Here is a 41,646-nt window from a genome sequence, read left to right as displayed (position 1 = left end):
ACTACATCGAGATGTTCTACAACCCGATCAGACGACATGGTTCCGCTGGCGACCTGTCACCTGTAGAGTTCGAAAGGCGCTATGCGCAGAGCGGCAACTGAGTGTCTATGAAACTCTGGGCGGTCCATACCGACAATGGCGTGATCAATTACAGCTTCGCCTATGACGCCAACAGCAACCCGACAACGATTGCCGATGATCAGCGTGGCGGGGCCTATACCCGCTGGATGACCTACGACGGCCTGGATCGCCTGACAGGTGCGGGTTCCGGGATGTTCGGTGGCACCGACAACTGGCACCGCTTCACCTATAACGCATTGGACAACATCACGTCGTGGAAGCTGGCGGGCGTGAAGGATTACGCCAACTACATCTACGACGCCAGCAACCGGCTAACGAACATCCAAAACACGACGGGTGCGAGCGTCGTGGCGCTATCCTACGATCTGCAAGGTAACTTGCAGAACAAGAACGGGCAGAGCTACTACTTTGATTACGGCAACCGGTTGCGTTGGGCGAATGGGCAGGAGAGCTACCGCTACGACACACAGGGTCGACGTGTCACGTCGTACAGCCCGTCACCTGCGCGCATTCCGATCCTGTCGCTCTATGCGATGGATGGGAAGCTTATGTATACGGATGATCAGCGGCAGGGGCAGACGCTGGCATACCTCTACCTGTCGGGTAGCCAGGTCGCACGAGTGCGGGATGCCAATGCACCGCCCTCGACACCGATCCTGACAGTGCCGAGCAGTAACGTGGGCGGGAGTTATGCACTGACGTGGTCGACGACGACAGCAACGGACTACTACATGCTGGAAGAGACGACCAATGGTGGGACAACGTGGTCGACGCTTTATAGCGGGACAGCCACGAATGCTGCGGTAAGTGGCCGCGCGCCGGGATCCTACGGATACAGGATCAAGGCCTGCAATGCACGCGGATGTTCGGGTGTCTCTACGACGAGTACGGTCCAAGTGCTGACTGCGCCGACTGCTGCGCCGACTGTCTCTGTGCCGGCGAATACCTTTACAGGGACATATACGGCGAACTGGAGTTTAGTGTCTGGCGCGGGCCGCTATGAATTGGAGGAAAGCTACAATGGTGGCGGCTGGACGCAGGTGTACAACGGGACGGGAACGGCAGCGAGTTTCAGTAGCCGTGCTGCCGGAACCTATGCTTATCACGCGCGCGGGTGCAATGCGGCAGGCTGTGGACCATTCTCAGGCGCTGCGACGATCCAAGTCATCTATATGCCCAATGGAACGCCAACGTTGACCGTACCGGGAAGCAATACGAGTGGTAGCTACACGGCCACATGGACTGCTGTTTCGGCAGCCGATCGCTACGAACTTCAGGAAAGTGCCAACGGCGGAGCATGGTCGCAGGTGTATAGCGGTGGGGTGACCAGCACGACTTTCAGTGGTCGGACGACTGGGAGCTATGGATATCAGGTACGCGCTTGCAATGCGGCAGGATGCGGGCCGTATTCCGCTACGGGCACGGTTAGTGTTGTTGTGACACCCGCGGTACCGACATTGAGTGGGGAAGGTACAAAAGACTGGGATACGAAGCCTTATCCGATCGTTTGGGCGGTGTCGTGGAGCGCATCTCAAGGCGCAACGTCGTACCAGTTGGAACGTCAGTCGGGAACGACAGTCACGGCCGTATATACCGGACCAAATACGACGTTTAGTGAAAACGGTAGCGGCACTTCAAGCTATTCCTACCATGTGCGGGCGTGCAGTGGTTCGCAATGCTCTGCATGGTCGGCCTGGTATGCACCTCCGGTGAATTAATCATGAGCACACGTCTCGCAGTACTCATTTTTGCTTTCCTATGGTCGGCACTGGCGCAAGCTCAAGTTGTCGAGTATGTCCACACGGATGCCTTGGGCAGTCCAGTGGCGATCACCAATGAAGCAGGGCAGCTGATTGAGCGATCGGATTACGAGCCATACGGCAATCTGATTGGGAAGGCGAACAATGATCGCCCTGGCTATACCGGGCATGTAATGGACAGCGCGACAGGGCTGACCTACATGCAGCAGCGCTATTACGATCCGACCATCGGAAGGTTCCTAAGTGTTGATCCTGTAACGGCTTACGAGAAGCCTGGGCAGAACTTCAATCGTTATATGTATGCAAACAACAGCCCCTATCGATTCACTGATCCCGATGGACGATGCCCTGTGGCGTGTCCAAACGATATTGTTAACCCACCCACTATCGAACAAGCAGCTAAGGTGGTTGATTGGATTGCTGACGGATTAGATCTTCTTGATCGAGGTGTCATGTCTCTGCCGGACGGCCAAATCGAACATGCTGCTGTTGGGCCTGTTGTGGTTGGGTTGAGAGGCCTTGCAACGGAGGCGAGGGCGGCACAACTTGCAAAGAATGTTGCTCAGGGAGCTAAAGCAGAAAAAGCGGTTGCCAAGGCAATGGGTGAGCAAGTTGCTGGGAAAAGAGTGACGTTGGAAGCCTCAACAGGACAGCGCAGCGTGGCAGACATCGTGACAAAGGATAAAAGTGTTGTTGAAGTAAAAAGTGGTAATTCGCCGCTAAGCCCTGGGCAAAAAGCCATCAAGGCCGACATCGAGGCAGGCCGGCCAGTTATGCCGAGAGGGAATAACGCTGCGAATGCCGGTCTCGAACCGGGCAAGCCGACTCAGATGAAGTGTTTTGACGAGAAACGTTGCTGATGAATATCCTTGGACGCTGCGATGCGGCTTATAGGCAATTGGTGTTGCTCAAGTGCTATGACGCTCTGGAGGCAGTGGGGTTTACGCGCTATCGAAAGGAGTGGGTGGATTGGCCGCTAGGGAGTGGCTTCCACTGTTGGGTTGGGTTGAACAACGCCTTGGAAGAAGACCGCATTGAAATCAATCTGTTTGTTGGCATACACGTCGCTCCGATCATGAAGCTATATACGGCTCTTGAGGGGCGGAAGTACAGCCGTGGCATTGCGACCTATGCGGTACATATGGGAACGCTTGCGCCCTACGAACCGGCATTTGAGTTTACGCGGAAAACTGATGTTGAGGCCGAAGCTGCTCGACTGGCTTTGCTCTACTCTACGGTTGGCTTGAGTTATGCACAGTCGATTGCGAGCTACGAGCATTTGCTTCCGCTGCTTAAAGATAGGGTTCCGATGCTTGGTGCATATCCTGAAAGGTTTGCCTCGTGTCTATACTTGATGGATCTCAAGGACGAGGCGCGATCTTTTGTTGAGGAATTTCTGAAGGATCACCGCGATTATTTTGAAGGGTTCGCCGTCCCGTTCTTGAAAATGATGTCGCATTAATTTGTTGTGGGTGTTGGGGTGATCAACAAGAAGTCCGCGCGATGTGCCGGGTTCTTGTTGTGCAGCTTTGGCGATTGTTAGCGTGTAGCTTGCGCCAACACCGAATCGATCAGTTCCATTCACGATTACGCCATGAGGCCGGTCATGAAGATGATGAAAGAATTGATTCGTTCGCTGGCCTATTTGGCCTTGTTGATGTTTGTGATCCCATCAGTCAGGGCGGAGGTTGTGGAGTACATCCATACCGATGCTTTGGGTAGTCCGGTAGCGATTACCAATGAAGCTAGCCAAGTGATCGAGCGAACTGACTATGAGCCGTACGGCAGCATGATCGGAAAAGCGAACAACGATCGATCTGGATTTACCGGGCACATGATGGACAGCCAGACTGGGCTGACATATATGCAACAGCGCTATTACGATCCGACCATCGGGAGGTTCTTGTCCGTCGACCCGGTGGCTGCAAACGCCAGTACCGGAGCGTCGTTCAACCGTTACGACTACGCGAATAACAACCCGTATAGGTTCAAGGATCCGGACGGTCGTAAATGTAGCAGTGCAGATGGGAAGGACAGTTGCACGTTCGATCAATTCAAAGACAACAAGGGAAATACCATCACGAGACAGGAGGCGCTATCGGGTGGCAGCAAGTTGGCGAAGCTTCTTCATGTGGATAGAGGAAGTGGCATCTTGCGTGCGGAAGCTGCAATGACAGCCAAATATTCTGCTGCAAAAGCTCTGGCTGCTAGAGGTGGTGAAGTCACTATCAAGGGAAATGAAAAACTAGGAATCCCTGATCAGAACGTGAGTGGTTCTGCGATTGTCAGTCGTATGGAGACGATGCAGGCTATTACGACTGATTATTCAAAGCCGGGAAACCCCAATACGGTGGCGAGCGTTCCTGCTGGTCAGAATGGGGCTCCTTCTAACGGTCCAATTACCTTTTATAGAGATGGTGCGGGTGCGCCCTCAAGTATTGGGCAAACTTTTGGGCATGAGGTTCTTCACACAATCTATGATGGGAGTGGATTGTCAAATCGTGGTTGGGCGAATCCTGACTTCAATCCTCAGCATCAAGTACCTTTTGACGAGGCTTCCGATGCGATCCATTAAACACATTTGCGCTATAGCAGTCGTTTTTTTGATTGGGGGCTGTGCTTCTATGCCGCAGATATTCAAGATGGAGCCGAGATCGGCTTCAAAACGCCTTGGGCTGACAGGCTGCAATGTATCGGTTCCATTAAGTCAATCTGAGGTTCTAGATACGGTTAAGAAATGGGATAACAATCCGAACCCAGAGCAAAACCAAGAGTGGATCAAGTTGATCGCGAACCAAAAATCAGGGGACGAGTTGCGAATGGTTTCTTGCAAGGTTGGCGATCCTTACTTCTATGCATTGTTCCGCAACGATGCGATTCTTTACAAGTTCCACCCGGTGATCCTGGATTAGGCTCGTACGACTTTCTTGATCATTCGGATGCACAAGGCCCGCGTAAGCGGTACGAAATTTGTAGCCAGTTATGCAGTGAGTCCGGTTGGGATGTTATCGGATTCCTGCCACGTTCGACGAACGCTGGCTGGAGTGTTGTAGCGCAGCGCGCTGTGCGGTCGCTGCTCGTTGTAGAACTGCCGCCAGCGTTCGATCAGCATCTTGGCTTCAGCGCGGCTGCGGAACCACTCTCGGTTGAGGAGCTCATCGCGCAACTTGCCGTTGAAGCTTTCGACGAAACCGTTCTGCCAGGGGCTACCCGGCGCGATGAACGCAGGACCGATCGCGGCATCGCGCAGCCAGCGCATCACCTTGGCTGCAGTGAACTCGGCACCGTTGTCCGAGCGTACCAACGCAGGTTTGCCGTAAAGGCGCATCAATCGCGACAGGGTCAGGATCACATCCTGTGAGCGCAAGCTGGCGCCGACCTCGATCGCCAGATATTCGCGGGTGTATTCGTCGATCACGCACAACAGTTTCAGGCTGCGGCCGTCAACCATCTGATCATGCACGAAGTCGTAGCTCCATACTGCGTTGGGCTGCACGGCACCCGGCAGACGGATATCACTGCCGGAACGCCGCCGCCGTGGTCGACGCCGCGGGATGTTCAGGCCGAGTGCGCGCCACTGCCGGCGCACGCGGGCCTCGCCCAGCGCCAGCCACGCGGCCATGCGCCGGTACCCGAACCGCGGGACCTCCGGTGATGCGGCCATCAACTTTTCGGCCACGGCCTGATCCTTGGCCGCTTGGCGCGGCGCATAGCTGGTGATGCGTCGACTCATGCCGAGATAGCGGCAGGCCTTGCGCTGCGATATGCCCCGACGGACCAGCATCTGGACCGCGTCGCGTCGTTCCGACGGGGTTGTCATTTTTTTCAGACAATCTCCTTCATCCCGTCGATGACCAGCATCCGGCGACCAGCCGCTTCAGACGGCCGTTTTCCGATTCCAGCTCCTTCAGCCGGCGGGCGTCAGGCACATCCAGACCGCCAAACTTGTTGCGCCAGCGGAAAAACGTCTGGTCGGTGATGTTGTGCTTCTTGCACAGCGCCTTGATCGTCATCGCGCCGGTCTCGGCTTCGCGCAAGATCACGATGATCTGTTCTTCAGTGAATCGCTTCTTCATGGAGTTCTCCTTGCCTGCTAGGGTAGGGAACTCACCTTCACAATGGCTGCTCGATTCGTCTCAGGTCAGGGGCATCAGACCCATCCCCGTGCCGCGAGGCTGACAGTGCGCTCACCGACCACGATGTGATCGAGTACCCGGACGTCGATGAGTGCCAGCGCCTGCTTCACTCGGGCCGTGACGGCGCGATCTGCTGCGCTGGGTTCAGGATTGCCCGAAGGGTGGTTGTGGGTAAGAATCACTGCGGCAGCGTTGTGGCGCATGGCTGCGCGGACCACTTCGCGCGGATGAACTTCGGAACCATCCACTGTGCCGCGAAACAGCCCTTCCACCGCGATGATCTTGTGGCGGGTGTCGAGGAATATGACGTGAAACTCCTCGTGGTCCAAGCCAGCTAACCGCATCCGCAGGAAGCTGCTGGCCTGTTCGGGGTCAGTGATACTGCCGAGGCGTTCAAGGCGCTTGCGCAGGACTTCCTCGGCACGGCCGAGGATGGAGGTATCGCAGGCCAGGTATTGGGCTTGGATGTCGTTGGCTTTCTGTTTGCTCATTTCGTTTCTCCAAAGCGGCACCGCGCCGCCGTGGGACTGCCAAACGGCTTGAACCAAGGCCCACCTGCACCCTTTAGGGTCGCAACGAAGAGGAGAAGCGTCTGCGCTTGCAGGCGCCTGAGAGCCGTTCAATGGCCCAACAAAGGCGGTTGAGGTGTTGCTTGGACGAATGGGAAAGCAGGGAAGACATCCGGGCGTTGTCCGGCGATGCAGTTGATCAAGTCACGGACAAGCGCATTGGAGAGCGGTGGTATCACCCCGAACGGCCCAAACAGTGGCAGCGGTCGGTTGGACCGGTCACGAATCATCCAGCTCATCGCGGTGGAAGGGCTGTCTCGCGATGGCGATCAGGGTGAGGCTTTCCTCCGCGTCTCGCGCCCCTTCTGCGCCGCGCAGTTACTGCTTTTTGCAGGACACTTGCAGGACGGTGCCCAGAAATGAAAAATCCGGCGCTAGGCCGGATTCTCATAAATATTTGATTTTTAAGTATTTTCAATGGTCGGGGAGACAGGATTCGAACCTGCGACCTCTACGTCCCGAACGTAGCGCTCTACCAGACTGAGCTACACCCCGACTGAGCCGACAAGTTTAACTGGCCAGCCGCGCGTCAGGCAAGAGGGTGGAGTCGATCCCGGTCCAGGAGGCGGCCGCCCGCTAGAATTGTCGTTTCCCTTGGCGGAATGCGTGATCGTGATCAAACCGCGTACCCCGGCCGGCGTGCTGGAACTGTTGCCCCGCGAGCAAATCGTCTTCCAGCGCATGCTGGATGGCATCCGCGCCACCTTCGAGTCGTTCGGCTTCCTGCCGGTGGAGACGCCGGTGTTCGAGCTGTCCGATGTGCTGCTGACCAAGACTGGTGGCGAGACCGAGCGCCAGGTGTATTTCGCGCAATCGACCGGCGCCCTGGAGAAACAGGAGGCCGGCATGCCGGAAATGGCGTTGCGTTTCGATCTCACCGTGCCGCTGGCGCGTTACGTCGCCGAGCACGAGCACGATCTGGCGTTCCCGTTCCGGCGCTACCAGATGCAGCGGGTCTATCGCGGCGAGCGCGCCCAGCGCGGACGCTTCCGCGAGTTCTACCAGTGCGACATCGACGTGATCGGCAAGGACGCGTTGTCGCCACGTTACGACGCCGAGATTCCGGCGATCATCCACGCGGTGTTCGAGAAGTTGGCGATCGGCGAGTTCACCATCCAGTTCAACCATCGCAAGCTGTTGCGCGGGTTCTTCGAAGGGTTGGGCATCGAGGGCGAACGCCAGGACCTGGTGCTGCGTGAGCTCGACAAGCTCGACAAGCGTGGCGAGGACGCGGTGCGTGCAACGTTGATGGAGGAAGGCTTCGAGCTGTCGGCGGACACCGCGGATCGCCTGTTGGCGTTCTCGCGCGTTCGTTCCACCGGTCATGCCGATGCGTTGGCGAAACTCGATGCGCTCGGCGCGGGCACACCGCAATTCGAGGAAGGTCGCCAAGCCTTGCGCGATACGCTCGGTCAGTTGCAGGCGATGGGGATCCCGGAATCGCGCTATGCGATCAACCTGTCGATCGCGCGCGGCCTCGATTACTACACCGGCATCGTCTACGAAACCATGCTCGACGCGCATCCGCAGATCGGTTCGATTTGTTCGGGTGGCCGTTACGAGGATCTCGCCAGTCATTACACGAAATCGAAGCTGCCGGGCGTCGGCATCTCCATCGGCCTGTCGCGGTTGTTCTGGCAGTTGCGCGAGGCTGGTGCATTGGCGATGACCGCTGGAGGTGTCGACGTGCTGGTGGCGTTGCTGGATGATGACGGCTTCGCCGATGCGCTGGCGCTGTCCCAACGGCTGCGCACGGCTGGATGGAAGGTCGAGACGCAGATGGAAGCGCGCAAGATCGCCAAGCAGTTTCAGTATGCCGACAAGGCCGGGATCCGCGTGGTGGTGTTGCGCGGCGAGAACGAACGCGGCAACGATCAGGTCACGCTGAAGGATCTGCGCAACGGCGAACAGCAGACGGTGGCATTGGAACAGCTGGAACCTGCGTTGCACGCGATCCTCGGGAGTGGGAAATGATTCGTCTCGATGGTCATTCGTTGACGCGGGCGCAGCTGGTCGATATCGCGCATGGCGCGCAGGTTGAACTCGCTGCGGAGGCGCTGGTCAAGGTCGAACGTGCGGCCGCCTTTCTCGCCGAACAGGTCGCGCGCGAGGAGCCGATCTACGGCGTCTCGACCGGCTTCGGTAGCAATGCCGACAAGTTGCTCGGTGCGCATCCGCTGCGTGACGAACTTCCGGGTGCCAAGCCGTCGGGGCGTTCCCTGCACGCCGAATTGCAGGACAACCTCATCACCACCCATGCCGTGTGCGTCGGCGAACCGTTCGCAGCGGACGTGGTGCGGGCGATGCTCGGCATCCGCATCAACACGCTGTTGCGTGGACACTCCGGCATCCGCGTGCAGACCCTGCAATCGCTGACCGCGATGCTCAATGCCGGCGTGGTGCCGGTGGTGCCGCAGCTGGGATCGGTCGGTGCATCGGGTGATCTCGCGCCGTTGTCGCATCTGGCCATCGTGTTGCTGGGTGGTGGCGAGGCGTTCTTTGATGGCGAACGCATGTCGGGTGCGGAGGCGCTGAAGCGCGCTGGCTTGAAGCCGGTCACGCTGAGCTACAAGGAAGGGCTGGCGCTGAACAACGGTACCGCGCAGATGCTGGCGACCGGCGTGTTGGCATTGGATGAACTGGAATATTTGCTGGATACCGCCGATCTCGCCGCGGCGATGACGATCGATGCCTTCGCGGGCCGTCTCGGTGCGTTCGCGGAAGAAGTGCATGCGCTGCGTCCGCATCCGGGACAGGTGCAGGTCGCGGCCAATCTGCGCAAGTTGCTGGAAGGATCGACGCTCGCCGACATTCCCTACCACCTTGTGCCGCGCGCACGCAGCTGGTTGCCGCAGAGTTGGGACACGCCGCAATCGCAGGCGTTGAGTTTCGACATCGGTTGGGATTGGGTGCCGACCAGCCAGCGTCATGGTCGCGAGAAGTTCTATTCGCGTTTCAAGCCATTCCGTGGCGGCAAGAAGCACCAGCCGCAGGACAGTTACAGCCTGCGTTGCGTTCCGCAGGTGCACGGCGCGGTGCGTGATGCCGTTGCGCATGCGGCGCGGGTGATGGAAATCGAACTGAATTCCGTCACCGACAATCCGCTGGTGTTTCCCGATCGCGATGCGCGCTATGTCGAGGAGCAGGTGATTTCCGCCGGGCATTTCCACGGCATGCCCCTGGCATTGGCGATGAGTGCGGTGAAAGCGGCGATCCCGGTGCTGGCATCGATCAGCGAGCGTCGCATCAACAAGCTGGTCGATCCCGCCACGAATGATGGATTGCCGGCGTTCCTGATCGGCAACGAAGACGCGACCGAATCCGGCTTCATGATCATCCAGTACACCGCTGCAGCGATCGTCAACGATCTCGCCAGTCGCGCGATGCCGGCCTCGGTGTATTCGATCCCGACCAGTGCCAACGCCGAGGATCATGTGTCGATGGGCGCCAACGAGGCACGCCACGTGCTGGCGATGTGCGCCGACCTCGGCAAGGTGATTGGCTTGGAGTTGATGACGGCTGCGCAGGCGCTGGATCTGCGTCGCGACATGATCAACGCTGCCCGCGATCTCGCTGATCGTGCCGATGCCGCGACATTCGCGCGCAAGGTGCAGGGTGCGCCGTTGGCCGATGATCCGGCCCATGCGGTCTTCCTCGACGAAGTCGATGCACTGAGGGTCGAACTGTCGGATGCTGATGCCTTCCATCCGGGCGATGCGGTCAAGCGCGCCCACGCCGCAGTACGCGGGGAAGTCGCCTTCCTCGAGCGCGATCGCGCATTGGACGGCGATGTGCGGCGGGCGGTGGAGTTGGTGGCCGGGCGTCGGGTTGGGGCCGGACTGCGCGGCTGATCAACGATTCGAGTCGCTTCGCGGGCGTGGAGGGCGGCGCCTGTTGCTGTCCCCGGACCGTAGTGGTCTGGGACATGGATTCCAACCGGGCGTCTGTCGGGTGTCGGTCTGGCTGGGACCGCTTGGGTGAAATCGCTGGGTGGGCGTACTTGCGAAAGATGGCCCAGTTGGCCCGTTGAGTCGCGGGTGGGCATTCCTGAACGAGAAAGTGCATCCCCTGAAACGGAGTGAGTCCGAGGCTTGACGGGCGGGCGCATTCACGCTTTAATGTAATAACACGCTAATACATTAATGTGATGAAACAGCGCGAAGTCACTGTTCTTCCCTACGACGCGGAAACCGCGATCTCCGCCTTGGCCGAGGCCATGAACGCCTGTACCTCGGCGGCGGAGATCCGGGCCTTCCTCGTCGACCTGTGCACGCCAGCCGAGTTGGAGGCGATGGCCGATCGCTGGAGGGTGGTGCCGCATCTGTTGCTGGGCGAGCCCTACCGCGAAGTCCATGAGCGCACCGCGGTCAGCGTCACCACCATCGGGCGGGTCGCGCGCACGCTCGAACGCGGGGCCGGCGGTTACGCCAATGCCGCGAGTCGTCTCCGTTTGCCTGCAAGTACTGAAGGAAAGTCATGAGCCCGCCGATCCAGATGACACCGGTGCGCGATCGCCTGCGTGTCGCCATCCAGAAGAATGGCCGCCTCAGCGAGCCGGCGCGGGCATTGCTCGCCTCGTGCGGCCTGTCCTGGCGCGAGAGTCCCGACAAGCTGTTCTGTTACGGCGAAAGTGCGCCGGTCGATTTGCTGTTGGTGCGCGACGACGACATTCCCGGCCTGATCGCCAGCGGCCTGTGCGATCTCGGCGTGGTCGGTCGCAACGTGCTCGGCGAGCAGATGAGCGATCTGCGTGCGGCGAATCGCGATGCCAGTGTCAGCGAGTTGCGTGCACTCGGATTCGGCGGCTGCAAGTTGTCGATCGCGGTGCCGAACGATTGGACGTGGACCGGCCCGGCGATGCTCTCCGGCAAACGTCTTGCCACTTCGTATCCGGCGCTGCTGCGCGATTGGCTGGACGCCAACAACGTGCAGGCTGACATCGTCGAGTTGTCGGGATCGGTGGAAATCGCGCCGCGCCTCGGCCAGGCCGATGCGATCTGCGACCTCGTATCCAGCGGCGCAACACTGGCCGCCAACCAGCTCAAGCCAGTCGAGGACATCCTGCAATCGGAAGCGGTGCTGGCGGGACCGGTGCGCGATTTCGATCCGGCCTTGGCCGGCATCGCCGAGATGCTGTTGCGCCGTCTCGATGGCGTGATGAAGATCCGCGACAGCAAGTTGCTGATGTTCCAGGCCTCGCGCGCGGCGCTTGCCGACGTGCTGCCGCTGTTGCCCGATGCCGAACCGCCGACGATGTATCCCATCGGCGAAGACGGCATGTTCGCCATGCAGGCGTTGTGCCATGGCGTGGTGACGTGGCAGCGATTGGAAGAACTCAAGCGTGCCGGTGCGCGCGGATTGATGGTGTTGCCCGTGGAGCGGATGCTGGCATGAACAGGATCGACTGGAATACGTTGGATGCAGCCGAGCGCGAACAAACGTTGCAGCGACCGACGCGTGCGTCTTCGGCGCTGGTGCGAGGTGACGTGCAGAGCATCCTCGGGGATATCGCTGCGCGTGGCGATGACGCATTGCGCGTGTTGACCGCGCATTACGACGGCGTCGAACTGGAAAAATTCGAAGTCGATGCGGCGGAATTCGCGGCTGCGGAAACGCAGGTGCCGGCGGAATTGCGTGCGGCGATCGAAGAGGCGGCCGGACGCATCGAGACCTTCCACCGTGCCGGCATGCCGCAGCCGTATCGCGTGGAAACCGCGGACGGCGTGGTCTGCGAACGGGTGTCGCGACCGATCAATCCGGTCGGGCTGTACGTGCCGGCGGGCAGCGCGCCATTGCCATCCACGGCATTGATGTTGACCATTCCGGCGATGCTGGCGGGTTGCCCCGATATCGTGTTGTGCACGCCGCCGCGCAAGGATGGCAGCGCCGATCCGGCAGTGCTGGTCGCCGCCAAGCGCGTGGCGAACGTGCGGGTGTTCAAGCTCGGTGGCGCGCAGGCGATCGCGGCGATGACCTTCGGCACCGCGACGGTTCCGCGTTGCGACAAGTTGTTCGGGCCAGGAAATGCCTATGTCGATGAAGCCAAGCGCCAGGCCTCGCAGCGCAGTGATGGGCCAGCCATTGATATGCCTGCGGGGCCATCCGAAGTGCTGGTGATCGCCGATGCCGGCGCCAATCCGCGCTTCATCGCCGCTGATCTGCTGTCGCAGGCTGAACACGGCCCGGATTCGCAGGTGTTGTTGTTGTCCGATTCGACGGAGTTGCTCGATGCCGTCGCGGTCGCCATCGACGAAGCGTTGCCGACCTTGCCACGCGCCGACATCGCCCGCAAGGCATTGCGTGCATCGCGCCTGATCCAGGTGCGCGATCCGGCACAGGCCATCGCCATCAGCAACCAGTACGCGCCGGAGCACCTGATCCTGTCGCTGCGCGATCCCCGCCGTTGGCTCGATCAGGTGACGTCGGCGGGCACGGTGTTCATGGGTGACTGGACGCCGGAATCGCTGGGTGATTACTGCAGCGGCAGCAACCACGTCTTGCCGACTGGCGGTGCCGCCCGCGCGTGGAGCGGATTGAGCGTGGGCAGTTTCATGAAGTCGCTGAGCGTGCAGACCGCCACGCGCGATGGCTTGTGCACGATCGGTCCATGCGCAGTGACCTTGGCGAATGCCGAAGGCCTGCAGGCGCATGCGCTGGCAGTCACCGTGCGCATGGCGGAGCCGGCATGAGCACGGCATCCAACCTGTTGCGCGCAGATCTGCGCGATTTCGCAGGCTACAAATCGGCGCGCACCGATCGCAGCGATGGCGATGTCTGGCTCAATGCCAACGAATCCGGGCGGGCGAACCGCGGCGATGTCGATGGCCGTTGTCGTCGCTATCCGGCACCGCAGCCGCAGGCGTTGTGCGAACGCCTGGCCGATCTGTACGGGATACCGGCTGAGAGTCTGCTGGTGGGGCGTGGCAGCGACGAAGCCATCGATGTGCTGGTGCGGGCGTTCTGCGCGCCGGGGCAGGGCACGATCGTCACCGCGCCGCCGGTGTTCGGCATGTATGCGGTGTGTGCACGGTTGCACGGCGCACGGGTGATCGAAGTGCCACTGGTCGATGAGGCCAACGGTTTCCGCAGCGATCTCGATGCCATGGCCAACGCGGCTTTGGAGAGTGGTGCATCGCTGGTCTTTGTCTGCTCGCCGGGCAATCCGTCGGGAGAACTGGTGGATGAAGCGGCGATCGTGCGCCTGCTCCAGCGCCTTGAAGGCCGCGCCATCGTGGTGGTCGACGAGGCCTACGTCGAGTACGCAGCGTCGTCGTCGCTGGCTCCATTGATCGCGGCCCACGACAATCTGGTCGTCCTGCGCACGCTGTCGAAGGCGCACGCCTTGGCGGCGGCGCGCATTGGTGTTGCGATCGCCCAGCCGGAATTGATCGCGATGATCCGTCGCTGCCAGGCACCGTATCCGATGCCCGAACCCGCGACCGTGCTCGCTCTGCAGGCGCTGGAACCCGAATCGCTGGCGGCAACCTGCGCGCAAGTGGACGAAGCGCTGCGCGAACGCGCATCGGTGCAGGCGACCTTGGCGAAAATTCCCGGGGTGCGGCGCGTCTACCCCTCCGCCGGCAACTTCCTGCTGGTACGCTTTACCGATGCCGAAGGCGCGTATCGCGCATTGCTGTCGTCCGGCGTGGTGGTGCGCGACATGCGCGCGATGCCGCAACTGGACGACGCTTTGCGCATCACCATCGGTCGCCCCGAAGACAATCAACGCATGCTGGCCGCGCTGCGGCCCGCCAAGGAACTTGCCGCATGAGCCAGCCCATCCTCTTCGTCGATCGCGACGGCACCTTGATCGAAGAACCGTCCGATTTCCAGATCGATCGCTACGAGAAGCTGCGCTTCGTCGATGGCGTGATTCCCGCGATGCTCCAACTGCGCGATGCCGGCTATGAATTCGTGATGGTGACCAACCAGAACGGTCTCGGCACGCCATCGTTCCCACAGGCCGATTTCGACGCGCCGCACGCGCTGATGATGCAAGTGTTCGAAAGCCAGGGCATCCGTTTCCGCGAAGTGCTGATCGACCCCAGTTTCGCCCACGACCCGCTGCCGACGCGCAAACCGGCGGTCGGCCTGGTGATGCACTACCTGCGTGAACGCAGTTTCGATCCACAGCGTAGCGCGATGATCGGCGACCGCGATACCGACATCCAGTTCGCTCAGAACATGGGTATCCGCGGTTTCAAGCTGAAATCACCGCAGTTCGGCGAAGGCCTGCACTGGTCGCAGATTCCCGCCGCGGTGCTGGGCGGCACGCGTGCGGCGACGGTCGAGCGTTCAACCAACGAAACGAAGATCGTCGCCAGTGTCGACCTCGACAACACCGGGCCACAGAAGATCGAGACCGGAATCGGTTTCTTCGATCACATGCTGGAACAACTCGGCAAGCACGGTGGTTTTGCACTGATGGTCGAGTGCGATGGCGACCTCCATATCGATGAACACCACACTGTCGAGGATTGCGGGTTGGCGATCGGCCAGGCGTTGAAGCAGGCGCTCGGCGACAAGCGCGGGATCGGCCGCTATGGCTTCACCCTGCCGATGGACGAAGCGCTGGCGACCGCTGCGCTGGATCTCTCGGGGCGTGCGTATTTCGTCTTCGATGGCGAATTCGAACGCGAACAGGTGGGCGGCCTCGCGACCGAACTGGTGCCGCATTTCTTCCGTTCGCTGTGCGATGCCGCCGGCATCAACCTCCACTTGACGGTGGAGGGCGACAACGATCACCACATGATCGAGGCTTGCTTCAAGGCAGTCGGCCGCGCGTTGCGCCAGGCCATCCGCCGCGATGGCGTTGATCTGCCGAGTACCAAAGGCCAGCTGTGACGCGGGTCGCGCTCATCGATGCTGGCGGTGCCAACCTCGGGTCGGTGCGCGATGCGCTGGAGCGATTGGGCGCGCAAGTCACGGTGATACGCGATGGCGATGGCTTGCGCGATGCCGAACGGGTGATGCTTCCCGGCGTGGGTGCTGCGGCACCGGGCATGCGCCTGTTGCGCGAACGCGGTTTCGTCGAGGTCCTGCGGGCATCACCGGTGCCGCTGCTCGGCGTCTGCCTTGGCATGCAACTGCTGTTCGAATCGTCGGAAGAAGGCGATGTCGAATGTCTTGGCCTGATTCCCGGCCGGGTTTTCAAGTTGAAGGAAGCGCCGGGCGTGCGCGTGCCGCACATGGGCTGGAATACCTTTGAACTGGTGCAGGGCGGGTCGCTGGTCGCAGGCATCGATGGATCGAGCACCGCGTACTTCGTGCACAGTTATGCCGCACCGGTCACCGCCGACTGCATCGCCGGATGCGAGCACGGCCAATCGTTCGCTGCCATCGTGCAACATGGAAACGTGTGCGGTGCGCAATTCCACCCGGAACGTTCCGGCGTCACCGGCGCCTGCCTGCTCTCCAACTTTCTCGACTGGACGCCATGAGTTTCACTGTCTATCCCGCCATCGACGTGCGCGATGGTCGCGTGGTGCGTTTGCGCCAGGGCGACTACGCGCAGGAAACCCGCTACGACGACGATCCGTTGGCACTCGCCATGCGTTATGCCGATGCCGGTGCGACATGGTTGCATCTGGTTGATCTCGATGCCGCGCGCTCGGGCGGTTACACCTTGGCGCCGTTGCTGCACGCGATCAGCGATCGCACCGGCTTGCGCGTGCAGACCGGAGGTGGCGTGCGCAGCGTGGCGGATGTCGAAGCGATCCTCGAAGCCGGTGCGCAACGCGTGGTGGTCGGGTCGCTGTCGGTACGCGAACCGGAGCTGGTCACGGCATGGTTGCGCACGTTCGGCGACGAACACCTGACCATCGCGTTGGACACACGTCAGGACGATGCTGGTGAATGGCGATTGCCGGTGCATGGCTGGACCGAAGAGTCGCCACATGCGTTGTTCGATCTGGCATCGCGCTATGCCGATGCGGGGTTGTGCCACCTGCTGTGCACCGACATCAGTCGCGACGGCATGATGGCGGGCCCCAGCCTCGATCTCTACCGCGAACTCTGCCGTCGACTGCCGCAGCTGGCAGTGCAGGCCAGTGGTGGCGTGCGCGATGTCGCCGACATCGTTGCTGCACGCGAGGCAGGTTGCGCCGGTGCGGTGCTCGGAAAGTCATTGCTGGATGGCCGGCTGTTGCTGGAGGATGCGCTGCGATGCTGAGCCGCCGCATCATCCCCTGCCTGGACGTGCGCGATGGCCGCGTGGTCAAGGGCGTTCGCTTCCGCGACCACGTCGACATGGGCGATATCGTCGAGCTGGCGCAACGCTACCGCGACGAAGGTGCCGACGAGCTGGTGTTCTACGACATCACCGCCAGTCCGCAGGGCCGCAGCGTCGATCGCGACTGGGTGCGACGGGTCTCGCGCGTTATCGATATCCCGTTCTGCGTCGCCGGTGGCATCCGCAGTGTTGGCGATGCCCAAGCCGTGCTCAACGCCGGCGCCGACAAGGTCTCGATCAACACGCCGGCACTGGAACGTCCGGAACTGATCGGTGAAATCGCCACGGCCTTCGGCGTGCAGTGCGTGGTGGTCGGGATCGATTCTCAACGTGACGGCGATGGCGAATGGCGGGTGCGCAGCCATACCGGAGATCCGGAAAGAACGCGCGCGTTGGCGCAGCGCACGCTGGACTGGGTCGCCGAAGCGCAACAGCGCGGCGCCGGCGAGATCGTGCTGAATTGCATGGACAGCGATGGTGTTCGTCGCGGCTATGACATCGAACAGTTGCGGCAGGTACGTGCGGTGACGGACGTGCCGCTGATCGCATCGGGCGGCGCTGGCGCGGCGGACCATTTCGAAGCCGCATTCCGCGATGCCGACGTCGATGGCGCGCTCGCTGCCAGCGTGTTCCATTCCGGTGCGGTGGCGATTCCCGAACTCAAGCGCGTGCTGGCGTCGCGCGGCATTCCGATGAGGCTGACATGATCGATATCGAATCCCTGGATTGGGCGAAATCGCCGGATGGACTGTTGCCGGCAATCGTGCAGGACGCCGAAACCTTGCGGGTGTTGATGCTCGGCTACGTGAGCCGTGAATCTCTGGCGCAGACGCTGGCATCCGGACACGTCACTTTCTTCAGCCGCAGTCGCAACAAGCTGTGGACGAAGGGCGAGACGTCCGGCCATTTCCTCGATCTGGTGTCGGTGCAGACGGACTGTGATTCCGATTCGATCCTGGTCATGGCGCGTCCGCATGGGCCGACTTGCCATCTCGGCCGCACCAGTTGCTTTCCCGAAGCGCGCGGCGATGCATTGGCGGAACTGGATCGCCTGATCGCCACGCGTGAAGCCGAACGGCCGGAAGGTAGTTACACCACGCGGCTGTTCGAGGGTGGTACGCGCCGGATCGCGCAGAAGGTGGGCGAGGAGGGCGTCGAAACCGCGTTGGCCGGGGTGGCGCAGGGTGACGACGAGTTGCTCGGCGAAAGCGCCGATCTGTTCTACCACTTGTTGGTGCTGCTGCGCGCACGCGGTCTCGGGTTGGCCGATGCCCTTGCGGTACTGGAGACGCGCGCACGCTGACGTGGCGGTTGAATGGTCATGCGACTGGCGGATAATCGCCGGATGCGCACGCCATTCCTACCGTTCTGTCTGCTGGCCGTCACCGGCCTTGTTTCCACGATTGCATCCGCCGCAACGATGGCCGGGCGCGTCTGCCTCGATCCGGGCAACGCCACATCCTGTCCGGCCAAGGCGCAAGGCGTCGCCGACGTCGCCATCTCCAACGGCCGGCAGATCGTCCGCAGCGATGCGCAGGGCCGCTACCGCATCGATGTGCAGGATGGCGATACCGTCTTCGTGATCAAGCCGGCGACCATGGCGTTCGCGAATGGCGCCAACGGCCTGCCGCGCTTCTGGCGGCACTACGCGCCGAATGGATCGCCGAAGCTGAAATACGGCGGCCTCGCGCCATCGTCGTCATTGCAGTTCGATGTGGCATTGCGGCCGCTGGGCAAGGTGCCGGGCGCGCTCGACCTGCTGCTGTTTGGCGATCCGCAACCGAAGTCGCCGCAGGATGTCGGCTACTACGATCGCGATATCGTCGCGCCGCTGGTCGGCCACAACAATGCGCGTCTCGGCATTTCGCTGGGTGATATCGTCAGCGACGATCTCTCGTTGTATCCGGCGGTCAACGCCGTCACCACGCGCCTGCACCTGCCGTGGCTCCATGTGCCCGGCAATCACGACATGGACGCCGATGCCGATAGTGACGTCCATGCGCTCGATTCGTTCCGCAATGTCTTCGGCCCCGACACCTACGCTTGGCAGGAGCAGCAGGCAAACTTCATCGTGCTCGATGACGTGGTGAAAACGCCCGGCATGGCGCCCGGTTACATCGGCGGATTCCGCGACGACCAGTTCGCCTTCCTGCAATCGCTGCTGCCGATGTTGGATCGCAGTCGCCTGCTGGTGCTGTCGATGCACATTCCGCTGTTCGAGCCCGCCGGCAAGGACACTTTCCGCGACGTCGACCGTGAGCGCCTGTTCGCGTTGATCAAGGACTTTCCGCACGTGCTGGTGCTGAGTGCACATTCGCATTCCCAGCAACATTATTTTCATGATGCGGCCACCGGTTGGCACGGTGCGCAGCCCTTGCATGAATACAACGTCGGTGCGGCCTGCGGTGCATTCTGGTCAGGGGTGAAGGATGCCGATGGCATTCCCGCAGCGACGATGGCCGATGGCACGCCGAACGGCTACGCCACGCTGCACATCGCAGCCGACGGAAACTACGCATTGGCGTATCACCCGGCGCGCGATCCCGCCGATACCCAGATCGGCCTGCACGCGCCGAAAGTGCTGCGCAAGGGCGCGTACCCGGCGTGGGGTGTTTACGCCAACATGTGGATGGGGATGGCGGATACGAAGATCGAATATCGTGTCGATGATGGCGTCTGGAAGCCGATGCAGCACGTGTCGCAGTCCGATCCGGCCCTGGTTGCCGAGAACATGCGCGATGACGAAGCGCCACGGTTGCGCGGTTACGACCGTTCACCGGAAGCGACGCCATCACCGCATCTGTGGCGCGGCGCGTTGCCGACAGACCTTGCCATCGGCGAACATCGCATCGACGTGCGGGCGCAGGATCGCTGGCGCGGCGAAGTCAGCGCGACTACGCGTTATCGATTGGAAGAAGCGCTGCCCTGATCGAAGCGATCAGTGTGGATGGATGGCGGAAAAACTCTCCACGCGCACATGTCCGTGCGTGGCATCGCCGAGGCGTGGCTGCGGATAGTCTTCGCGACGATCCAGCAACACGGTACGCATGCCGGCTTCGCGCGCGGCGTCGAGTTCCTCCACCACGTCGGAGAGGAACACGATGTCCTGTGGCGGGCGGCCAAGCCGTTCGACGATGACGCGATAACTGCCGGCATCGCGCTTGTGGCCGACTTCGGTGTCGAAATAGTGCGAGAACAGCGGCGCGAGGTCGCCGGCATCGGAATGGCTGAACAACAGTTGTTGCGCGGGCACCGATCCCGAGGAATACACCGCCAGCGGATGGCCCTGTGCATGCCAGCTGCGCAACGCCGGTGCGACATCGGGATACAACGGCGCGGTGAAATCGCCGTGGGCGTAACCGGCGCTCCAGATCATCCCTTGCAATGTCTTGAGCGCGGTGTGCTTGCGATCCTCGTCGATCCAGCCCTGCAGCGTTTCGACGATCATGCGGTCGTCGCACATCGTGCCGTGTTCGGTCGCGACCTGGTCGAGCAGGGCGCGCACTTGCGGTTCATCGCCATGCGCGGCGACAAAGGCGGGCAGGCGTTCGCGCGCATACGGGAACAACACGTCCTTGACGAAGGAAATGGACGAGGTGGTCCCTTCGATGTCGGTGAGGATCGTGGTTTTGATTGGGGACTTCATCGCGGCTCGTAGCGCGGGAACCGTTGTGCAATATCGCTGCCGGTGAAATGGCCAACCCATCCATCCGGCTCGGTGAAGAAACGGATCGCGACGAATTCCGGCGCCGGGCCCATGTCGAACCAGTGCGTGGTGCCATCGGGCACGGCGATCAGATCGCCCTGTTCGCACAGGATCTCGTAGACCTTGCCGTCGACATGCAGGGTGAACAGGCCTGATCCGGCAACGAAGAACCGTACCTCATCTTCCTTGTGGAAATGTTCGTCGAGAAACTTGGCACGCATTTCGACGCGATTGGGATTGTCAGGGGCGATGCTCACCACGTCGACGGAACGGAAGCCGTTTTCCTCCACCAATCGATCGATGTCGGCGCGATAGGCGGCCATGATCGCTTCCGATGAATCGCCGGCCTTGATCGGTGCATTCGCCTGCCATTGCTCGAAGGCGACGCCGATCGGTTCCAGGCGGTGGGCGATTCCGGCGTGGTCGTGTGCTTCATCCAGCACGGTGTCCGGTGCGGTGTCGTTGAAAATGCGCAAGCGACTCATGGTGTCGGAATCCTCAGGCGCGCAAGCGGCGCATTTCCAGCTCGCAGCCGAGCAGGAATTCGAACGCATCGAGATGACGGCGGGCTTCGCTGATATCGCGGCCCCAAGCGTACAGACCGTGGCCAGCGATCAGATAGCCCCAGGTATTGGGCTGGGTCAGCACCACATCGACACTGGCGGTCAATTCGTCCATGTCCTGCGAATTCGGCACCACCGGCAGATCGAACTCGGTCTCGTGGGTGGTGTGGCCACGCAGGGCCTTGAACAATTCGAAGCCGCGCAGGCGCACGCGCCCTTCATCGGCATGCAGCAGGCCGGCGATGGTCTGGGTCGGCGAGTGGGTATGCAGCACCGCGCCGACATCGGGGAAACGACGGTAGAGATGGGTATGCAGCGCGGCTTCCGCGGACGGCCGATGGTGCGTGGCGACGGGTTCGTTGGCCATGTTGACCACCATGATGTCGGCTTCGGTCAGGTGACCCTTGTCCTTGCCGGAAATGGTGATGGCGGCATGTTCAGGCCCCATGCGGATGGAGAAATTGCCGGCGGTGGCGGGCGTGAAGCCCTTGGCGGCCAGTTCGCGCGTGTGCGAAATGATCTGGGCGGCGCAGCCGGCGTACAGGTTGTGGTCGAAGGCGGGGCTGTTCATCCGCGCAGTGTAGCGAGTGCGGGCGCGCTGTTTAAATGACGATTGCGCCTGTCGCCATCACGTTTGTTCAGATTTGCGCTGTTGCCCGTAGTGCTTGAACTTCTCGAGGACCCGCGCCATTTCCTCTGGCGGCAGGTTGCGGGTCGGGCCGAGCGTGCGCGCCAGCATGTACTGGCGGGCGAGATTTTCCACTTCCTCGGCCAGCGCGTAGGCGTCGGCCAGGGTCTTGCCGGTGGTCACCAAGCCGTGGTTGGCCATCAGGCAGGCGCGCAGGCCACCCTGCAGGGCGTGCAGCACGTTGTCAGACAATTCGCTGCTGCCGAAGGTGGCGTAATCGGCGCAGGGGATATGGTCGCCGCCGGCCACCGCGACCATGTAATGGAACGCAGGGATGCCTTCGCCCAAGCAGGCCAGCGCGGTGGCGTGGGTGGAATGCACGTGCACGATCGCGTTGGTGGTGTCGGGGAAGGCGTGCAGGATGTCGCAGTGGAAACGCCATTCGCTGGACGGAATCAACTGCCCGGGCGGACAGCTGCCGTCGAGTTCCAGATAGACGATGTCCTCGGGCAACAGGCGGTCGTAGGCGCGGCCGGTGGGCGTGATCAGCAGGCCATCCCCCCAGCGCAGGCTCGCGTTGCCGGACTTGTTCAACGACAAGCCGCTGGCGTTCATCGCGCGACAGTGGTCGATCAACGACTGCCGGGCGGCGCGCTCGTGGTCGTGCATGGCAGGCTCCTGCTCGCTGTCTCTCAGGTGTCGCCGTGAGCCAGTTTGCTGTGGCGATAGCCGTAGAGGAAATAGATCACGAAGCCGATCGCGGTCCAGCTGAGCATCAACGCCCAGTTGTGCGCGGTCATGGTCGACAGCAGGATCAGGCAGCTGACGACGCCGGCGATGCAGATCAGCCACGCGCCCTTGATCCGGAATGGGCGCGGCAGGTCGGGCTGGGTCCTGCGCAGCACCAGCACGCCGATGCACACTGCGGCGAAGGCGATCAGCGTGCCCATCGAGGTCAGGTCGCCGAGCACGTCGAGCGGGAAGATCGCCGCCAGCAGCGCGATGCCGATGCCGGTGATCACCGTGTTGATGTGCGGCGTCTTGTATTTGGGATGGATGCGGGTGAACACCGATGGCAATAGGCCGTCGCGCGCCATGATCATGAAGATGCGCGGTTGGCCGATGATCATCACCAGCACCACCGACGACAGGCCGATCAAGGCGCCGACTTCGACCACGATGCGCAGCCAGCCCAGTTGCGGATGCGCCGCGACCGCGGTGACCACCGGTTCATCGGTACCAAGCATGGTGAAGGGCACGAGGCCGGTCATCACAGCCGCCATGCCGATGTAGAGCACGGTGCAAATCGCCAGCGACAGCAGCATGCCGATCGGCATGTCGCGCTGCGGATTGCGTGATTCCTGCGCCGCCACCGACACCGCCTCGAAGCCGATGTAGGCGAAGAACACCATTGCCGCGCCGCGCAGCACACCATCGAAGCCGAACTTGCCGGGGCCTTGCGCCTCGGGGATGAAGGGATGCCAGTTGGCGGTATCGATGTAGCGCCAGCCGGCGATGATGACGAGGATGATCAGGCCGCTCTTGAGCGCCACCATCGCAGTGTTCATCGCCGCGGATTTGCGGATGCCGACGTAGCACAACCAGGTCAGCAGCAGCACGATGCCGGCCGCCGGCAGGTTGGCGATGGCACCGGTCGGCTTGAGCTTGCCATCGAGTGGCGCGCTCACCAGTTCCTTGGGCAAGTGGATGTTGAAGTGGTCGAGCAGGCTGAGGAAATAGCCGGTCCAGCTCACCGCGACCGCCGAAGCCGAGACGCCGTATTCGAGGATCAGCATCCAGCCGATGAACCACGCTGCCAGTTCGCCCAGCGTGGCGTAGGTATAGGTGTAGGCGGAACCGGAAACCGGCACCATCGCCGCGAATTCGGCGTAGGCCAGCGCACAGAAGGTGCAGCAGATCGCCGCCAGCACGAACGACAGCATGATCGCCGGGCCGGCATGTTGTGCCGCAGCCTGTCCGGTGATCACGAAGATACCGCCGCCGATCACCGCGCCGATGCCGAGCGCGGTCAAGCCCCACGGGCCGAGCGCGCGATGCAGATCCATCTTCTGTGCATCGCGGGTCACGGCGAGCGGGTGTTTGGTGGCGAACAGTTGCTTCATGTCATGTATCCGGAAGGATGTGGTTTCCTGAAAGCAGAAGGCCGGCGCGGGGCCGGCCTTCGCATCATTGTCGTCGATTGCTCAACTTGCGCTGGTTCCGTTGGCAAGATGGCTGCGTTTGCTGCCGTAGAGCGCGTAGATCACCAAACCGATCACCGCCCAGCAGGCGAACACGATCTTGGCGGTCATGCTGAGGTTGACGAACAGCAGCAGGCAGCCCAGCACCGCGAGCGGGCAGACGATCCATGCCAGCGGCGTACGGAACGGACGCGGGCGATTCGGCTGGCTCTTGCGCAGCACCAGCACACCTGCCGAGACCATCGCGAACGCCAGCAATGTGCCGGAATTCGAGGTGTCGGCGAGCTTGCCGACCGGCAGCAATGCCGCGCAGAACGCCACGACAACACCGGTGATGATGGTGATGACGTGGGGCGTGTGGAACTTCGGATGCACGGACGACAGCTTGTCCGGCAGCAGGCCGTCGCGCGACATCGTGAAGAAGATGCGGGTCTGGCCGAACATCATCATCAGGATCACCGAGGGCAGGGCGAGCACGGCGGCAATGCCGATCCAGTCGCCGACGCGGTTGTGGCCGAGCAGGCGCATCACGTGGGCCAGCGGTTCATGGCTGCACACCAGCGCCTGCGCGTTCTGCGGCAGCGCGCAAGCGGCGGCCATGGCCGGCGTGCCCGGATCGATCGGCATGCCGTTCGGGCCGAGCATCGGCTGCGCGCCGACGGAACCGACCGCGCCGTAACCGACCAGCAGGTAGAAGATGGTGCAGACGATCAGCGAACCGATCAGGCCGATCGGGATGTTGCGCTGCGGATTCTTGGTTTCTTCCGCCGCGGTCGAGACCGCATCGAAGCCGACGTAGGCGAAGAAGATCGATGCCGCCGCGCCCAGCACGCCGACGCCGCCCATCGGGCTGCCCCAACCGCCCGGCAGGAACGGGGTGAAATGTTCCTTGTGATCCGCCGCGACCGGTACTGCGAGGAAGACGAATACCGTCAGCGCGATGATCTTGATCGCCACCAGCACCGAATTGACCTTGGCACTCTTCGACGTACCGATCACCAGCAGGATGGTGACGGCGAATGCGCTCAGGAAGGCCAGCAGGTTGAAGGTGCCGCCGGCGAAATAGCCGGTCTGCAGCCAGGTCGGGATGGCGTATCCGTTGGCGGTGAGCAGGCCGTTCATGTAGCCCGACCAACCCACGCACACCGTCGCCGCGCCGATGCCGTATTCCAGGCCGAGCGCCCAGCCGACGATCCACGCGACGAGTTCACCGAACACGCCGTAGCTGTAGGTATATGCCGAACCCGAAACCGGGATCATCGAGGCGATTTCGGAATAGGCGAGGGCGGCCAGTCCGCAGACGATGGCTGCGATCACGAAGGCGATCATCATGCCGGGACCAGCCTTCTGTCCGGCTTCCGCCGTCAACACGAAGATGCCGGTGCCGATCACCGCGCCGATGCCGAGCAGGGTCAGCTGGATCGGGCCGAGCTGGCGTTTCAGCGCCTTCTTCTCTGCGGTCTCGAGAATCTTGTCGAGCGGTTTGACACGCCAAAAGAGCATTCGGTATTCCCCCTGGTGGGTGATATGTTCAAAGAGTGGGCGGTCGAACCGCAAACCTTGCCGACCTTAACCGCATTCGGCTGCGGCACACAAGCGCCGTCCGCCATGGGTGGAGGCTTGTGCCGGCGTCTGTTGCAATGCACCATGCGGCGATGACGACCCTACTTGCCGATGCCCTGCGCATTCATGGCCGCCATCTCCCGGAGCAATCCGGATTGGCTGGCGACTACCTGACATTGCTCGATGAAGGCGTGCCTGCCTTCGTGCGCGAACGCCTCGCCGGCCATTTCACCGGCTCGGCGTGGCTGGTCAGCGGCGATGGCCGGCGCGTGCTGCTCACCCATCACCGCAAGCTCGATCGCTGGCTGCAACTCGGTGGCCATGCCGATGGCGACACGGATCTGCGCGCGGTCGCGTTGAAGGAAGCGGAAGAAGAATCGGGGCTGACCGGATTGACGGTGGACGAGGCGATCTTCGATCTCGACAAGCACTGGATCCCGGAACGTGGCGATGTTCCCGGCCACTGGCACTACGACGTGCGCTACGTGGTGCATGCCGGGGCGGACGAAACCTTCGCCGTCAGCGAGGAATCGCACGCACTGGCGTGGCGGGAGATCGCCGCATTGGCCGCTGATCCCGCCGCCGATGAATCGCTGCGACGGATGGCACGACGCTGGGTCGAACGATCAGAACAGCACGCGGGTTCGTAACGTTCCCGGAATCGCCGCCAGCTCGTTGCGCAATTCGTTCGATTGCAGTGAATCCACGGCGACATCGATCACCACGTAACCCAACTGGGGGTCGGTACGCAGGTACTGGCCGTCGATGTTGATGCCGCGCCTGCCGAAGATATCGTTGATCGCCGAAAGCACGCCGGGCACGTTGCGGTGGATGTGCAGCAGGCGATGGCTGCCGGCGTGTTCGGGCAGGCTCACTTCCGGGAAATTCACCGCCGACAGCGTGCTGCCGTTGTCGCTGTAGCGCAGCAGTTTGGCTGCGACTTCCAGTCCGATATTGTCCTGTGCTTCCAAAGTGCTGCCGCCGATGTGCGGCGTCAGCAACACGTTGTCAATCCCGCACAGGGGCGATTCGAAACGGTCGGTGTTGCTTTCCGGTTCCACCGGGAACACGTCGACCGCAGCGCCGCCGACATGGCCGGAATGCAGCGCGGCTGCCAGCGCGTCGATATCGACCACGGTGCCGCGCGAGGCATTGACCACGTGCGCGCCGGGCTTCATCCGCTGCAACTGCACGCTGCCGAACATCAATTTCGTCGCCGGTGTTTCCGGCACGTGCAGGCTGACCACGTCGGCGCGCTGCAGCAGGTCGTCGAGATCGGCGGCGGGCCGCGCGTTGCCGAGCGCGAGCTTGGTTTCGATATCGTGGAACAACACCTGCATGCCCAGCGATTCGGCCAGCAGTCCGAGCTGGGTGCCGATGTGACCGTAACCGATGATGCCCAGCGTCTTGCCGCGCGCTTCATGGCTGCCACCGGCCGACTTGCTCCAGCCATGGCGATGACACTGCATGTTCCGGGCGGGGATGCCACGCAACAACATGATGATTTCGGCGAGCACCAGTTCGGCGACGCTGCGGGTGTTGGAGTAGGGCGCGTTGAATACCGGCACCCCCAGCGCCTTGGCGGCGGAGAGATCGATCTGGTTGGTGCCGATGCAGAACGCGCCGACCGCCAGCAGCTTGCGCGCCTCGGCCAGCACATCCGCCGTCAATTGCGTGCGCGAACGCAGGCCGACGATGTGCGCCTCGGCGATGCGGCGTTTCAGTTCGTCTTGCGGCAGCGCTTTCGCGTGTTCCTCGATGCGGGTGTAGCCGGCGGAACGGAAGGCTTCCACGGCGCGCGGGCTGATGCCTTCCAGCAGCAGCACCTGGATGTCCTGACGGGGGAACGAAGTCTGTTGTGCCATGCAGCAATCATGGCATATGAATGGCATTTGCGGGCACCGGGTGGGGATGGCACGCTGGGGCCATGAATGCGACCATTTTGGACGATCTGCGCGCCGCGTTGCCGCAGCTGTCATTGCTTACGGAAGCCGCCGATCTCGAGCATTACGGCCGCGACTGGACGCGCCGCTGGACACCGGCGCCGTTGGCGATCGCCTTGCCGACAACGGTAGAGGAGATCGCTGCGATCGTGCGCTGGGCACGCGAACACAAGATCGCGCTGGTGCCATCGGGCGGACGCACCGGGCTGTCGGGTGGCGCGGTCGCTGCGAACGGCGAACTGGTGCTGAGTCTCGAGAAGATGCGCTCGACCCTGGAATACGATCCGGTCGATCGCCTGCTCACGGTGCAGGCCGGGATGGCGCTGGAAACGCTCCGGTCCATCGCTGCCGGGCATGGCCTGCAATATCCGGTCGATTTCGCCGCGCGCGGCAGCGCCAGCATCGGCGGAACCGTAGCGACGAATGCGGGCGGCATCCAGGTGCTGCGCCATGGCAATACCCGCGAATGGATCGCCGGACTCACCGTGGTCGACGGTCGTGGCGAAGTGCTGCGGCTCAATCGGGGGCTGGTGAAGAATTCCAGCGGCTACGACTTGCGCCATCTGTTCGTGGCGTCGGAGGGCACGCTCGGCGTCATCGCGGAAGTCACCGTGCGGCTTGCCGACCGCGATCCGCCGGCGTCGACCGTGTTGTTCGCGTTGCCGTCGTTCGCAGCGATCATGCCGGTGTTCGCGGCACTGCGCGATCGCCTGCGCCTGCAATCGTTCGAGTTCTTCGATGCCTGCGCGTTGAAGCACGTGTTGCATGCCGGCGCCCACGCACCGTTCGATCAACCGTATCCGTATTACGCCATCGCCGATGTCGATGCTGATGAAGCGGGATTGCTGGAAGTATTCGAGGCTTGCGTCAACGAGGGCAGGGTGGAGGATGGCTTGATCGCGGCCAGCGATGCGCAGGCGTCAGCATTGTGGCGACTGCGCGAAGGCATCACCGAATCATTGGCGCCGCATACGCCCTACAAGAACGATGTAGTGGTGCGCACCCCGCGGATGCCGGCCTTCCTCGCCGAGGCACAGTCGTTGCTGGGCGCGGCGTATCCGGATTTCGAGGTCGCCTGGTTCGGCCATATCGGCGACGGCAATCTGCACATCAATATCCTGAAACCGGCGGCATTGTCGCAGGCGGACTTCGTGCAGGCCTGTGAGCGCGCGACCAAGTTGCTGTCGGAATGCCTGCAGCGACATGGCGGCAGCATTTCCGCCGAACACGGCATCGGCTTGGTGAAGAAGCCGTATCTGCACCAGACGCGCAGTGATGCGGAAATTGCCGCGATGCGCGGGATCAAGGCGGTGTTCGATCCCGACGGGATCATGAACCCGGGCAAGGTGTTTGATTAGGCGTCACGCACGCGCTGGCTGTCATTCAGAGCAGGGCTGAGGGATCAGCTTTCTCGCGCCCGGCGTGCGCCCGCTTGGGTGTCCCTATGTCCGACACGCCGTGAATACATCCATGTAGGCTCAGCCGCGCCATCCATGGCGCGGAATGGTCGGCCATAGGGACCCACCGCGCAGGCGCTGCCGGGCGGGTAGCGTTTCGTCGCTGCGATGGAGTCACAACATGCGCGTGCCGTTGCTCTCGCGAGCAGCAACAACACGCGTGCGGCAAGTGGGTGCGCCAGTCCGATGCGCGGGCATACGAGGCAGGATGCCGAGTCGAGCCTACATGGATGTATTCACGGCGTCCCGCGCATTGGAGCTGGTCACACACGCCAGCCAGCGCGTGCGAGCTGTTGCGCCTCAGCGCGGAACGTTCGCCAACCGTTCGTCGAGCCGAGTGCGGATCGCCGGCCACTCCGCCGCAATGATCGAATAGGTATGGGTGTCGCGCAGACTGCCGTCCTTGTGGCGCTTGTGCGCGCGCAGGATGCCGTCGCGCTGCGCGCCGAGGCGTTCGATCGCGGCCTGCGAGCGCAGATTGAGATGACTGGTATGGAAATACACCGACTGTGCGCCCAGCGTATCGAATGCATGCCCGAGCATCAGGCGCTTATTGGCGGTGTTCACGTGCGTGCGCCACACCGACGTCGCATGGAAGGTGTAACCGATCGCCAGCGTCGGCACGGTCATGTCGATGTCGTAGAAACGCGTACTGCCGACGACGCGACCATCGGCGACGATGGCGAACGGCAGCTCGCGACCGGCATCGCGCATCTCCAGCGCCTTCTCGATCCACGCGTCCATGCCAGCGCGCCCCGGCACCGCGACGTAGTTCAGCGCGCCGATATCGCCATCCTCCACTGCATCTATCAATGCACCGATGTGGTCGTGGCGCAGCGGTTCCAGCGTCACGCCCCAATCCTGCAACGTCACCGGTGCGAGATCCGTCATTTCGTGCGGATTTCCGGCGGCCGTTCCGCCAGCAGGATGCCGCCGATGGTGTCCTGTCCCTGGTACTTGCGCACGAGTTTCTTCCACGTCGCTGCATCTGCAGCGGGACAAACCGATTTCGCCAATTGGGTCGCGTTGGCACGCACATCGGCATCGCCACTCTCGGCGTCCTTGCGGAAATGCATGCACATGCGGTGCTTCAGGATATAGCCGCGCACATCCTCGGGAAGATCCTGGGCGCCCTTGCCGGGTTCGTCTGCGGCAGGCTGCTGCAATGTCGATGCTGGCACCGATTGCAACGGCGCAGCGATCACCGATCCCGCCGACATCAGCAGGATCAGCGCCAACATCGCATTGCGATCAATCCGCACGGCCGCCGAACTCACCGGTGGTGGTGTTCACCCACACGCGCTCGCCATTGGCGATGTATTCCGGGACCTGGATTTCGATGCCGGTATTGAGGCGTGCCGGCTTCGGGCGCTTGGTCGCGGTGCCGCCCTTGAGTTCCGGTGGTGTTTCGACCACTTCCAGCACCACGGATGTCGGCAGTTGCAGACCGACCGGCGCATCGTCGATCACTTGCACGTAGCAGCCGGAGAGGCCATCGGTGATGTAGCCGGCGCCATCGCCGACGACATCGGCGTCGAGCATGTACGGCGTGAAGTCCTCATCGTCCATGAATACGAAGGCGTCGCCGTCCTTGTAGGAGAACGTCGCCTGGCGGCGAGCGAGATCGACTTCCTTCAGCTCGTCTTCCCCGCCGACGCTGAGATCGAGCTTGTTGCCGCCCGGCACGCTGTACATGGTGAAGCGAAATTTGACGTTGCCGCCGCGGCCCTGCGGCGAGCTTCGTTCGATGTCGCGGATCTGGTACACGCCGCCGTTGTGTTCGACGACGTTGCCTTTCTTGATGTCACAAGCCTTCATGAGGTTATTTCGCTGCCAGGCGCGTCGCGCCATCGAGGCGGATGGTTTCGCCGTTGAGATAGGGAGTGCGGAGAATATAGCCGACCAGATCGGCGTATTCCTGCGGTTGACCGAGGCGCGACGGGAACGGGATCGATGCTTCCAGCGAAGTCTTCACCTCGGGCGGCATGCCGTCGACCATCGGCGTCCAGAACACGCCGGGTGCAATCGTCATCACGCGGATGCCGAAGCGGGCGAGTTCGCGCGCCATCGGCAGGGTCATGGCGACCACGCCACCCTTCGATGCGGAGTAGGCGGCTTGGCCGATCTGGCCTTCATAGGCGGCGACCGAGGCGGTGTTGACGATCACGCCGCGCTCGCCGTCGGCGCCGGCATCGTTGTGCTGCATCAGGTCGGCGCAGGCCTTGGCGACGTTGAAGCTGCCGACGAGATTCACCATCACCGTTGCCTGGAACTGCGACAGCGCCATCGGGCCGGTCTTGCCGAGCACGCGTCCCGCACCGAGGATGCCGGCGCAGTTGATGCAGGCGTTGAGGTCGCCGAGGAAGTCTTTTGCCTTCGCCACGTTGGCGCTGACATCGGTTTCGTTGCTGACATCGGTCTTGAGGAAGACGGCCTTGTCCGCGCCCAGTTCGGCGACGGCTGCGGCGCCTTTCTCCTCGTTGACGTCGAACAGCGCGACCTTGGCGCCAGCGGCGACGAGGAGCTGCGCGGTGGCGAAGCCGAGTCCGGAAGCGCCACCGGTGATGACGGCGCGCACTTGGGCGAGTTGCATGCGGGATTCCTGCGGGCGGAAAGGGCCGATTTTAGCTGATGCGGGCGCGATCGCTACAGATCCAGCAGATAGAAACTGTCGCAACCGCCATGGCCAGTCGCGCCCAGCGCGTGATCGATGCGGCGGAAACCCGTGCGTTCGTACAGGCGCATCGCCGCGTCCATGCCGGACAACGTTTCCAGATAGCACTGGTGGAACCCGGCGTTGCGCGCGGCGTCGAGGCAGACCGTCATCATCGCCGCCCCTGCGCCGAGGCCACGTGCTTCCGGCAGGAAATACATCTTGCGCAGCTCGCATACGAATGGATCGCCGCCAGCCAGTGGCGCCATGCCACCACCGCCGATCAGATTGCCATCGCGTTCCAGCACGAAATAGGCGTGGCGTGGTTCGGAATACGCACGCGACATCCAGTCGACTTCCGGATCGTTGATCGCGAAGCCGTCGCCGCACGCCCCGAACTCCGGCATCACCGCGCGGATGATCCGTGCCATCGCGGCATCGTCGTCCGATGTGATGGGTCGAATGTTCCAGCTCATGCTTTTGCAGCGTCGTTCTTGATGACGGCGGCCTTGCCGGCGCGGCTGTTGCTGTCGTGGCCGAGCACGCCGGCGAGCCAACGGCCGGTGTCGGCGAGTTTCGCTAGATCGACGCCAGTCTCGATGCCGAGACCCTGCAGCATGTAGACGACATCCTCGCTGGCGACATTGCCGGTGGCGCCGGGCGCGTACGGACAGCCTCCGGTGCCAGCGACCGAGGAATCGACCACCGCAACGCCTTCTTCCAGGCAGGCGAGGATGTTGGCCAGCGCCTGTCCCCAGGTGTCGTGGAAATGCACGGCAAGCGCGGAAACCGGCACTTCCTGCGCCACAGCGTGCACCATCGCGCGTGCCTTGGCCGGCGTGCCGACACCGATGGTGTCGCCGAGAGAGACTTCGTAGCAGCCGAGTTCGTGCAGCGCCTTGGCGACGCGCACCACGTCGGACAGCGGCACCTCGCCCTGAAACGGACAGCCGAGCACGGTGGAGACATAGCCGCGCACGGCAATGCCATCGGATTTCGCGGCATCCATCACCGGGCGGAAGCGTTCGATCGATTCATCGATGCCGGCGTTGATGTTCTTGCGGTTGAACGCTTCGGAGGCTGCAGTGAACACCGCGATTTCCTCGACACCGACGCTGCGCGCGCGTTCGTAGCCCTGCAGGTTCGGCACCAGTACCGGATAGCGCACGCCGGGCTTGCGGTGGAGGCCGGAATACACCTCGACGGCATCGGCCATCTGCGGTACCCACTTCGGGCTGACGAATGCGGTCGCTTCGATGCTCTGCAGCCCGCAATCGGCGAGGCGTTCGATCAACGCGATCTTGTCGGCGGTCGAAACGAAGGCCTTCTCGTTCTGCAAGCCGTCGCGCGCCCCGACTTCAACGATGCGGACCTGGCTCGGCAGGCTCATGCGGCTGCTTCCTGCACGACAGGCTCCAGCAGGATCAACGCGGCATCGGCTTCGACGAAATCGCCTTCCTTCACCCGCACTTCGGCGATCACGCCAGCGCGCGGCGCCTTCAACGCCAGTTCCATCTTCATCGCTTCCATCACCATCACCAGCTGCCCGCTCTCGACATGGTCGCCAACCGCGATCTTCACCTGCACGATGCGTCCCGGCATCGGCGCGGCGACGCGATCGCCGCTGGTTGCGCCATCATCATCGTTGAGTCGATACAGCGACGCGCGCCGCAACTGCAAGCGCGATTCGCCATCGTGCAACAGGATGCGTTCGCCATCACCCGACACCTGCACGCGGCGCTGGCTGTCGCCGATGCGGCCACTCAGCCAACCGTCCTGCAGGCGCAATCCACGCAGTTCGCTGACGGCATCGCCTTCGCGCACATCGAAGTCGCCGCCATGGCCGCGGATCGACAAGCGCAGATCCTCGGCGCCGGAAACGAGATGCAGCGGCGTCCAGCCGGCACCATCGAGTCGCCAGCCATCACCGAGCGCCCACGGCGATGCGGCATCGCGTATTCCCGTCGTCATGCGGATGGCTGCAGCGGCCAGCGCGTGGAGATGACGCGTCTCGTCGGCGCTGCGCTTTCTCGCGCCGATGAATTCGTCGAGATGGCGGTCGAGATAACCGGTGTCGATGTCGCCGGCAACGACGATCGAGTGGCGCACCAGCCGTTCGAGGAATTCGATGTTCGATTTCGGGCCTTCGATCTCACATTGCGCCAGGGCTTCACGCAAACGGGCGAGGGCGCGTGGGCGATCGCTGTCGCGCACGATCAGCTTGGCGATCATCGGATCGTAGAAAATCGAAACGGTATCGCCTTCGACCACGCCGGAATCGATGCGCACGCGCGATGATGTTTCCGGCAGGCGCAGGCGCGTCAATTTGCCGGAACCGGGCAGGAAGCCGGCATCGGGATCTTCGGCGTACAGGCGCACTTCCATCGCGTGACCACTCGACCAGATCGCGTCCTGCGGCAACGGCAGTGTTTCACCGGCGGCGACGCGCAACTGCCATTCGACCAGATCGAGCGAGGTCACCATCTCGGTCACTGGATGCTCGACCTGCAGACGCGTGTTGATTTCCATGAAATAGAAACCGCCGTCCTGGCCAACGATGAACTCCACCGTGCCGGCGTTCTGGTAGTCGATGGCGCGACCGGCGGCGATCGCAGCTGCACCCATCGCCGCGCGCAGCTCCGGCGTGACGAAGGGCGAGGGCGACTCCTCGATCACCTTCTGGTAACGACGCTGCGCCGAACACTCGCGTTCGTTGAGGTGGATGATCTGGCCCTGGCTGTCGCCGAAGATCTGGAATTCGATGTGGCGCGGACGCTCGATGTAGCGTTCCAGCAGCACGCGATCGCGTCCGAAGGCGTTGCGCGCCTCGCGCTGGCAGCTTTCCAGATGGGCCGCGAATTCCAGTGGCGCGTGGACGATGCGCATGCCCTTGCCGCCGCCGCCGTGCGCGGCCTTGATCATCAGCGGGTAGCCGATGCGATCGGCTTCGCCTTGCAAGGTGTCGAGTGACTGGTCTTCGCCGGTATAGCCGGGCACCACCGGCACGCCGGCAGCGTGCATCAAGTCCTTGGCGCCGGCCTTGCTGCCCATCTTGCGCATCGATGCCGCGTTCGGCCCGACGAACACCAGTCCGGCCGCTTCCACCGCGTCGGCGAAATCGGCGTTCTCGGAGAGGAAGCCGTAACCGGGATGGACCGCCTGTGCGCCGGACCGTTTCGCGGCTGCGATGATCGCATCACCGCGCAGATAACTGTCCTGCGGGCGCGATCCACCGATGTGGTACGCCGCGTCGGCCAGCCGCACGTGTTGCGCGTCGACGTCGGCATCGGAATACACCGCGATGGCGCGGATGCCCATGCGCCGGCAGGTGCGGATGATGCGGCAGGCGATCTCGCCGCGATTGGCGATCAGCAGGGTATCGAACATCAGCGGGCAGTCTTCATTGTGCAGTCCAGTTCGGCTTGCGTTTGTCGAGGAAGGCGCCAAGGCCCTCCTGGCCTTCGGGCGAGACGCGCAATCGCGCGATCAGGGCGGCGTTGTCGGCATCGTGGCGTGCACCATCGGTATGCGCGGTGACTTCGCGCACCAGTGTTTTCGCCGCTGCCGTGGCGATCGGCCCGGCCTTCAGCAGCAGATCGACCTGGCGATCGACCGCGGCGTCCAGCGCGTCCATCGCCACGACTTGATGCAGCAGGCCAATGCGCAATGCTTCCGCGGCGTCGAAGAGTTCCGCAGTGGCGAACCAACGCCGGGCCTGGCGCGCGCCGATCGCGTTGATGACGTAAGGGGAAATCACCGCAGGCAGCAGCCCGAGCTTGCTCTCGGTCAATCCGAACTTCGCTTCCGGCACGCCGATGGCGATGTCGCAGCAGGCCACCAAACCGACGCCACCACCGAAGGCCGCGCCTTGCACCCGCGCGATGGTCGGTTTCGGCAGTTCATCGAGCGTGCGCATCAATGTTGCCAGCGCCAGCGCGTCGCTGCGGTTTTCCGCTTCCGACATCCGCGCCATGCCGCGCATCCAGTGCAGGTCGGCGCCGGCGGAGAACGACGCGCCCTCGGCTTCCAGCACCACCACGCGCACGCCGTCGTCATCGCCCAGTCGCCGCAGCTCGGCGGTCAGCGTGGCGATCAGGCCATCGTCGAAGGCGTTGTGCACCTCGGGACGGTTCAGCCGCAAGCGCGCGACCGCACCCGTGCGCCTGACCTGCAACGTCTCCTGCATTGATGCGTCTCCGGTGGGCGGGTTGGATGGGGTTGCCTGAATGATAGCGGGGCCGCCATCCCGAGCCCCGTTCATTCTGGTATTATGAGAATGATTCCTATTTGGAACTTGTCTTGAAACTGGTCGACCTGCCGCGTGATGTGCGCGCCCGGGTGGTAGCCGTGCACGATGACGGGAACGATCGTTCCGCCGATGTCGTGGCGCGCCGCCTGCGCGAACTCGGATTCGTCTCCGGGGAGCCGGTGCGCGTCTCCGGGTTTGGTCCGTTAGGGCGCGATCCACTGCTGGTACGCATCGGCACCTCCAGTTTCGCGTTGCGCCGCAGCGAAGCCGCGCGCATCGAAGTCGTGCCGGAGATCGCGCCATGAGCGCCGCGATGCCGCGCTTTGCGTTGATCGGCAATCCCAATTGCGGCAAGACCGCGCTGTTCAACCAGCTCACCGGCAGCCGCCAGAAAGTCGCGAACTACGCTGGCGTCACTGTCGAACGCAAGGAAGGGCGCCTGCATCTGCCCGATGGCCGCGAGGCCGCGCTGCTCGATCTCCCCGGCGCCTACAGCCTGACGCCGGCCAGTCTCGACGAAGCGATCGCACGCGATGTCTGTCGCGGTTTCTATCCCGGCGAACCGATTCCCGATCTGTTGGTGTGCGTGGTCAGCGCCACCAACCTGCGCCTGCACCTGCGCTTCGCGCTGGAAGTGCGCCAACTGGGGCGACCGATGGTGGTCGCACTCAACCAGATGGACGCCGCGGAAAAGCGCGGCATCGAGATCGACGTCACCGCGTTGTCGCGTGAACTCGGTGTGCCGGTGATCCCGACCGTCGCGGTGAAGGCGGGCGGGGCGGATGACTTGCTCGCACGCATCGCACAGGTGACACCGATGCCGGTGGATGCACCGCCGCTCGACGACGATGGCCTGCACGCCGAAGCGCGTCGCCTGATGGATGTTGCCGTGCGCATGCCGGAACGGATCTCGCGCCTCGACCAGCGCCTCGATGGCTGGCTCCTGCATCCGGTGTGGGGTCTTGTGATCCTCGCGGTGGTGATGTTCACGATGTTCCAGGCGGTGTTCGCGTGGGCGAAACCGCTGATGGACGGCATCGATGCCGGGATGAAATGGCTGGGCCTGCAGGCCGGTGCGCATCTACCCGATGGCCCGCTGCGCAGCCTGATCGTCGACGGCATCATCGCCGGCACCGGCAGCGTGCTGGTATTCCTGCCGCAGATCCTGATCCTGTTCTTCTTCATCCTCTCGTTGGAAGAGTCCGGCTACCTGCCGCGCGCGGCGTTCCTGCTCGATCGCATGATGCATCGCGCCGGATTGTCGGGACGCAGTTTCATCCCGCTGTTGTCGAGCTTCGCCTGCGCCGTGCCCGGCATCATGGCGACGCGCTCCATCCAGGATCCGCGCGATCGTCTCGCCACCATCCTCGTCGCGCCGCTGATGACCTGTTCCGCGCGCCTGCCGGTGTACACGTTGCTGATCGCGGCGTTCATTCCGCATCGCACGGTCGGCGGCGTGTTCAACGTGCAGGGGCTGGTGTTGTTCGCGCTGTATGCGGCCGGCATCCTCAGCGCGTTGCTGGTGGCGTGGCTGATGAAGCGCTGGCGGCGCGATCGCGGCGAGCACATCCTGCTGCTGGAATTGCCGTCGTATCGCCTGCCGACCTTGCGCGACTTGCGCATCGGCTTGTGGGAACGCGCGATGATCTTCCTCAAGCGCGTTGGCGGCATCATCCTCGCGATGGCCATCCTGCTGTGGTTCCTGCTCAATTTCCCCGCGGCGCCGGCCAATGCCGTCGGCCCCGCGATCGATTACAGCTTCGCCGGGCGCATCGGCCACGTATTGGCTGCGGTGTTCGCGCCGCTCGGCTTCAACTGGCAGATTTCGATCGCGTTGATCCCGGGCATGGCCGCGCGCGAGGTGATGGTATCGTCGCTCGCCACGGTCTATGCGGTCGCCGCGCAGAACGACGAAGCCAGTGCGCATGCGTTGGCGCCGCTGATCACGCAGCAATGGTCGCTGGCCACCGCGCTGTCGTTGCTGGTCTGGTACATCTACGCGCCGCAATGCATCTCGACGCTGGCGACCATCCGCCGGGAAACGCATTCGTGGAAGCAGACACTGCTCGCCGCCGGCTATCTGTTCGCGCTGGCGTACCTGGCATCGTTCGCGACCTACCAGATCGCGAAAGCACTGGGAGCAGGATGATGTCGATCACCTTGCAATACACGGTGATCGTGCTGCTGGTGGTATTCAGCGCGATCTTCGTGTGGAGAACCCGCTTCCCGGCGTCATGGCGACGCACGCGCGTGGCGCTGGCGATCCCGCTGTTGCGCGAAGGGCGCCCGATCTGGATGCGGGCACTGGGACGATGGATCGCGCCGGCATCGGCGCTGGCTTCCGGCGAATGCGGCGGCTGCAGCGGGTGTAAGTAGCACGCGCGCGGCAGCGCGTGTTGTTGCTTTTCGGAGACTTGAAAGCCACCACCGGCACCGCCTAGGCGCACAGTCGGGTCATGCTTTTTGAGGTGTTCGCAAAGCCAACACGTGTGGCGTTACCGCAACTTGCCCTTCGTGCTCGCGAACACATCCACCGCCAGACTGAAGGTGCGGCTTTCGCCCGGCTGCATCGCGCCGACGCCGACCACGTGGCGGCCGACTTCCTCGCCACGTTCATTGCGGATCGCGATCACCACCGAATATTCGATCGGCACGCCGCCCGGCGGCTGCGACAAGGTGCCCTCGATCGCCAACGGACGATCGAGCGCCTTGCGGATCGACGCCTCGCCGAAACGCAAATGCCCCTTGCACGCCGGGCACACCGGCGCGCTTTCCAGGATGGTGGCCTTGCAGTGCGGGCAGGCGCGTGTTGCGCCGATCTCGCCAGCCTTGGGCACGGTTCCCGCGCGCGGCAGGCCCATGCTCATACCGAGGTGCTGTTGGCCTCGCGCTTGTTGGCGTCGTCGCTGCTTTCGCGCTTGGGCATATTGTCCCAGTTGCCGCATTCGACACGACCACGCAGGCGCGAACCGGAAGCCACCGTCAGCGTGTCGGCCTTGATGTCGCCGTTCATCGCGCAGGTCGCCATCAGTTCGACGCGATTGGCCGAATGGATGTTGCCATCGAGCTCACCGGACACGATCACCTTGTCGGCCTTGACGCTGCCATCGAGCTTGGCGCCCTGTTCGACAGTGAGGTCGCCCTTGACGTCGACGTCGCCCTTGAAGCGACCAGCGATGCGGACATGGCCGGCACCCTGGATCTTGCCTTCGATGGTGAGATCGCTGGCGATCACCGATTCCTTCATGGTCGGGGACGACGCGGGAACCGCACGGACGGGGGACAACGAATCGGCATTGGTCGACATGGCAGGAGCAGAGGCCTCACGGATTGGATTGATCGAAGCAGCCGCGGGGGACGGCTCCGCCTGTGGGAAGGGTGCCGTGTCCTTTTTCGGCTGGGTCGGGTCTTTCCAAATTGCCATGCATCACCTCGGGGGAAGGCAGACTTGCTGCAGGAGCCGCCGACCATACCACGGCTCGATTGCAATTGAATCAGGCGGTTGCACCGGAGAGTGCAATCACATCCTGAATACGCCGAATCGCGCGGGTTCGATCGGCGCGTTGAGCGACGCCGCCAGTGCCAGCCCCAGCACCTTGCGCGTGTCCTTGGGGTCGATGATGCCGTCGTCCCACAAGCGGGCGCTGGCGTAATAGGGATTGCCCTGGTCCTCGTACTGCTGGCGGATCGGCGTCTTGAACGCGTCTTCCTCGTCGGCGCTCCACTGGCCGCCCCGGGCCTCGATGCCGTCACGCCGCACCGTCGCCAGCACGCTCGCCGCCTGTTCGCCACCCATCACGCTGATGCGTGCGTTTGGCCACATCCACAGGAAGCGCCCGCCGTAGGCGCGACCGCACATCGCGTAATTGCCGGCACCGAAACTGCCGCCGATCACCACGGTGAATTTCGGCACGCTCGAACACGCGACCGCGGTGACCATCTTTGCCCCATCCTTGGCGATGCCGGCGTTCTCGTACTTCTTGCCGACCATGAAGCCGGTGATGTTCTGCAGGAATACCAGCGGGATGCCGCGCTGGTTGCACAGCTCGATGAAGTGCGCACCCTTGAGCGCGCTTTCCGAAAACAGGATGCCGTTGTTGGCGACGATGCCGACCGGGCAGCCGTGGATATGCGCGAAGCCGCTGACCAGGGTCTTGCCGTAGCGCGCCTTGAACTCCTGGAACTCGCTGCCATCGACGATGCGCGCGATCACTTCGCGGATGTCGAACGGCTTGCGGGTGTCCTGCGGGACGATGCCGTACAACTCGTCGGCGGGATGCAGCGGCTCGCGGCTCGCTTGCAGTTCCACCGGCACCGCGTGCTTGCGATTGAAGGTGCCGACGATGTCGCGCGCGATCGCCAGTGCGTGGTGATCGTCTTCGGCGAAATGATCGGCCACGCCCGACACCGAGGTGTGGACGTCGGCGCCGCCGAGCGCTTCGGCATCGACCACTTCGCCGGTCGCGGCTTTCACCAGCGGCGGACCACCGAGGAAGATCGTGCCCTGGTTCTTGACGATGATCGATTCGTCGCACATCGCCGGCACGTAGGCACCACCGGCGGTGCAACTGCCCATCACCACCGCGACCTGCGGGATGTTGTCGGCGCTCATCCGCGCCTGGTTGTAGAAGATGCGGCCGAAGTGCTCGCGATCGGGGAACACTTCATCCTGCAAGGGCAGGAAGGCGCCACCGGAATCGACCAGATAAACGCAGGGAAGATGGTTCTCGCGGGCGACCTGTTGCGCGCGTAGATGCTTCTTCACCGTCATCGGGAAATAGGTGCCGCCCTTGACGGTGGCGTCATTGGCGACGATCACCACTTCCTGGCCCATCACCCGGCCGATGCCGGTGACCACGCCGGCGGCGGGCGCGGCATCGTCATACATGCCTTCGGCAGCGAGCGCGTTGAGTTCGAGGAAAGGCGAGCCGGGGTCGAGCAGGGCGTCGATGCGGTCGCGCGCCAGCAGCTTGCCGCGCTCGGTGTGCTTGCGTCGCGCCTGTTCGCCACCACCTTGCGCGGCCCGTTGCAGTCGTGCGTGCAGTTCGTCCGCCAACGATTGGTGATATGCGGCGGTGGCGATGAATTCGGGCGAACGCGGATCGAGACGGGATTTGATGACTGGCATGGCGACGAGCGTGCGATCGGCAAACGAGGCGCACAGGATACCCGGTGGCATAAAAAGACCCGCTTGCGCGGGCGTCGAGCCAAAAAGAAAGCCCGCTTGCGCGGGCTTTCCATATCGAATCCCGTGAGGGATCGATTACTTCTTGACGGCGTCGGCAGCAGCCTTGGCCTTGTCACCAGCGGCCTTGGCAGCGTCGCCAGCCTTGGCGGCGGCGTCGCCGACCTTGGCAGCGGCGTCCTTGGCAGCGTCGGCAGCCTTGCCAGCGGCGTCGGCACCAGCGGCCTTGGCAGCGTCGGCGCCAGCGGTGGCAGCGTCGCCAGCCTTGGCAGCAGCGTCACCAGCGGCCTTGGCGGCGTCGCCAGCGGCAGCAGCGGCGTCGGCAGCAGCAGCCGGAGCAGCAGCGGCGTCGGCCGGCTTGGCGGCGTCAGCAGCCGGAGCAGCGGCGTCGGCCGGCTTGGCGGCGTCAGCGGCCGGAGCCTGGTCGGCCGGCTTGCAAGCGGCGAGAGCCAGGGTAGCAGCGGCGAACAGAGCAGCAATCTTCAGGTTCATTCGAATGTCCTCGGATATTTCGGTTGTGGTGTTACAGCGGGTTGGAACACGGTTACCAAAAAGCCGCCAGTGAACTGGCGGCTTTCGGGTTTACTTCTTGGCTTCTTCGCTCTTTTTGGCAGCATCGGCGCCCTTCTTGGCGGCGTCGCTTGCCTTGCCGGCGGCCTTGGCGGCGTCGGCAGCGGCGTCAGCGTGGGCGTCGGCAGCGGCGGCGGTCGGAGCAGCAGCA

General features: G+C 63.0%; 43 protein-coding genes, 1 tRNA gene and 1 pseudogene (1 of these 45 cut by a window edge). 22 read left to right on the top strand and 23 right to left on the bottom strand.

Translation table 11 applies throughout. The annotated features are described in order from the left end of the window. The first annotated feature begins 107 nt into the window (after positions 1–107). The 5 genes from Lysil_RS13315 to Lysil_RS13310 all read left to right on the top strand — a co-directional run bounded on the left by Lysil_RS13315 (position 108) and on the right by Lysil_RS13310 (position 4,753). A complete protein-coding gene (locus tag Lysil_RS13315) occupies positions 108–1,799 on the top strand; it encodes a fibronectin type III domain-containing protein (RefSeq protein WP_129588445.1) in 1,692 nt (563 codons plus the stop codon). A 2-nt stretch (positions 1,800–1,801) separates the two neighbouring features. Next, positions 1,802–2,701, top strand: coding sequence for an RHS repeat domain-containing protein (locus Lysil_RS13085; RefSeq protein ID WP_240600583.1), 900 nt, complete (start codon positions 1,802–1,804; stop codon positions 2,699–2,701). Next, positions 2,701–3,303, top strand: a complete 603-nt coding sequence (locus tag Lysil_RS13080; RefSeq protein ID WP_103075959.1) for a hypothetical protein — start codon at positions 2,701–2,703, stop codon at positions 3,301–3,303. The genes Lysil_RS13085 and Lysil_RS13080 overlap by 1 nt, the downstream gene beginning before the upstream one ends. 144 nt (positions 3,304–3,447) lie before the next feature. Beyond that, positions 3,448–4,416 carry an RHS repeat domain-containing protein gene (locus tag Lysil_RS13075; protein WP_240600581.1) on the top strand — a complete coding sequence of 323 codons (969 nt, stop codon included), beginning with the start codon at positions 3,448–3,450 and terminating at the stop codon, positions 4,414–4,416. 49 nt (positions 4,417–4,465) lie between these two features. Next, a complete protein-coding gene (locus tag Lysil_RS13310; protein WP_129588444.1) occupies positions 4,466–4,753 on the top strand; it encodes a hypothetical protein in 288 nt (95 codons plus the stop codon). 68 nt (positions 4,754–4,821) lie between these two features. On the opposite strand, the pseudogene Lysil_RS13070 reads toward Lysil_RS13310, so the two are convergent. The 3 genes and pseudogenes from Lysil_RS13070 to Lysil_RS13055 all read right to left on the bottom strand — a co-directional run bounded on the left by Lysil_RS13070 (position 4,822) and on the right by Lysil_RS13055 (position 7,041). Beyond that, positions 4,822–5,917: pseudogene (locus Lysil_RS13070) on the bottom strand (IS3 family transposase). Between the two features lie 74 nt (positions 5,918–5,991). Then, entirely contained in the window at positions 5,992–6,468 is a 477-nt protein-coding gene (locus tag Lysil_RS13065) for a JAB domain-containing protein (RefSeq protein WP_103075957.1), read from the bottom strand. 496 nt (positions 6,469–6,964) lie between these two features. Next, positions 6,965–7,041, bottom strand: a tRNA-Pro gene (locus tag Lysil_RS13055). A 117-nt stretch (positions 7,042–7,158) separates the two neighbouring features. On the opposite strand from Lysil_RS13055, the gene hisS reads away from it, so the two are divergent. From hisS to Lysil_RS12995, 12 genes are all read left to right on the top strand, one after another. Further along, positions 7,159–8,520, top strand: coding sequence for a histidine--tRNA ligase (gene hisS / locus Lysil_RS13050; RefSeq protein ID WP_103076072.1), 1,362 nt, complete (start codon positions 7,159–7,161; stop codon positions 8,518–8,520). Beyond that, entirely contained in the window at positions 8,517–10,397 is a 1,881-nt protein-coding gene (locus Lysil_RS13045) for an HAL/PAL/TAL family ammonia-lyase (RefSeq protein WP_103075955.1), read from the top strand. The genes hisS and Lysil_RS13045 overlap by 4 nt, the downstream gene beginning before the upstream one ends. Before the next feature lie 296 nt (positions 10,398–10,693). Then, positions 10,694–11,026, top strand: a complete 333-nt coding sequence (locus Lysil_RS13040) for a YerC/YecD family TrpR-related protein (protein ID WP_103075954.1) — start codon at positions 10,694–10,696, stop codon at positions 11,024–11,026. Continuing rightward, a complete protein-coding gene (gene hisG / locus Lysil_RS13035) occupies positions 11,023–11,940 on the top strand; it encodes an ATP phosphoribosyltransferase (RefSeq protein WP_103075953.1) in 918 nt (305 codons plus the stop codon). Before Lysil_RS13040 ends, hisG begins: the two co-directional genes overlap by 4 nt. Beyond that, positions 11,937–13,235, top strand: a complete 1,299-nt coding sequence (gene hisD / locus Lysil_RS13030) for a histidinol dehydrogenase (protein WP_103075952.1) — start codon at positions 11,937–11,939, stop codon at positions 13,233–13,235. Before hisG ends, hisD begins: the two co-directional genes overlap by 4 nt. Further along, entirely contained in the window at positions 13,232–14,317 is a 1,086-nt protein-coding gene (gene hisC, locus Lysil_RS13025) for a histidinol-phosphate transaminase (protein ID WP_103075951.1), read from the top strand. The genes hisD and hisC overlap by 4 nt, the downstream gene beginning before the upstream one ends. Continuing rightward, a complete protein-coding gene (hisB, locus tag Lysil_RS13020; RefSeq protein ID WP_103075950.1) occupies positions 14,314–15,390 on the top strand; it encodes a bifunctional histidinol-phosphatase/imidazoleglycerol-phosphate dehydratase HisB in 1,077 nt (358 codons plus the stop codon). Before hisC ends, hisB begins: the two co-directional genes overlap by 4 nt. Continuing rightward, positions 15,387–15,986, top strand: coding sequence for an imidazole glycerol phosphate synthase subunit HisH (hisH, locus tag Lysil_RS13015; RefSeq protein WP_103075949.1), 600 nt, complete (start codon positions 15,387–15,389; stop codon positions 15,984–15,986). The genes hisB and hisH overlap by 4 nt, the downstream gene beginning before the upstream one ends. Further along, positions 15,983–16,717: a 1-(5-phosphoribosyl)-5-[(5-phosphoribosylamino)methylideneamino]imidazole-4-carboxamide isomerase gene (gene hisA, locus Lysil_RS13010; protein WP_103075948.1), complete on the top strand. Its 735-nt coding sequence runs from the start codon at positions 15,983–15,985 to the stop codon at positions 16,715–16,717. Before hisH ends, hisA begins: the two co-directional genes overlap by 4 nt. Further along, positions 16,711–17,484 carry an imidazole glycerol phosphate synthase subunit HisF gene (gene hisF / locus Lysil_RS13005; protein ID WP_103075947.1) on the top strand — a complete coding sequence of 258 codons (774 nt, stop codon included), beginning with the start codon at positions 16,711–16,713 and terminating at the stop codon, positions 17,482–17,484. The genes hisA and hisF overlap by 7 nt, the downstream gene beginning before the upstream one ends. Beyond that, a complete protein-coding gene (gene hisIE / locus Lysil_RS13000; RefSeq protein ID WP_103075946.1) occupies positions 17,481–18,080 on the top strand; it encodes a bifunctional phosphoribosyl-AMP cyclohydrolase/phosphoribosyl-ATP diphosphatase HisIE in 600 nt (199 codons plus the stop codon). Before hisF ends, hisIE begins: the two co-directional genes overlap by 4 nt. Positions 18,081–18,122: 42 nt before the next feature. Continuing rightward, complete coding sequence (locus Lysil_RS12995; RefSeq protein ID WP_103075945.1) at positions 18,123–19,706, top strand: calcineurin-like phosphoesterase C-terminal domain-containing protein; 1,584 nt, start codon at positions 18,123–18,125, stop codon at positions 19,704–19,706. A gap of 9 nt (positions 19,707–19,715) precedes the next feature. Here Lysil_RS12995 and mtnC read toward each other — a convergent pair whose 3' ends face one another. From mtnC to Lysil_RS12965, 6 genes are all read right to left on the bottom strand, one after another. Further along, entirely contained in the window at positions 19,716–20,423 is a 708-nt protein-coding gene (mtnC, locus tag Lysil_RS12990) for an acireductone synthase (RefSeq protein WP_103075944.1), read from the bottom strand. Next, entirely contained in the window at positions 20,420–20,968 is a 549-nt protein-coding gene (locus tag Lysil_RS12985) for a 1,2-dihydroxy-3-keto-5-methylthiopentene dioxygenase (protein ID WP_103075943.1), read from the bottom strand. Before Lysil_RS12985 ends, mtnC begins: the two co-directional genes overlap by 4 nt. A gap of 13 nt (positions 20,969–20,981) precedes the next feature. Further along, positions 20,982–21,617, bottom strand: coding sequence for a methylthioribulose 1-phosphate dehydratase (locus tag Lysil_RS12980; RefSeq protein WP_103075942.1), 636 nt, complete (start codon positions 21,615–21,617; stop codon positions 20,982–20,984). Positions 21,618–21,674: 57 nt separating this feature from the next. Next, the gene (locus Lysil_RS12975) at positions 21,675–22,343 is read right to left on the bottom strand and encodes a class II aldolase/adducin family protein (protein ID WP_103075941.1); all 669 of its coding nucleotides are present in this window, start codon (positions 22,341–22,343) and stop codon (positions 21,675–21,677) included. 23 nt (positions 22,344–22,366) lie between these two features. Next, complete coding sequence (locus Lysil_RS12970; protein ID WP_103075940.1) at positions 22,367–23,797, bottom strand: amino acid permease; 1,431 nt, start codon at positions 23,795–23,797, stop codon at positions 22,367–22,369. Between the two features lie 81 nt (positions 23,798–23,878). Further along, complete coding sequence (locus Lysil_RS12965) at positions 23,879–25,378, bottom strand: amino acid permease (protein ID WP_103075939.1); 1,500 nt, start codon at positions 25,376–25,378, stop codon at positions 23,879–23,881. 152 nt (positions 25,379–25,530) lie between these two features. Here Lysil_RS12965 and Lysil_RS12960 point away from each other — a divergent pair, with 152 nt between their 5' ends. After that, a complete protein-coding gene (locus Lysil_RS12960) occupies positions 25,531–26,088 on the top strand; it encodes an NUDIX hydrolase (protein WP_103076071.1) in 558 nt (185 codons plus the stop codon). On the opposite strand, the gene serA is transcribed toward Lysil_RS12960, so the two are convergent. Continuing rightward, positions 26,065–27,303, bottom strand: coding sequence for a phosphoglycerate dehydrogenase (serA, locus tag Lysil_RS12955; RefSeq protein ID WP_103075938.1), 1,239 nt, complete (start codon positions 27,301–27,303; stop codon positions 26,065–26,067). The two genes, Lysil_RS12960 and serA, sit on opposite strands and share 24 nt — an antisense overlap. A gap of 62 nt (positions 27,304–27,365) precedes the next feature. Here serA and Lysil_RS12950 point away from each other — a divergent pair, with 62 nt between their 5' ends. Continuing rightward, positions 27,366–28,739, top strand: coding sequence for an FAD-binding oxidoreductase (locus tag Lysil_RS12950; RefSeq protein WP_103075937.1), 1,374 nt, complete (start codon positions 27,366–27,368; stop codon positions 28,737–28,739). A gap of 399 nt (positions 28,740–29,138) precedes the next feature. Here the strand turns inward: Lysil_RS12950 and Lysil_RS12945 are convergent, their stop codons facing one another. The 8 genes from Lysil_RS12945 to Lysil_RS12910 are packed head-to-tail and all read right to left on the bottom strand — an operon-like array spanning position 29,139 to position 35,677. Beyond that, positions 29,139–29,729: a GNAT family N-acetyltransferase gene (locus Lysil_RS12945; RefSeq protein ID WP_103075936.1), complete on the bottom strand. Its 591-nt coding sequence runs from the start codon at positions 29,727–29,729 to the stop codon at positions 29,139–29,141. Continuing rightward, on the bottom strand, positions 29,726–30,100 hold the full coding sequence (locus tag Lysil_RS12940; RefSeq protein WP_129588443.1) for a hypothetical protein: 375 nt from the start codon (positions 30,098–30,100) through the stop codon (positions 29,726–29,728). The genes Lysil_RS12945 and Lysil_RS12940 overlap by 4 nt, the downstream gene beginning before the upstream one ends. Continuing rightward, positions 30,090–30,656: an elongation factor P-like protein EfpL gene (gene efpL / locus Lysil_RS12935; RefSeq protein WP_103075934.1), complete on the bottom strand. Its 567-nt coding sequence runs from the start codon at positions 30,654–30,656 to the stop codon at positions 30,090–30,092. Before efpL ends, Lysil_RS12940 begins: the two co-directional genes overlap by 11 nt. Positions 30,657–30,660: 4 nt before the next feature. Continuing rightward, positions 30,661–31,431 carry an SDR family NAD(P)-dependent oxidoreductase gene (locus tag Lysil_RS12930; RefSeq protein ID WP_103075933.1) on the bottom strand — a complete coding sequence of 257 codons (771 nt, stop codon included), beginning with the start codon at positions 31,429–31,431 and terminating at the stop codon, positions 30,661–30,663. 53 nt (positions 31,432–31,484) lie between these two features. Then, complete coding sequence (locus tag Lysil_RS12925; protein ID WP_240600579.1) at positions 31,485–31,922, bottom strand: GNAT family N-acetyltransferase; 438 nt, start codon at positions 31,920–31,922, stop codon at positions 31,485–31,487. A gap of 41 nt (positions 31,923–31,963) precedes the next feature. Continuing rightward, on the bottom strand, positions 31,964–32,881 hold the full coding sequence (locus Lysil_RS12920; RefSeq protein ID WP_103075931.1) for a hydroxymethylglutaryl-CoA lyase: 918 nt from the start codon (positions 32,879–32,881) through the stop codon (positions 31,964–31,966). Then, positions 32,878–34,878: an acetyl/propionyl/methylcrotonyl-CoA carboxylase subunit alpha gene (locus Lysil_RS12915; RefSeq protein WP_103075930.1), complete on the bottom strand. Its 2,001-nt coding sequence runs from the start codon at positions 34,876–34,878 to the stop codon at positions 32,878–32,880. Before Lysil_RS12915 ends, Lysil_RS12920 begins: the two co-directional genes overlap by 4 nt. Positions 34,879–34,891: 13 nt before the next feature. Then, positions 34,892–35,677, bottom strand: a complete 786-nt coding sequence (locus tag Lysil_RS12910) for an enoyl-CoA hydratase/isomerase family protein (protein ID WP_103075929.1) — start codon at positions 35,675–35,677, stop codon at positions 34,892–34,894. Positions 35,678–35,790: 113 nt separating this feature from the next. On the opposite strand from Lysil_RS12910, the gene Lysil_RS12905 reads away from it, so the two are divergent. The 3 genes from Lysil_RS12905 to Lysil_RS12895 are packed head-to-tail and all read left to right on the top strand — an operon-like array spanning position 35,791 to position 38,116. Then, positions 35,791–36,045: a FeoA family protein gene (locus Lysil_RS12905; protein ID WP_103076070.1), complete on the top strand. Its 255-nt coding sequence runs from the start codon at positions 35,791–35,793 to the stop codon at positions 36,043–36,045. Next, positions 36,042–37,889: a ferrous iron transport protein B gene (gene feoB / locus Lysil_RS12900; protein WP_103075928.1), complete on the top strand. Its 1,848-nt coding sequence runs from the start codon at positions 36,042–36,044 to the stop codon at positions 37,887–37,889. Before Lysil_RS12905 ends, feoB begins: the two co-directional genes overlap by 4 nt. Further along, a complete protein-coding gene (locus tag Lysil_RS12895; protein WP_103076069.1) occupies positions 37,889–38,116 on the top strand; it encodes a DUF6587 family protein in 228 nt (75 codons plus the stop codon). The genes feoB and Lysil_RS12895 overlap by 1 nt, the downstream gene beginning before the upstream one ends. Before the next feature lie 119 nt (positions 38,117–38,235). Here the strand turns inward: Lysil_RS12895 and Lysil_RS12890 are convergent, their stop codons facing one another. From Lysil_RS12890 to Lysil_RS12870, 5 genes are all read right to left on the bottom strand, one after another. Continuing rightward, positions 38,236–38,601, bottom strand: coding sequence for a hypothetical protein (locus tag Lysil_RS12890; protein WP_103075927.1), 366 nt, complete (start codon positions 38,599–38,601; stop codon positions 38,236–38,238). Positions 38,602–38,603: 2 nt separating this feature from the next. After that, positions 38,604–39,164 carry a bactofilin family protein gene (locus Lysil_RS12885; RefSeq protein WP_103075926.1) on the bottom strand — a complete coding sequence of 187 codons (561 nt, stop codon included), beginning with the start codon at positions 39,162–39,164 and terminating at the stop codon, positions 38,604–38,606. Between the two features lie 96 nt (positions 39,165–39,260). Then, positions 39,261–40,868, bottom strand: a complete 1,608-nt coding sequence (locus Lysil_RS12880) for a carboxyl transferase domain-containing protein (protein ID WP_103076068.1) — start codon at positions 40,866–40,868, stop codon at positions 39,261–39,263. Between the two features lie 135 nt (positions 40,869–41,003). Beyond that, entirely contained in the window at positions 41,004–41,417 is a 414-nt protein-coding gene (locus Lysil_RS12875; RefSeq protein WP_103075925.1) for a hypothetical protein, read from the bottom strand. Positions 41,418–41,507: 90 nt separating this feature from the next. Then, on the bottom strand, positions 41,508–41,646 hold the 3' end of the coding sequence (locus tag Lysil_RS12870; protein ID WP_103075924.1) for a hypothetical protein. It continues 242 nt past the right edge of the window; 139 of the gene's 381 nt are visible here — the last part of the coding sequence; its start codon lies beyond the right edge, outside the window; it ends in the stop codon at positions 41,508–41,510.

It is taken from the genome of Solilutibacter silvestris (assembly GCF_002895945.1).
In the GTDB taxonomy this organism is placed as follows: Bacteria; Pseudomonadota; Gammaproteobacteria; order Xanthomonadales; family Xanthomonadaceae; genus Solilutibacter; species Solilutibacter silvestris.
This window is presented reverse-complemented; position numbering and strand designations above follow the sequence as displayed.

Coding starts and splice junctions, on each gene's coding strand:
- Lysil_RS13315 (WP_129588445.1), top strand. CDS start 108: ATGAAACTCTGGGCGGTCCATACCGACAATGGCGTGATCAATTACAGC.
- Lysil_RS13085 (WP_240600583.1), top strand. CDS start 1,802: ATGAGCACACGTCTCGCAGTACTCATTTTTGCTTTCCTATGGTCGGCA.
- Lysil_RS13080 (WP_103075959.1), top strand. CDS start 2,701: ATGAATATCCTTGGACGCTGCGATGCGGCTTATAGGCAATTGGTGTTG.
- Lysil_RS13075 (WP_240600581.1), top strand. CDS start 3,448: ATGAAGATGATGAAAGAATTGATTCGTTCGCTGGCCTATTTGGCCTTG.
- Lysil_RS13310 (WP_129588444.1), top strand. CDS start 4,466: ATGCCGCAGATATTCAAGATGGAGCCGAGATCGGCTTCAAAACGCCTT.
- Lysil_RS13065 (WP_103075957.1), bottom strand. CDS start 6,468: ATGAGCAAACAGAAAGCCAACGACATCCAAGCCCAATACCTGGCCTGC.
- Lysil_RS13045 (WP_103075955.1), top strand. CDS start 8,517: ATGATTCGTCTCGATGGTCATTCGTTGACGCGGGCGCAGCTGGTCGAT.
- Lysil_RS13040 (WP_103075954.1), top strand. CDS start 10,694: ATGAAACAGCGCGAAGTCACTGTTCTTCCCTACGACGCGGAAACCGCG.
- hisG (WP_103075953.1), top strand. CDS start 11,023: ATGAGCCCGCCGATCCAGATGACACCGGTGCGCGATCGCCTGCGTGTC.
- hisD (WP_103075952.1), top strand. CDS start 11,937: ATGAACAGGATCGACTGGAATACGTTGGATGCAGCCGAGCGCGAACAA.
- hisC (WP_103075951.1), top strand. CDS start 13,232: ATGAGCACGGCATCCAACCTGTTGCGCGCAGATCTGCGCGATTTCGCA.
- hisB (WP_103075950.1), top strand. CDS start 14,314: ATGAGCCAGCCCATCCTCTTCGTCGATCGCGACGGCACCTTGATCGAA.
- hisA (WP_103075948.1), top strand. CDS start 15,983: ATGAGTTTCACTGTCTATCCCGCCATCGACGTGCGCGATGGTCGCGTG.
- hisF (WP_103075947.1), top strand. CDS start 16,711: ATGCTGAGCCGCCGCATCATCCCCTGCCTGGACGTGCGCGATGGCCGC.
- hisIE (WP_103075946.1), top strand. CDS start 17,481: ATGATCGATATCGAATCCCTGGATTGGGCGAAATCGCCGGATGGACTG.
- Lysil_RS12995 (WP_103075945.1), top strand. CDS start 18,123: ATGCGCACGCCATTCCTACCGTTCTGTCTGCTGGCCGTCACCGGCCTT.
- mtnC (WP_103075944.1), bottom strand. CDS start 20,423: ATGAAGTCCCCAATCAAAACCACGATCCTCACCGACATCGAAGGGACC.
- Lysil_RS12985 (WP_103075943.1), bottom strand. CDS start 20,968: ATGAGTCGCTTGCGCATTTTCAACGACACCGCACCGGACACCGTGCTG.
- Lysil_RS12980 (WP_103075942.1), bottom strand. CDS start 21,617: ATGAACAGCCCCGCCTTCGACCACAACCTGTACGCCGGCTGCGCCGCC.
- Lysil_RS12975 (WP_103075941.1), bottom strand. CDS start 22,343: ATGCACGACCACGAGCGCGCCGCCCGGCAGTCGTTGATCGACCACTGT.
- Lysil_RS12970 (WP_103075940.1), bottom strand. CDS start 23,797: ATGAAGCAACTGTTCGCCACCAAACACCCGCTCGCCGTGACCCGCGAT.
- Lysil_RS12965 (WP_103075939.1), bottom strand. CDS start 25,378: ATGCTCTTTTGGCGTGTCAAACCGCTCGACAAGATTCTCGAGACCGCA.
- Lysil_RS12960 (WP_103076071.1), top strand. CDS start 25,531: ATGACGACCCTACTTGCCGATGCCCTGCGCATTCATGGCCGCCATCTC.
- serA (WP_103075938.1), bottom strand. CDS start 27,303: ATGGCACAACAGACTTCGTTCCCCCGTCAGGACATCCAGGTGCTGCTG.
- Lysil_RS12950 (WP_103075937.1), top strand. CDS start 27,366: ATGAATGCGACCATTTTGGACGATCTGCGCGCCGCGTTGCCGCAGCTG.
- Lysil_RS12945 (WP_103075936.1), bottom strand. CDS start 29,729: ATGACGGATCTCGCACCGGTGACGTTGCAGGATTGGGGCGTGACGCTG.
- efpL (WP_103075934.1), bottom strand. CDS start 30,656: ATGAAGGCTTGTGACATCAAGAAAGGCAACGTCGTCGAACACAACGGC.
- Lysil_RS12930 (WP_103075933.1), bottom strand. CDS start 31,431: ATGCAACTCGCCCAAGTGCGCGCCGTCATCACCGGTGGCGCTTCCGGA.
- Lysil_RS12925 (WP_240600579.1), bottom strand. CDS start 31,922: ATGGCACGGATCATCCGCGCGGTGATGCCGGAGTTCGGGGCGTGCGGC.
- Lysil_RS12920 (WP_103075931.1), bottom strand. CDS start 32,881: ATGAGCCTGCCGAGCCAGGTCCGCATCGTTGAAGTCGGGGCGCGCGAC.
- Lysil_RS12915 (WP_103075930.1), bottom strand. CDS start 34,878: ATGTTCGATACCCTGCTGATCGCCAATCGCGGCGAGATCGCCTGCCGC.
- Lysil_RS12910 (WP_103075929.1), bottom strand. CDS start 35,677: ATGCAGGAGACGTTGCAGGTCAGGCGCACGGGTGCGGTCGCGCGCTTG.
- feoB (WP_103075928.1), top strand. CDS start 36,042: ATGAGCGCCGCGATGCCGCGCTTTGCGTTGATCGGCAATCCCAATTGC.
- Lysil_RS12895 (WP_103076069.1), top strand. CDS start 37,889: ATGTCGATCACCTTGCAATACACGGTGATCGTGCTGCTGGTGGTATTC.
- Lysil_RS12890 (WP_103075927.1), bottom strand. CDS start 38,601: ATGGGCCTGCCGCGCGCGGGAACCGTGCCCAAGGCTGGCGAGATCGGC.
- Lysil_RS12885 (WP_103075926.1), bottom strand. CDS start 39,164: ATGGCAATTTGGAAAGACCCGACCCAGCCGAAAAAGGACACGGCACCC.
- Lysil_RS12880 (WP_103076068.1), bottom strand. CDS start 40,868: ATGCCAGTCATCAAATCCCGTCTCGATCCGCGTTCGCCCGAATTCATC.
- Lysil_RS12875 (WP_103075925.1), bottom strand. CDS start 41,417: ATGAACCTGAAGATTGCTGCTCTGTTCGCCGCTGCTACCCTGGCTCTC.